Raw genomic sequence first — 55,866 nt, forward strand, 5'->3', positions numbered from 1 at the left:
TACGATCACCCAGCAGGTGGCGAAGAACCTGTTCCTCTCCAATGAGAAGACGTGGATGAGAAAGACGAAAGAAATGATGGCGGCTTCCTACCTGGAAAGGAATTACACGAAAGATGAGATATTGGAACTGTATTTGAACCGAATTTATTTCGGGGAAGGCGCTTATGGAATTGAGGCCGCTTCCCAGGATTACTTCCAGACATCCGTGGAAAATTTGACCGTGGCTCAAGGAGCCCTGCTCGCTGGACTTCCGAAAGCACCAAACACGTACTCTCCTTTTGATCATCCGGAAGAAGCGGAACAAAGAAGAAATGTTGTACTTTCCCGTATGTATGACGTGGGCGCCATTGACGCTGCCACGATGAAGCAGATGCAGGGATCGACACTTGCTGTTGAAAAAGACGACGAAGAGCCGGAAACGTGGTCGAACAGTTATGTGGATCTCGTCATCGATGAAGCAGCGGATCGGTACCATATTTCCCGTGATGAACTGAAAAGGGGAGGATACCGAATCATCGTAGAAATGGATCCGGAGATTCAAAAGATCGCAGCAGGGGAAATGAAGAATGGGGAATTCGTGCCCGGATCAGCGGGAGAAGTCGAAGGTGCTTTCACGTTGATGGATCATCGAACCGGTGCGTTGGTAGCCGTGGTCGGAGGACGCAATTTCCAGCATGGAGACTTCAACAGGGTACAGGCGAAGCGGCCCCCGGCCTCCACCATTAAACCGCTGGCGGTGTACGGGCCGGCTCTTATGACCGGCGACTATGACCCGTTCTCCCTTTTGTCCGATGAGTTTCAGGGGTTCGGAGATTTTGAACCGAAGAATCATGATGGTCAATATGACGGGGAAGTTTCCCTGTATCAGGCCTTGATGGAATCAAAGAACGTATCCGCCGTCTGGCTGCTCGATAAAATCGGAATATCCTATGCAAAAGGGTACTTGGATAAGCTTGGCCTTCCGACGAAAGATAAAGGTCTTGCTATCGCACTGGGAGGTTTGTCGACCGGCTACTCGCCTATACAAATGACAGAAGCTTACGGCGCCTTTCCGGAAGGAGGAGCGGTACGGGACAGCTACACGATTCGGAAGATCCTCGACCGGAATGATGAAGTCATCCATGAGCATAAGCCGTCTGTAACGAAAGTGTTTGATGCGCAGACGTCCTGGTATATGACGGAAATGCTGCAAGCGACAGTGGAAGAAGGTACAGCTGATGCTGGAAATTATCCGAAGGCGCTTGCGGGCAAGACGGGCACGAATGGTAAGAAGGATGTATGGTTCACAGGCTATACCCCGCAGTACGCAGGCGCTCTTTGGATGGGCTATGATGAGAGCGGAGGCAATCAGGTCCTGAATGGGAGCAGTGTATATCCGACACGGTTGATGAAAGAAATTCTTAGCCGGATCGATCAGCAGCAACCTCTGCAGGAAACGTTCGATAAACCGGACGGCGTGGAGAGCCTGCCTGATCCAATCGAACTGCCGGTCATTGATGATGCCCGTGCTGATGCCGGGTTTGGCGGTATTGCTTCGTTCCGGCACACGATCACCTGGTCTGTACCTGAGGATGACCGGATTATCTACCGTATTTTTAAAATGGAAAACGGAGAAGATGTTAAGGTTGGAGAAGTGACTGGTAAAGGAGAATACAAGATCAATGGATTCCGTCTGTTCCAGCAGGAATCGTACTATATCGTCCCTTATGACCCATTGACAGGGAAAGAAGGACGCCGGTCCAACGTCGTTACCTTCGGATGACTCGTGTTAAAAAGTACAAAATAGTGACAAATTATCCTTTTTTCTATACACATAAAAGATAAATCGTTATAGTTGAAAGCGGATAAATGATGAACGTGATAAAGGAGTCCTTAGGATGAATAAAATCGAAAACGATACGATATTGAGAGCATTTCGAGGGGAAGAGACGGATCATACTCCGGTCTGGTTTATGCGTCAGGCCGGACGTTCCCAACCGGAATATCGGAAATTGAAAGAGAAATATTCGCTGTTCGAAATTACTCATGAACCGGAGCTTTGTGCTTATGTAACAAGGCTTCCGGTTGAACAGTACGGGGTGGACGCAGCTATCCTTTATAAAGACATCATGTCTCCGCTCCCGGCGATCGGTGTCGATGTCGAGATCAAGAAAGGCATCGGGCCGGTGATTCATAACCCGATCAAAAGTAAAGCGGATATCGAGAAACTAGGGTCCATCGATCCGGAGTCGGATGTACCTTATGTCATGGATACGATCCGGCTGCTTACGAGAGAACAGCTGACCGTACCGTTGATCGGTTTCAGCGGGGCACCTTTCACTCTCGCAAGCTATATGATTGAAGGCGGACCGTCCAAAAACTATAATAAGACGAAAGCGTTGATGTACAGTGAGCCGATGACTTGGTTCAAGCTGATGGAGAAATTGGCGGACATGGTGATTACCTATGTGAAGGCGCAGGTCGCCGCTGGTGCGAAAGCGATCCAGATCTTCGATTCCTGGGTCGGTTCCCTTAATGTTGAAGACTACCGCACTTATATCAAGCCTGTCATGGAGCGGATCTTCTCGGAATTGAAAGAAGAAGGTGTCCCGTTGATCACGTTCGGTGTCGGTGCCCGTCATTTGATCAACGAATGGAATGACCTTCCTGTGGACGTCATCGGTCTCGACTGGAGAATGTCGATTACAGAAGCAAGAGAAGCCGGAATCACAAAACCGCTTCAGGGCAACTTGGATCCTTCCCTTTTGCTTTCGGACTGGGAAGTGATCGAGGAGCGTGCCAAACGTATCATTGATGAAGGCAGGAAGCATCCCGCCCATATCTTCAACCTTGGTCACGGTGTGACGCCGGACATCAAGCCTGAAACGCTGAAGCGATTGACGAATCTGATTCATGATTATTCGAAAAAGAGCGGAAGAGGTGTATAAGCATGGCAAAAAAACGCATGGGGCTGTTAGTGATGGCCTATGGAACGCCCTATAAAGAAGAGGACTTGGAAAGATACTACACTCATATACGCAGAGGACGTAAACCGTCTGAAGAACTGCTTCAGGATTTGCGCGAGCGGTATGACGCCATCGGCGGCATATCTCCTCTTGCTAAAATTACAGAAGACCAAGGAAAAGCTTTGGAAGATAAGTTGAATGGTATCCAGGATGAAGTGGAATTCAAGCTTTACCTTGGATTGAAACATATTGAACCGTTCGTGGAAGATGCGGTGGCGCAAATGGCGCAAGACGGGATTACGGAGGCTGTCTCCATCGTTCTCGCCCCACACTATTCCACGTACAGCGTCAAATCATATAACGGTCGCGCAAAAGAAGAAGCGGACAAACACGGCATTTCCATCCAATCTGTCGAGAGCTGGTACGATGCAGAAGGATTTATCAATTATTGGAGCGGCGTTATTGAAGCGGAGTATGCCAAGATGGATGAAAAAGAACGGGAGAAGGCGTGCTTGATCGTATCTGCTCACAGCCTGCCGATGAAAATTCTTGAAGGCGGCGATCCATACCCGGATCAGTTGAAGAAGACAGCAGAACTCATCTCTGAATCTACAGGAATTAAACAATATGAAATCGGTTGGCAGAGTGAAGGGAACACCCCGGATCCGTGGATCGGTCCGGACGTGCAGGACTTGACGAAAGAGCTGTATGAGAAGAACGGTTACACCAGCTTCGTCTATGCTCCCGTCGGTTTCGTATCGGATCATCTCGAAGTTCTGTACGACAACGACTATGAGTGTAAAGTCGTCTGTGACGAAATTGGAGCGAATTACTATCGTCCGGAAATGCCGAATACCAATCCTCAATTTATTCAGACCTTGGCCGAAGTCGTCTTGGCTGAAGTAGAGTAGGGATACGGATGGGACAGAAGAAGGATGTTGTTGTCATCGGTGGCGGTATCACCGGTTTAACGGCAGCTTATTATCTTCAGAAAGAGGCGAAGTCTTCCGGGAAGGACATGAATGTTCAGCTCATGGAAGCCGGTGATCGCCTCGGAGGTAAAATTCATACGTATCAGAAGGATGGTTTCACGATTGAGCGTGGCCCCGATTCTTTCCTTGAGAGAAAAGAAGCCGCAGGGCGCTTAGCAAGGGAGGTAGGCCTTGAAAGTGAGCTTGTTCCAAACGGGACCGGTCAGTCGTACATTCTTGTGAACGGCAGGCTTCATAAGATGCCGAGCGGTTCCTTTATGGGAATACCCACCAGGATTCGGCCGTTTCTTTTTTCCGGACTGTTTACTCCGGCAGGCAAAGTGCGGGCGGCGATGGACTTGATCAAATCGAAGAAAACCGTGGAAGGCGATCAGTCGCTCGGACTTTTCTTCCGCCGCCGTCTCGGCAATCAGGTTGTCGAGAACCTGGTAGAGCCGCTGTTATCGGGAATCTATGCCGGAGATATCGATCGATTGAGCATGCAGGCCACGTTCCCTGATTTCTACGATTTGGAGCAGGAATATGGCAGCTTAATCAAAGGACTTCGTGCCACGCGGAAGATCCCGAAGCCTGTCAAAGGACAGAAGAAGCCGAGTGCTTTCCGTACGCTGAAGCGCGGACTTGGTTCACTCGTTGATGCGGTTGAGGATCATTTAGAACCTGGCTCTGTTCATAAAGGGACAGGTGTCGATCATATTGAAAAGAAAGAGGAAGGGTATCACCTTCTCTTAAGTAACGGCACGGTCAAACAGGCAGATGCGATCGTTCTGGCGGTTCCGCATTTCGTTGTCCGCCGTTTGTTCTCGCAGTATGATTTCTTCGAGCCGTTTAAGGAGAAGAATGCAACGTCTGTCGCCAACATTGCGATGGCTTTTGACGCATCTGCTATTAAGAAGGATATTGATGGGACGGGCTTTGTCGTGTCGAGGAACAGTGATTTCCGAATCACTGCTTGTACGTGGACCCACAAGAAGTGGCCGCATTCCACCCCTGATGGGAAAGTCCTTCTGCGCTGCTATGTCGGGAAACCGGACGATCAGGAAGTGGTCGATCTGTCAGACGAGCAGATAGAAGCGTTAGTCCTTAAGGATTTGAACAAGACGATGAACATAACGGCAGCCCCTGAATTCTCCGTTGTCACCCGCTGGCATCACGGTATGCCGCAATACAAAGTCGGTCATAAGGATCGACTGAAGCACGTGACGGAAGAAATGGCCGAACACCTGCCGGGGGTGTATCTGGCTGGTGGTTCTTTTTACGGTATCGGTCTGCCGGACTGTATCGATCAAGGAGAAGCGGCTGTCCGGAAAGTCGTGGACTATTTGAATAACTAACTGGAGCTGTCGCACACGTGCGGCAGCTTTTTCTATGCCAACACCTTCATGATGTCGTCGAGGAAAAGCTCCTTATTGAAATCAAGGGCGATGGTGTGGACCGGTGATCCCGGTACCTTCTCCGGAGCGGCGCGGAAATCAGCATAGGTCAGCCCTTTAGATGGACCGGCAGTTACGACTTCGACCTGTTTATGGACGACCTGGTAGTACTCCGGATGCATTAAATAGGAGAAAACAATTAGATCGTGCAGAGGTGCACCGCCTGCATCAGGCAGAATTTTCTCGTACTGTTTGCTGTAGTAGCGGATCATCGGAATAAGGATGCTGCTATATGGACCGGACGCCTGCTTCGCAATGGATTCAATCATGTGATCCGGAATAATAGCCCGGTTGCTGACGTTTAACGGGAGGAGCGTCGTATTGCGGCTGTTGGATATGACCGTCGCGGCTGCGTGTGGGTCGCCGTATATATTTGCTTCTGCAAGCGGCGTTCGGTTTCCGGGAACGAGGAAAGCTCCGCCCATAAGAAGCGTCTGTTTCACTTTCGTTACATTGCTCTCCGCTTGTATGAACGCGAGGGCGAGGGAAGTCAGCCGTGCAAGGCTGATGATGGTCAATTCGGATCGATATTGATCGATGATTTGATAGATTTTCTGGAATGGGTGGATGCGCTGGATGCATTTGTCAGGGACGACAAACCCAAGGCCGTGTACTCCGTGGATGTCATAAAAATACTCGGGAGGATTTCCTGACAGCGGTCTTTTTGCTCCAACAATCACTGGAATTTGCTGCTGGTCGGTCAGGTCAAGCAGGAACGTGATGTTCTTTAAAGCATCTTCCTGGCTGACGTTCCCATAATCTGCAACGATACCTGTAACGGTGATGTCCGGATGGTTAAGTGCATAAAGCAGGGCGAATCCATCATCCACTCCGGGATCTGCGAAAATAAGGACCTTCTCCACGCTTACACTCCCTTTTTTTTCCTTTTAATAATCGTACGTTAAGCGCGCAGCACCTATGATCCATTACATAAAAAGGAAAAAATATTATGATTCGTATAGTGAAAGGGCTTGCAAGATGGCGGAAGGATTAGTATCATGATAATTGGAAACGTTTTCAAGATAACATCAAGGGGGAGTAGGAATGGCTACAATTGAAGATGTAGCAAAACTTGCGGGATTGTCCCGGACAACAGTATCCCGGGTTATCAATGATCAACCTTACGTTACGGAGGAGAAACGCCAGCGTATCCTTCAGGCGATGAAGGAACTGGGATATGTCCCGAACTCTTCTGCTCGAAGGCTCCGCAGTCAAAGGACGGAAACGATCGCTGTGCTCCTGCCTCGTCTCACGAATCCTTTCTTCGGAAACTTAATCGAGGCAATTGAGGAGAAAGCGTCGGAATGGGGTTATCAGGTCATTGTTTGCCAGACACACGATTCCAAGAAAAAAGAAATAGACTATCTGCAGTTGTTGAAAACCAAGCAGGTGGATGGGATGATTATGGCTTCTGTCGTTAATGATTGGAAGGAAGTGGAGCCGTATTTGGAATCCGGTCCGATTGTTTTTTGTAATGAATATATGGACGAGCCGCTTATTCCTATGGTGCATATGGATCATAGGCAGGCCGCCTACGAAGCCACCTCCCATCTCATTGAACAGGGCTGCCGCCATTTTGCTTATGTCAGTGGAGGTCCGGGGTCGCATCTTGTGAGGGAGCGACGGCATGGGTTCGATCAGGCATTGGAAGAAGCAGGAATGGACCTGACGGAAGTGGTTGCTGTTGATTGGGCGATGGATGTGGGGGACGGACAGAAGGTCTTCCATTTCATCAAGGAAGATCATCCATACATCGACGGGGTCTTCACAGGATCAGATGAAGTGGCCGCGGGGCTTATCTATGAATCGGCATCATCGGATTGGAGCATTCCACAAGACCTGGCAGTCATCGGCTTCGATAATCAAATGATTTCCCTTCTGATGGTACCTTCTGTCACGACGGTGGAACAACCTGTCACGGAGATGGCGGATAAAACGGTTGAAATACTGATTCAGCAGCTTCTCCATCCAGGAGCCGTCATGCCGAGAAGGTATGTTTACCCTCATCAATTACTTATCCGCAATTCCACGAAGCGAAAGAAACTCTCCATCCAGTAGAAACTCTGCCGGGTGGTTTTTTTTGTGCAAAAAAAAGAGCAGCCTCGGCTGCTTGAAATCTCCTGTTCTTTCTTATGATATTTGTGGAATAATAAGATTAGCGGGCCGGATGGTCACATTCGTCGCAGAGGTTTCCGTAGCAGTCTGCTTTTTCATCGATAACCTGCCCACAGGTAGAGCAGTGTTTTTTCGGTAGGTTGCGGAAGAATTCTAGAATACTCATCATTTGTAAACGCCTCCAATTACTTTTAATGTAAAATCATTGTATTATAACAATATTCAGAAATCAACCAACTGTTATAAAACAATTGATAAATAGGAAAAAAGATACAGGGAGTGAGTGAATTGAAATTGACAGTAATAGGCTATTGGGGTGCCTTTCCCGGTCCTGGAAGTGCGACGTCCGGCTATTTATTTGAGAAAGACGGCTTCTCCATGCTGGTGGATTGCGGAAGCGGTGTATTGTCCAGGCTCCAGCAGTTTCGGAAACTGGAAGACATAGATGCGGTTGTCCTTTCCCATTATCATCAGGATCATATGGCGGATGTAGGTCCGTTGCAGTATGCGTGGCTTGTTCACAATAACCTGAAACAGACGGAGGAGATCCTGCCGATTTATGGACATCTGGAAGACGAAGAGAAGTTTTCCGCCCTGACCCATCAATACACAGAAGGAATCGCCTATGAGCCGGAGCAGCCGCTGCATGTCGGTCCTTTCCGTATAGACTTTCACCCAACAGCACATCCCGTTCCGTGTTACGGCATGAGGATAACCGATGGAGAGCAGACGGTCGTCTATACAGCGGATACGAGTTATAAAGAAACCTGGGCACGATTTGCTAAGGATGCAGATCTGCTTATTACCGATACGAATTTCTACAAAGGAATGGACGGGAAAGGTCCAGGCCATATGACGAGTACGGAAGCAGCCACGATTGCAAGAGACGCCGGTGTCGATACACTCCTGCTCAGCCATCTCCCGCACTTCGGCTCCTGGACAAAACTGAAGCAGGAGGCGGAGGATGTTTTTTCGGGAACGATCCACCTAGCAGAGGAAGGATGGTCCTGGGATGGGTAAAATCATTGTCTAACTTTGTCGGAACGCTTACAATAAGAGAGGGAATAACGGACTGAAAGGATGAACGGTATGCTTTTTATCGATCATGAAGGAATTAACGATCCAAGAATCAACCTGGCTATTGAAGAGTACGCTTTGAAAAACCTGGATATTAACGAAACGTATCTGCTGTTCTATATCAACGAACCGTCGATTATCATCGGAAAGAACCAGAACACGGTGGAAGAGATCAACACCAATTACGTCGAGGAGAACGGCATCCATGTGGTACGCCGGCTTTCCGGCGGCGGTGCCGTTTATCATGACCTTGGAAACTTGAATTTCAGTTTCATTACGAAAGACGACGGAGACAGTTTCCATGATTTCGCGAAGTTTACAGAACCGGTAACGCAGGCGCTTAAGAAACTCGGTGTCAATGCTGAGTTGTCCGGGCGTAACGATATTGTCGCTGAGGACGGTCGCAAAATTTCAGGAAACGCTCAGTTTTCCACCAGGGGAAGAATGTTTAGTCACGGCACGCTGATGCTGGATTCAGAAATCGAGAATGTCGTCTCTGCCCTGAATGTCAAGACAGAGAAGATAAAATCGAAGGGTATTAAATCCATTCGCAGCCGCGTGGCCAACATCTCTGAATTCATGGACGAAAAGATCTCCATGCAGGAATTCAAAGAATTAATTCTCCGCTATATTTTTGATGTCGAAGACGCAGCCGATGTACCACAGTACAAGCTGACAGAAGACGACTGGGCGAATATCCACAAAATCGCGGAGGAGCGCTATAAGAACTGGGATTGGAATTACGGAAAATCACCGAAATTCAACATTCAGCACACGAAGCGTATCGAAGGTGCCGGCAGTTATGACATTCGTCTGGACGTGACGAAGGGATATATACAGAATGCGAAGATCTTTGGAGACTTCTTCGGCGTTGGTGACATCTCAGAAGTGGAAGATGCGCTGATTGGTACGAAATATGACCGTCAATCGCTTTCTGCGGCTTTAGATGACATGGATGTGTCGTACTACCTTGGGAAGATAACGAAAGAAGATTTTCTGGAAATGATTTATTAAGGAGGACGCCGGTGCGAATAGGACGCACCGGTGTTTTTCTATTATTTTGCAAAAGTTGCTAAATAATTGTCAGTATTTTATAATTATATAGAAAATTAATAAATTGAATGATTATTCATTCATTGAGGAGGAGCATGCATGAACTTAAGCGAACAGCTGTCGCTTACCGCCGGCAGACAGCCCGAGAGCGATGCTTACATATTTCAGGGCAAACGGGTCAGTTACCAGGAGTTTGATTCATCGGTTACGAAATTTGCTGGTGCGTTGTCGCAGCTTGGATATGGAAGCGGGGATCATATCGCGCTTGTGAGTGGGAATAGTCCTCTGTTTATGATCGGTCTTTACGGTTCCCTTCGTGCAGGAGCGACGGTCATCCCGATCAATCCGACTTATACCGTGGATGAAATGAGCTATATTTTAAAGAATGGCGATGTGAAGGCTGTCATTACGATGGACATCCTCCTTGAGCAGTTTGAGTATATGGATGAGTCCCTGGATATCCTTCATTACTTCGCTGCGGACACAGGGTCCGGGATCGATCATTCAGCTTCTTCGCTTTCGGGAAAAATGAAATCGTTTACAAGTGTAGTCGCAGGAGGAGACCCTTTGTTTGAAGGGCCGCCTTTAAACGAAGAGGATGTGGGCGTCATTCTTTACACATCCGGTACGACCGGAAAACCGAAGGGAGCGATGCTCACCCATCGGAACCTGTATTCCAACGCCACAGACGTGGCGGATTACTTAGCGATCAACGCGGAGGACCGTGTCATAGCGACACTTCCCATGTTCCACGTGTTCTGTTTGACGGTCAGCTTGAATGCCCCTTTGATGAATGGTGGAGCGGTGCTCGTCGTTCCTAAATTCTCTCCTCAGGAAGTTTTTGCCGTCGCAGAGGAGCATAAGGCTACCGTATTCGCCGGAGTTCCGACGATGTACAATTATCTGCTCCAAACCGGTGCAGGACAGGAGCCGACATTCCGCCATATGCGTTTGTGTATCTCCGGGGGGTCTTCTATGCCTGTTTCTCTGCTTCAATCTTTTGAAGAGCGGTTTGAAGTGCGTATTTCTGAGGGGTACGGGCTCTCCGAAGCGTCTCCTGTAACCGCATTCAATCCGCTGGACCGTCCAAGGAAGCCCGGTTCGATCGGTATGAATATAAAGAATGTTGTTAATAAAATCGTGGATGAGCTCGGGGAAGAGGTCGACACGGGAGAGGTTGGAGAACTCGTTGTCCAAGGTCCCAACGTCATGAAAGGGTATTATAAGCTTCCGGAAGAGACGGCTGTCACAATCCGCGATGGCTGGCTTTATACGGGAGACATGGCCCGGATGGACGAGGATGGTTATATTTATATCGTCGATCGGAAAAAGGATATGATCATTGTCGGCGGTTACAATGTGTACCCGAGGGAAGTGGAAGAAGTTCTTTACCACCATGAAGATATAACAGAAGCAGCTGTTGTCGGTGCACCCGATCCGGAGCAGGGAGAGACGGTGATCAGTTTTGTCGTTTCAAAGAACCCACTGCTTACGGAGGATCTGCTGAAAAACTACTGCAAGGAAAAACTGGCCAAGTACAAACGTCCTTCAAGAATCGAGTTCATGAAAGAGCTGCCGAAGAATACGACAGGTAAAATCCTTCGCAGGAATCTTCGCGAACAACTCACCAATTCCTGACCGGTGTGGACGGCTTTCATCTAAATACAGTTCTACCACTAAAAGGACGTTTTCTAAGAAAGCGTCTTTTTGGTTGGCTGTTTTTATGGAGAGGAGCAGCGGGATCCGGAAAAAGGACACTTTCCACGTGGGTGGCCGATGAGTCTCCATCGCGTCGCGCTTCCAGGGGCTCACCTGTTGCGCTGATCCTGCTGGAGTCTGCCCGCTTTCCCTCCACCTTCTGGAGGAATTGGCCTTCCGTGATTATTTTGTATGACATAAAATGGGAACCAAAAGCTATCATCCCTCGTAAAAGGTAGAAGAGATAAAAAAGGAAGGTGACTGGAATGGCAGAATTACATGATTTGCTGATGGATGCAAAGAAGAAGATGTACGAAAAAGATCAGCTGGAGCGTAAAAGGGAGAAACGAATCGCAGAAGCGGAGGCGCTTCGGCTTAAGGAGGAGGCACTCCGGCATAAGCTGCAAGAAGAGGAGGAAGACGTAGAGAAACTCGAGAAGATGAGTCTAATGAACCTCTTCGTTACCGTGAGTGGAAGAAAGCTGGAACGGATGGAGAAAGAAAAGCGTGAGGTTGTCGAAGCGCGTCTTAAGTGGAGGGAGGTAAAACAGGCGGTTAAAGAGATTCAGCGGGAGATTTCCGGGATGGAAGCCGCCATCTCTGCACTTGGAAATCCTGAGAGGGAGTACGATCGCTGTTACCAGGAGAAAAAAGCAGATTTGATTAAAAAAGGCAGTCAAAAAGGAAGAAAAATAATAGAGCTTGGAAACCAGCGTTCTTTCCTTCAAGCAGAACTTGTGGAAATAGAGGAAGCTGTAACGGCAGGAAAGCAGGCGGGTTCGGCGTTGGACGAAGCTGCAGCTTCTCTGTCATCAGCAGAGAACTGGGGCGTACTCGATATGGTTGGCGGCGGATTTTGGACAACCGCCGTCAAACATTCCGAACTGGATGATGCGGATCGCTACATCCGAACAGCGCAACAATATTTGCGGACATTCGCAAATGAGCTTGACGATCTTCACGACCATTATGAAGTGAAATTGGAAGTTTCCAGCGGATGGGCTGCAGCTGACTACTTCTTTGACAGTCTGGTCGTTGATTGGTTCGTCCAAAATAAAATTCAAGCATCCCAGAAAGAAGTAGAAGATTTACGAAGCAGGACATATGCAGCTGTTGCAGAACTAGAATCTCTCCATCAGCAATACGAACAGCAGGAAGCGGAATTGAAACGCGAACAGGACCAGGTCATCGGTGCCTGAGGGCGGATAGGTAAGTGGGTATTCGGTTGTAATTTATTTGAAAATTCGCAATGGATTTGCGGAATACCGCAACTTTTTTTCGGTGATATAGGAGAAAGAATATATTACAATAGAATCAGATAAGCGCTGATGCTTATTTATCTCAACTATTTATGATTGGTTGTCATAAATAGGTCAGTAACTTGCTTACTGATGAGTGCAGCGTTGAAAAAGTGCTTTCCTCTCAAAAGAACTTTTTCAAACAATTTATTCCCTCACTCAAAAGTTAACCAGTCGTCTCTTTTTGCCAATGCTCACGTGAGCATTGGTCTTTTTTTTATCCAGATCATTCATCCCCCCGGTTTTTGATAGGTGATCATATATTCCTCTTTTGTCAGATAGAAATCCCTTTCCGGACGATACGGTAACAGGCCGAGTCTCTCCAGCTTATAATAACTTATCCGTTTATATGGATCTCCATCGATGATGGGAAGCTCCTGTGTCTGCTTCATATAGAGATCCAGGGCATGCTGGACCATGTCAATGTCATGAGCCAGGTCCTTATCCTGCTCCTCGAACAGTTGATATGTTTCGCGTGACATGTAAAACGTGTCTTTAGGGACAGCGTGCAGGTAGGGGAAGAGCAGCTCATAATCCAGTGTTAAATCATCCTGGATGAGCACGCTGAGCGGCACTTCTTTCGGTTTCGCGTCGGCATAGGAATGGACGGCTTTCCTGATATCATGAATGGATAGGTCTTTTTGTTCCGGCTCTTTTCCGCCGGTCTGTTTCTTTTTGCGGTTCCACATAATAAATCCTCCTTGGATTTGGTTTTGGAGCGGATCGATTTGGAAAAGGCGGCGATGGATGGCGCAGTTAGCGAGATAGAGGGGATGATCATGTTGGAAAATGACAGACAGAAAGAAAAACAAAAGCTTCAGCCGGAGCTTGAATTCTTCACCTTACTTAACCCCGGCTTCGGTCAGGAGGCCCGTTCTTCAGAAGAAGAAGGAAAAGCAAATGGAAAGATCAATAATTGTAGTATAACAGAGTGAAAAAAAACATTTTTCGAGAAAGTTTAGACTTTTCGGACTATTTTTGGTAAATTGAAGAAGATAAGCGGTCAGTTCGACCTATGTGGATGGACGACCGCAACTTGAATGGAAAGGATTGAATTGGATGACGTATATTCGAATGGAAGATTATGAAATCAATTCCCACACGATGGCGCTGCTTGCAAAAGAAAACGAGGATGGACAAGTCTACACGGAAGTGCTCGAGCTTGGAGACAGGTTTGATATGACCAAGTGCCCGAGCGATATCGTTGATGATTCCTGTCGATATTTTGCAAGCAGTCTGGAAGGACGTCTTGCCGGGACAAAGCAGGTGACCAATTACACGCATAAACCCCCGATTGTGGTTTCCGAAGCCATGAGCATTTACTTCTTCCCTATTATTTCCCCAAAACGCAAGGATTGCACCTGGATTGCCCACAAATACGTTCTCACCTACGTTTCTGAACCCGACCATACGATTACGGTCCATTTTACAAATGGAGAATCCGTGAATCTGCCTGTATCTTATGGGATGTTTGCCAATCAGATTCAGCGCGCCGCCCATCTGCAGGTTATCCTGCAGGACCGGTTCCGCCAGGCTGACCGGATTGCTGAGACCTTCTCATAAGTTCAAATAGGATATTCTCGACCTTTTTCCTTATAGCCGGGTTGAAGTAGTTTCGTTTCTCTTCATACCCGTGGGCAAGGAACAGGAAGGAAGTGAAGGAATCATTACGTCCGGATTCCACGACCTGCAGATTCCGCTGGTCCATCTGCTTTCTCAATTCCTTCCGCTCTTTCCGTGCTTCCACCTCCATCTTTCCAAGCATCTCCATGTAAGGCTCTTTGATTTTGAATTTCCCCTGCTCCATATGTTTTCTGTCCTGCCGGATCACGGTGATCGCCATAGATAGAAATAAGTAGCGGGATGCGAGATCCAGTTCTTGTTGTTTCAAATACCTCATTCCATTCCCCTCCGAAAAGCGAACGTTTGTTCTTGTTTGTATTATACCACGCTGGACCTGTAATTATGCAAGCGGGTTTTTGGGGGAGGAATAAAATGGAATTAAAAATGGGATTACAGGGGCGGGGAATACGTTGAGTTCTGGCGGAGAGCGGTCTTTTTGGTTAAAATAGAAAATAAAGACTGCATCGAAGGCAGGTACATAAGGAGCTGCAACATGAATAGTGTGACGGGAAAGATCGATCAGTGGCGCAACCTTGCTGAGAACGATCAATTATTCGATTATATCATCAGGCAGCTGGAAGGGTTGGAGAAGTTCGGTCCGGTGCCGGGGATCTTATTTCCACTGCTGGAGGCATTTTTGCCTTTTCTTCCGCTGGTTGCATTTGTATTGGCTAATTCGGTGGTGTACGGGTTGTTCAAGGGATTCCTGTACTCTTGGCTTGGTGCTGTTCTTGGATCTATAGGGGTCTTCCTCATTTTCAGACGGCTAGGGGACAAGCGTGTTTTTCAAAAGATCACGAACCAGAAACAGGTCAGGAAGGTCGTTCGATGGGTAGAGGAGCACGGGTTCGGTCCGTTGTTTCTTCTCATGTGTTTCCCATTCTCACCATCCTCGATCATCAATATTGTGTCGGGACTGTCAAACGTCAGTAAGCAGCAATTCATACTCGCTGTTCTGCTGGGGAAATCCGTGATGATCTTTACCATATCCTATATTGGTGCAAGCATTGCCTCGTTTGCGCAGAATCCTATGAAATCGATTGTCGTAGGTGTATGTATCCTTCTCTTCTGGATCCTCGGGAAATACCTCGAGAAGAGAATCCAGAAGAAGATGGACGAAAAAACATACCGCTGAGGTTATTTTCATTCTCGTAAGGGTAGAATGTTTGTAGTATAACTACCTGGAGGATCAGAGGATGAGAAAATACCGCAGAGCTATCCGGATCGTACTTCTCGCACTGGTACTGGCCTTCGTCTTCCGAAACTATTTGTTCGCAAGCTACATCGTAGACGGGGAATCAATGGAACCGACGCTCTATGACGGCAATCTGTTGATGGTGAATAAAGTAGTCTACGACTGGAGTGATGTAGGCAGACAGCAGGTCATTGTATTTCACGCGAATGCCGAAGAAGATTATGTGAAGCGTGTGATTGGTGTTGCCGGAGATGAGGTTGCTGTCAGGGATGATCAACTGTACATTAACGGAAAGAGAATGGATGAAGGGTATCTCGATCCACTGCGTCCACATGACGGAATGCCGTTTACGGAGGACTTCACGCTTGAAGAAGTGACGGGGGAAAAGAAGGTGCCGGATGGTCACATATTTGTGATGGGAGACAATCGGCGCGACAGCTTGGACAGCCGTTACTTCGGTTTTGTTCCAGTAAGGCAGGTGGTCGGAAAGGTCGATGTCCGTTACTGGCCTTTCAATCAGCTGGGAGTGCAATTTTGACAGGTTTCAAGGGACTGCCTTTATCGGCGGTTCCTTTTTTTGTGTCGTGGATGAGCGCTCCAGGCCTCATACATGCCGGGGAAATGATAAAATGAGACATAACATATAAAAAAACAAAAAGGGGAGAAATCGGATGGGAATACGTTTTTTGCTCGGACGTTCAGGAGCAGGGAAGAGCAGCCGCTGTCTTGCGGAAATCGAAGAAAAATTAAAAAAAGACCCGACCGGACGGGCGATCGTGTACATCGTCCCGGAGCAGATGACGTTCCAGCAGGAATACGGCCTGTTAAAACGGGAGGGAGTGGAAGGATCGATACGTGCCCAAGTGTTCAGCTTCTCCCGTCTGGCTTGGCGCGTTCTTCAGGAAACAGGCGGCGGCACGAAGAAATTCATCACCTCGACCGGGGTCCAGATGATGCTCCGGAAAATCGTCGAAGAGCGGACATCGGATTGGCGGGTGTTTCAGAAAGCGGTGGAAAAACAGGGGTTCATTGAACAGCTGGAAACGATGATCACGGAATTCAAACGCTACCGGATCATGCCCGGGGACTTGCAGAATCAAATGGAAGCTCTGGATCAATTTGTCCATCGTACGAGCCAGGAGCAGGGGCTTCGCGACAAACTGGAGGACCTGACATATATTTATGATCGTCTTGTTGATGCACTCCGTGATACGTACATAGACAGTGAAGATCAGTTGGAGCTGCTTGCCTCCAAAGTTCCGGGCGCTTCGTTCTTGGATGAGGCGGATGTGTACATCGATGGGTTCCACAGCTTCACGCCTCAGGAGTACGGAGTAATTGCTGCTCTCTTAGATAAAGTGAAGACCGTCCACGTCACCCTCACGACAGAGCTTCCGGAGGACGAGCAGAATCCTGAGCTCGATCTTTTCCACGAAACGAAGCAGACGTATTTAGATTTGAAAGCTCTCGCAGAAGAAACGGGGGCAAAGGTGGAAGGTGTGGAAATCCTAGATCATAAAGTCGGAAGGATGAAGGAACAGCCGGCCTTTCTTCATTTAGAAGAGTTTTACGATAAGCGTCCGGCACACGCTTTCGAGGGAGAAGTGCCGATCAAGCTTGCAGAAGCGGTCCATCCCCGTGCGGAGGTGGAGGGTGTGGCCCAGGAGATCCTTCACCTCGTTCGCGACCAAGGCTACCGCTACAAAGATATCGCCATCCTCATGCGGGAGCCGGAGGTATATCACAGCGTTATTGAAACGCTGTTTGATGACTATGAAATCCCGGTCTTCATCGACGAGAAACGAACGATGCTCAATCACCCGATGATGGAATTCATTCGCTCGGGCCTCGATGTCGTAGAAGGGAATTTCCGCTATGATGCGGTCTTCCGGCTTCTTAAAACAGGTTTCATCCCGGCGACGGACCGGAAATATCCGCTTTCGGAAGATGCCATTGATGAGCTGGAGAACTATGTGCTGGAATACGGGATCCGTTCCAGGACGCAGTGGTTTTCCGATAACCCATGGGTGTACCAGCGGTTCCGTGGTTTTGAGCAAACGTCTCAGACGGATGAAGAAAAGGAGAAGCAGGCACGCATCAACGCCTACCGTGAACAAGTCCGTTCCGGTCTTCAGGAATTCGATGAGAGTCTGCGGGCAGCGGAGACAATCGAAGAGCGCGCCCGGGCGATTTATTTATGGCTGGAAAGGACCGGAGTGCCGGCACGTCTTGAGAAATGGCGCGATTTCTATGATGAATCCGGGGAGCTGGAGAGAGGCCGCGAGCAGGGGCAGGTGTGGGATGCTTTTTTGCAATTGCTCGATGAAATGGTGGAAATGGCAGGAGAGGAGAAAATGTCTCTTCAGGTCTTCCGCAGTACAATGGAAAGCGGACTGGAGTCGCTGAACTTCGCTCATGTCCCGCCGAGTATGGATCATGTCATCGTAGGTAGTGTGGACCGGTCAAGGATGACAGGTATCAAAGCCGCTTTCCTGCTTGGTGTGACCGATGGTATGTGGCCGATGAAGCCGCCGAGCGATGGAATGATATCTGAAGAGGAACGCTCCCTGCTGGCTGGATTCGGACTGAAGCTCGCAGACGGCAGCAATCGCCAGCTCCTTGATGATCGTTTTTATGTGTATTTGGCATTGACGATGGCACGAGACAAGCTGTGGATCAGCTATCCGTTAAGCAATGAAGAAGGGAAGTCGAAAGTTCCCGCCACGCTCATACAACGTATGGAAGAACTGTTTCCATCCTGCCGGGAGCATGTCCTTCTTCAGGACCCGGATGATTTGTATGATGCGACCCGCTTCATCACAAATCCGGCCAAGACCCGGTCTGCGCTCACCTCGCAGTTCTCCCGCTATTTAAAGGGATATGTCATGCAGCCTGTCTGGTGGGATGTGCTCCATTGGTATATGGAAAACGAACCGGCACATGGTCTGACAAACAGAGTGCTGCAGAGCTTGTTCTATAAAAATAAACCGGTCGATTTGGCCAAGGAGACGACGAAGCAGTTATTCGAGAAGACGGTGAAGACGAGCGTGTCCCGTCTGGAGACCTATCACCGTTGTTCCTACCAATACTTCGCCCAGCATAGTCTTCAGTTGGACGAACGGCGCACCTATAAACTGGATGCGCCGGATATCGGTCAATTGTTTCATGAGGCGCTGAAACAGATCACAGAGTGGGTGCAGTCGGAGGGGCGCGACTTTGCCCAATTGAACCGCATGGAAACAGACCAGTATGCTGCCCAGGCGACCCAACAGCTTGCTCCGATTCTGCAAAATCAGATTCTGCGCAGCTCGAACCGCTATCAGTATATTCAGAAGAAGCTGGAGCAGGTCATCGCCCGCGCGGCATTTGTGCTCAGCGAGCAGGCGAGAAAAAGCAACTTCTCTCCGGTCGGTTTAGAACTCGGGTTTGGTACCGGTGGAGATGCCAAGCTCCCGCCGCTTAACTTCCAGCTTCCGAACGGTTTCGACTTGATGCTGAGAGGACGGATCGACAGGGTCGATAAAGCCCTCTCGGAAGAAGACCTTTATTTACGCATTATCGACTATAAATCAAGCAGCAAAGGACTGAACCTCGTCGATGTTTTTTATGGGTTGTCTCTGCAGATGCTGGCTTATCTGGACGTTGTATTGACGAATGCGGAGAACTGGCTCGGCATGCAGGCGACGCCTGCCGGAGTGCTTTATTTCCACGTTCATAATCCGATGATCACAGGCAAACAGCTGCTGCAGGATGAGAAAATCGAAGAAGAGATTTTCAAAAAGTTTAAGATGCAGGGTCTTCTGCTTGAAAATGAACGGGTCGTCCAGATGATGGATACGGGACTTGAGAAAGGCTACAGCCAGATTGTACCTGCTGCGTTGAAGGCGAACGGCGGATTCTATAAGAGTTCGCAGACGGCGGGCGCCGAACGATTCGAGCAGTTGAAGAACTATATTCGGGAATTAATGGTGGAAGCAGGAACGAAGATTACCGACGGCAGAGTCGACCTTGATCCTTTCCAGAAAAATCAACAGGTCGCCTGTGAGTTCTGTTCCTACCGCTCCGTGTGTCAGTTCGATCCGTCGATGGAAGAACACCAGTACCGTAAACTTCAGGATATGAAGGATGATGATGTACTGGAGAGATTAAGGAAGAAAGGGGGGGATGAGTGATGGTCAGCTGGACGAAAGAACAGGAACGTGCCATCTACACACACGGTTCGGATATCCTCGTCTCTGCGGCTGCAGGTTCAGGAAAGACGGCGGTACTCGTTGAGAGGATTATCCAGAAGCTCCTGCATGCAGAGCGTCCTGTCGATATTGACTCGCTCTTAGTCGTTACATTCACGAATGCGGCAGCGCAGGAAATGCGTAACAGGGTCGGGCAGGCGCTTGCGAAGGCGTTGGAGGCGAACCCCGGGTCCAATCATTTGAAAAAGCAACTTGCGCTGTTACAGAATGCATCGATTTCGACGCTTCACTCCTTTTGTATGGACGTCGTCCGCCGCTATGCTTATATGCTGGATCTTGATCCCGGATTCCGAATTGCGGATACAGTAGAAGCGGATATGATTCAGCAGGAGGTGCTTGAGGAGCTGTTTGAAGAGTGGTATGGGAAAGAAGGAGAAGAACAGGACAAGTTCTTCGATATCGTCGAGCGTTTCTCCAGTGATCGAAGCGACTTGGACATGGAGACACTGATTCTGGATCTTTATACATTCGCGACCCAGAACCCCTGGCCGGAGGAATGGCTTGATGACATGGTCCGCATGTACGATGTAAAGAATGTAGAATCCGAAGCGGATCTGCCTTGGCTTGAACTGTTGAAACAGGAAGTCGTCAGTCAGCTGAAAGCGATGGAGGAAGAAGCCCTTCTTCTGGTGGAGTTGACGAGGGAGCCGGATGGGCCGTCCGCCTATGGAGAAACGGCAGATACAGATTTGGAGTTGATCCAGCACGCCAAAGGGGCGCTTGCCCATTCGTGGGAGGAGATGCAGCGCTTCATGAGCGACCAAAAGTTCGCGGCGCTCTCCCGTAAAAAAATGGACTGCGACCCTGCCAAGAAGGAAAAGGCGAAAAAGGTGCGGGACCGCTATAAGAAACGATGGAATGACCTGCGGGATGAGTGGTTTTCCCGGACGCTCGACAGCTATTTGAAAGATATGCAGGCTCTCTATCCTGTGATGGAACAGCTTGCTGTGATCGTAAAAGACTTTAAAGCAGGATACGAACAGAGGAAGAAGGAACAGGCGCTCGTGGACTTTTCGGATTTGGAGCATTACTGTCTCAACATTCTGCTTCATGAAGAGGCATCACCGGATCGTCTCGTCGCTTCCAGTGTAGCCGAAAGCTTCCAGCGCCAGTATACGGAAGTGTTGATTGATGAATATCAGGATACGAACCTCGTTCAGGAAACGCTGCTTCGCCTTCTTACGGAGGGGGACGAAGCGGGGCACTTGTTCATGGTCGGAGATGTCAAGCAGAGCATTTACCGATTCCGGCATGCCGAACCGGCCTTATTCCTCAACAAATACAAAAAGTATGGAACGGAAGAGTCGGAAGGAGAGCGAATTGATCTTGCACGTAACTTCCGAAGCAGGAAGCAGGTGCTGGATGCGACGAACTACATCTTCCGGCAGGTATTGGATGAGGAAGTCGGGGAAATGGAGTATGAGAAAGATGCCGAACTCATTTACAGTAACGCCATTTATGACGAACTGACAGCCGACGATGCCGATGCTGAGCTTTTCCTGATTGACCGCGAATCCCAGGAAGGAGATGGCGTGGAGGATGAGGGGTACAAAGATTTGGAGAAGGCTCAACTGGAAGCCCGTGCCTATGGAAAGATGATTCGGAAATGGCTCGGTTATGACGGAGATGAACCGCTTCAAGTCGTTGATAAGGAATCAGGAACGAAGCGGCCGATCCAATACAGGGATATTGTCATTCTAATGCGTTCGATGACGTGGGCACCGACCATTGTTGACGAGTTGAAGCAGCAGGGAATCCCGATTTATGCAGAATTATCAACAGGCTATTTTGAGGCCATTGAAATAAAAGTGATGCTCAGCCTTTTGAAAGTTATCGATAACCCGATGCAGGATATTCCGCTCGCCTCCGTCCTGAAGTCGCCGCTTGTCGGACTGAATGAAGACGACCTTGCCCGGATCAGGCTTGCGAAGAAGCGCAGTACGTACTATGAAGCTTTGAAAGCCTATGTGGAAAAAGATGAGCTCGGTCGGAAAATTGATGCGTTTATGACCCAGCTGAAGCGTTTCCGGGAACAAGCGCGTCAAGGAGCCTTGTCCGAATTAATTTGGGCAGTTTTCCGGGAAACCGGATACTATGATTTTGTCGGAGGAATCCCGGGAGGTCGTCAGCGTCAGGCGAACCTCCGTGCTCTTTATGACCGGGCAAGAAGTTATGAGACGACGTCCTTCCGTGGATTGTTCCGATTTCTGCGGTTTATTGAGCGGATGGAAGAGCGGGGCGACGATCTGGGTGCAGCCAAGGCACTCGGGGAGCAGGAGGATGTCGTCCGCATCATGACGATTCACAAAAGTAAAGGGCTGGAATTTCCTGTCGTCATTCTTGGAGCAATGGATAAGCAGTTCAACATGATGGACCTTAAGAACCGCTATCTGCTTCACAAGGATTACGGATTTGGATCCCGCTATATCGATCCGGCTAAGCGGATCATGTATCCGACGCTTGCTTATCATGCGTTGAAGGAGGCGAAGCGCAGGGAGCTCCTCGCAGAGGAGATGCGTGTCCTGTACGTTGCGCTGACAAGGGCAAAAGAGAAGCTTGTCATGGTCGGTAACGTCGCCTCTTTTGAGAAAAAACAGACGAAATGGCAGGAATTTACGGAGGTGAAAGGCTGGACGCTTCCTCCGCATGAACGTTTGGCTGCGAAATCCTATTTGGACTGGGTAGGGCCGGCCCTTATCCGGCACGATGCTGCAGATGAGCTGCGCGGGGAAGTCGGCGTATCGACAGCGGATGAGATCCGCTATGATAATTCCCAGTGGCGTGTACAAATTGCACACGGAAGTGAATTCTCCGAGCTTGATGAGGTGAAGGAGCAGAGGGATGAAGTACTCAAGAAAGCGGTGGAGGAGTGGCAGCCGGTTGCCATGGAAGAGAGTGGCGACAACCTTACTGAACGGCTGAATTTCGTCTATCCTCATGAAAAAGCCGCTTATACAAGGGCGAAGCAGACGGTAACGGAAATCAAACGGCAGCGGGAAACGTTGGACGAATATTCGAGCGACCAGCTGCTCGTCCCCTATCGTCCACCGATTGTAAAACGCCCGCGCTTCATGCAGGAAGAACAAACACTGACGGCTGCAGAACGCGGAACAGCGATGCACGCGGTGATGCAGCACCTCCCGCTGACAAAGGTATGGACACCGCTTCAGGTGGAGGAATATACAGAAAAATTGGTCGACAAAGAAATTCTTCGCAGGGAAGAGGCGGAAGCGGTCGACTTCGCCGCGATTGCTGATTTCTTTCAAACGGATGTCGGTGCGTTTCTTCTCCAGGCGGAAAGCGTAGAACGGGAGGTGCCGTTCAGTTTGACTTTACCTGCAGGAGAGGTTTACAAAGAATGGGACGCAGGTGCAGAGGAACAGGTATTTATCCAGGGGGTCATCGATGCGATTGTCCCTTACAAAGAAGGTTGGATGATCCTCGACTATAAATCAGACAAGCTACCGGACGATCCGCTCGCTGCCGAAAAACAGATGGCCGATCGTTACCGGACGCAGCTGGGATTATATCGTACCGCTTTGGAGAAAATATGGAAGCAGAAAGTACACAAAGCTTGTCTTTACTTCTTTGACAAATCGCTTGTCGTGGAGGTCGATGCTGATGGAGGAGACCTGTGATTTGTGCGGCCGCTCTCCGGTGAAGACAACGGAACACCATCTGGTCCCGAAACAATATGGAGGCACAGATGGTCCGACGGTCATGCTGTGCAGTGCCTGTCACCGTCAAATTCATGCCCATTTCACTAATGAGGAACTGGCAGGCTTCTATCATTCGTTGGAGAGGCTGAAGGATCATCCGGATATGCAGAAATATATCCGCTGGGTGCAGAAGCAGGATCCGGAGAAAAGAATCACCACAAGAAAATCCAACCGACGGAGGCGGAAGTAGACGACATTACCTCTATGCGGAAAAGGAAAAGCCAGGGCGTTTCGCCCTGGCTTTTCCTGGTAGAAGGGCGAGCGCTGTTCGCTCTCGTGTGGGTCGCTTCTACGCGTTGGCTGTAATATTCTGGTCGTTAACGTCCGGGTCAAATGGGTTCGTAGAGCTCAGACCGTTGTTCGTAATGATCCAGTTTCCGGTATTCAGTGCTCCGGAACCGGAATTCGTTTTGGAACTGCTTTTCGGAGACAGATAAAACGAATCTCCAAAGTTGACTACGCCTCCGCCGACGCTGTTGATGCTGATGGGACCGACGATAGCCGGCATCGCAATCGCCTCCTTCGTGGTGCGATTCCTGCGTTATATATCTACAATATGCAGGGTGGGCTGTTAACGTTCGTCTAACAGAATACGGAAGTGCTTAGTGTAGTTGACAGAGTCAATATGGTCAATCCCGCCGATTTGCAGTGCCGATGCGGTGGAAACCCCAATGATTCGTATACGATCGACGTGTATCGATCCGGTTGGGTAATGATACGTGTCGATGTCTACGGGAGGGAGAGGCGGGGAAGACTCTCTGGCAAAGATGGAGAAATCTTCATAGCGGAATGGATCCGATTGAAATACCGATCCCTCTTTTTGGACAGCCAGTACTTTGGAAAAGGGGGCAAATCGGTAGACGTCCCCAATTTCAAAAACAGAGGAGATCAACACGGAAAGCACCTCTACCTCATCCGTAAAGACCATTCTCTTAACCATTCGGTTCCATCTCTACGTTGGAGTCTTCCAGTACCTCTTCGAATGGACCGATAATCAGCGATTCTGGTGGTGTATCGAAGAAAGACTGGAGGCGGATCGTTTTGTTATCCCCGATCAGAAAGACGGAAGATGCCGAGACACCTGTCACATGGATGTTCCCGACATGCAGGCCGTAGTTGTGCACAACATGGTTCACGGTTTATCATCCCCTTCAAGTGTTTGGAAATATTGAGCCATAGACTCCTGAATTTCTGTTTTGATCTGGTGATAGATCGTCTCTGCAGGAAGCTGTGGATTGTGGCTGCGATAGCTTTCCAGCCGTCTAGGCAGCTGTTTCTTTATATCTGTGATCATTCGTTCCTTATGGTCTTCCCGGATAGGGACGTTGTGATCGCATATATATTGGTCCATCCATGGCGGAACATCGGAAGCCATATAATTCTGCAGGGCATGAAGTACTTGCTCATCCGATTGAAGCGCCTGGTGTTGTGGATTGCTGTAAAGGTCGCCGATATCAGAAAGGTCGGACCCGTTTGGCGTCAGGCCGATCTGGAGAGTGCCTTCCAACGTCTCGATTTTCAATTGGTCGAAGTGGTATTCGATTTTTTCAATGACGGTTTTCGGTGGGGGATCCGTGTCTTTCATTTGTTCCACCTGTTTCTGGAGTTGTTCGATCACCTTCTGCTGTTGTTCCATCTGCTGCATCATCTGCTGGACCCACGCCTGCCATGATTGATAAGGATTCATATGCGTTCACCCCCTGTCTCATATGTATGAGAAAAAGGGACGTACTATGTTATGGAAAATGGAACCAGCGACCCTGCTGCTGTTTCTGGAATGACGACTTCTCCTTCGACCGGCTGGGCTTCCTGAGCAGGAGAGGTAAACTTCCCGGAGTTATAAAGGTCGGCCTTCGCCTGAATAACGCCGGAGCTTCCTATCTGGACGACAGAGGAGTTCGAGACAGAGCCGATTCTTAATATATGGATATAGATCGATTGATGGACGGTAAGGTTCATGGAATCCCCCCTATGCGTTGTTAAAGATCGGCTGATCGATCACTTCCGAGTCGTTGATATACGTATTGGCGCTGTTCAAATCGATGCGGATCCCGTCACCGGTGTTGAACGAACCGCCGCCGGCAAATGTTTTAGCCATGGCTTGAGGAGCCATGTTGTACACATCGCCGATGTTGAAAATACTGGATGACGAAATGGATATGACTTTGACGGCACCTACTTTAGCTGGCATATGAAAAAACTCCTTTCCACATATTATGAAACGTCGTTGTCTAAATGACGTAATAAAAGTAAAATAATCTTCATAGGGGGAATACATATGAAAACGACCGCTTCACCTTTACATGACACCGAACGTCTGGATTGGGTCGATGCGGCCAGAGGTCTTGCCATTTTCGGTATCTTCATGGTCAATGTACCTGCTTTCAATGCTCCATACTTCCTGTATGGAGGCGAAGCAGTTTATTGGTCTTCGACGCTCAGCCATTCGGTACAGACGTTCATCGATATCTTCTTTCAAGCAAGCTTCTACACATTGTTTTCCTTTCTGTTCGGCTTTGGCATGCAGATGATGAAGGACCGATTGGAGTCGAGGGGGCTCACCTATCGTTCTGTCCTTTTCCGCCGTCTGGTCGTCTTGATCTGCTTTGGGATGATTCATGCCTTCCTCATTTGGCACGGAGATATCCTTCTTTCTTACGGGGTACTCGGCATGGTGCTTCTCTTCTTTTTCCGTGTGGAAGACCGGACGCTGCTCCACTGGGCATTTGGAATGCTGTCCTTCCTCGTTATTCCGCTCACATTCAGCCTCTACACCGTAAGGGATCAAATCCAGGGTATCGTTAATCAAGAAGCGATCGTGGAAGCAAAAATGAATTATGGGTCTGGTTCCTTTCCGGACATATGGCGGCAGAACTGGAGCGATTGGGCGTATGCTAATCAATGGGGAAATATTCCTTTTCTCGCTCTCAGTTTAATTCCGATGTTTCTCTTCGGCATGTATGTCTGCAGAAAGCGCTTCCTGCATGAGCCTCTGGACCACATGGCTTCCATCATTCGTTTATGGGCGGCGACGGGAGTGATCTTCTTTTTGTTCAAGGCGGTACCGCATTTCTTTGGTAACCCGGAATGGTTCCACCTTGCGCAGGACAGTATCGGCGGATCGGCATCTGCCATTTTTTATATTTTATCTATTACACTACTGTTCCGAACGGAGTTCGGTGCGAAAATAGCAAAGCCGCTGACTTGGGTGGGGAGGATGTCCCTGTCCAACTATATCCTCCAATCGCTCCTCAGTTTCGTGCTTTTTTATTCCGTAGGCTTCGGTCTGTACGGGACCGTTCCGCCGTTTGAGAGCGCGCTGATCGTCGCGGCGTTCTTCATCGTCCAAATCTTTCTCAGCAGGGCGTGGATGAAGAAATTTCGTTACGGACCTCTGGAGTGGGTATGGAGAACAGGGACGTACGGAAAGAAACAAACGTTGAAGCGGAAAGGTTCCGCAACTTCATAGGAGAAGGGGGCGTTAGGGATGAACCGGGAACAGCTTAATAAAGAAAGTAAGAAATGGGTGGAGCAGTCCATTATCACAGAAAGTCAACGGGAACAACTAATGGGGCTTTATCCGAAAAAGCAGAGTAAACCGATGCTTGTCCTTTTTGCAGCCATTTTCATCGGACTCGGCTTCTTGACATTCGTCGCCTCCAATTGGTCTTACTTGACGAATATCGGCAGGATGGCCATTTTAATCGTTTCGCTGCTCGGTTTTTATGTGGCGGGTGAGCAGGTTTATCATAAAAGATCGAAGCAGATCGGAACGTCATTGATCATTGTCGCTGTCATGATTTTCGGTGCCAGCTTGTTCTTAATCGGGCAAATGTATCATTACAGCTCCTATAGTGCTCTTCCGTTCTTTCTTTGGGGTCTCGCCGCCTTCAGTTTATATGTTTTATTCAAAGAGGTACCGTTTTACTATACGACGCTCGTCATCCTCTCTGTGGGGCAGTTATACAGCGGTCTCTTCCATCAGGACTATCATTTATGGATCGGGGTCCTCTTCCTTTTCGGCATAGGATGGGCTGTGTACCAGGAGCAGGGGGAGAGGAGTCAGGCAGCATTCGGTATCGGGTTTGTCATCCAGTCGATCGTCCTCGTATTCAGTGAAGGCATTCCATACTACTGGCTGCTTGCACTGTTCTTGTTCCTGTATGTAGCGGATGACTTTCTTATTCGTAAAGGAGCGAAGCATCTACTGAAGACCGTAAGTATTCTGGCTGTATTTATTATTCTTGTTTTTCAGGCTTTCTTCCTTGGAAACGTGTACGTTGGGGAACTAACGGAGTCTTCCCTTTATTTTTTCTTGGTATGGGCGGTGCTGTTCGTCTTTGCAGTGGTGCGATCGGCTGTCAGCTCCACTAACTATTACTGGATTGATTTGCTGCTTTTCGTTCCTGTCTTCCGCTTTATGTTTGGTGATTTCCTGTCTCTTGGACTGCTGTTCATCTATGCACTGCTCTGGCTCATCTCAGGCTACAGGCAGGAAGTGTCCAGATGGGTGAATAAAGGTACGGCCGCTTTCCTGATTGCGACACTTGTTGCTTATTTTCAACTGGCATGGAATTTTCTCGACCGCTCCTTGTTCTTCTTCCTGGGAGGATTACTCTTATTTGCTCTCAGCTTCTTCCTTGAGAAGAAGCGGCGGACGATTTATAGAGGAGGGGTAGAGCATGACTAAGCGGAAGTGGTATTACGCGTTGGTCCTTCTACAGGTGCTCTTCCTTGCAACGATGTCCGCTTCCTACTATGCGATGGACATATGGGGGAAAGAAATTACCTTGCGAACCGAGCCGATCGATCCCCGGGATCCTTTTTACGGTGATTACATACGACTCGAATACGAAGTAGAGACAATTCCTGAGGATCGTTGGAAAGTGGAAGAAGAGTTGAAGGAGGGAGAGCGGGTTTTCCTGATTTTACGAGATTCGGGAGAGGGTATTTATGAGCTGGATCGAGCGACTACGATGTGGCCTGAAACGGAAGAAGCAGTCGTACTTCAAGCGAAATACGAGAGGTATGACAGCGGTTCTTCGAACTATCATGTCGACATCGGGTTAAGCCGATATCATGTTCAAGAGAATACCGGTCTTTTATTGGAACGACGGGAAACGTTATTTGTCGACATCGTTCTAGCTCCCTGGAAGCAGAAGAAGATTTCTGAAGTGAAATAAAGTGGGAATTGTTCAAGGGAGAGAGAAGAGGGGTGCTTTGCAGGGGATGGACAGGAAGATTCCTGATCGCCGGGCTCTTCCTGGGTCTCACCTGTATTCGTTTCTTTAACTTATGGATGGTATTCCTTGCCTTAACGGTTCTTGACAATGAAAAGAGACAGCTCTGTATCAGAGCTGTCTCTTTTTTATCAGGATAAGACGGATTTGATCTGTTCAATCGCCCAGTCCAGATCTTTTTTGTCGATAATGAGCGGAGGGGCGAAGCGGATGACGTTCTCATGTGTTTCTTTGCACAGCAGCCCTTTTTCTTTCAACTGTTCACAATACTTTCGGGCCGGCTCAGTCAGTTCAACTCCGATGAATAACCCTTTTCCGCGAACTTCTTTGATCTTCGGATTAGCGATTGATTTCAATTCCTTCATCATATAGGTGCCGAGTTCCAGGGAACGATCTGCGAGTTTCTCTTCTTCCAATACTTCCAGAGAAGCGACAGACACCGCACAAGCGAGTGGGTTCCCTCCGAATGTCGAACCGTGCGAGCCTGGGTTGAATACACCGAGGACATCTTTGTCAGCGACAACGCAGGAAATCGGGAAGACTCCTCCACCAAGTGCTTTACCGAGAATCAGCATATCCGGTGTGACATCCTCCCAGTCGCAGGCGAACGTCTTGCCGCTCCGCCCAAGACCTGCCTGGATTTCATCGGCAATGTAAAGGACGTTCGCTTCCCGGCAGATGTCGTACGCTTCTTTTAGGAATCCTTCCGGAGGAATGACGATACCGGCTTCCCCTTGAATCGGTTCAAAGAGGAAGGCAGCGGTATTTTCGGTGATCGCTTCTTTTAAAGCTTCCGCATCTCCGTAAGGAATCAGTTTGATTCCAGGAAGCATCGGACCGAAACCACGCTTGTATTCTTCTTCAGATGAGAGAGAAACGGCGCTCATCGTCCGGCCGTGGAAGTTGCCGGTACAAGCGATAATCTCCGCCTTGTTATCGGGTACGTTCTTCACTTCGTAAGCCCATCGGCGTGCCGCTTTAATCGCTGTTTCCACCGCTTCTGCACCTGTGTTCATCGGCAGGGCCATCTCTTTGTTCGTCAATTTGCAGATCTTCTCGTACCACGGCCCGAGCTGATCATTATGAAAAGCACGTGAAGTGAGCGTCACACGTCCGGCCTGGTCATTCAAGGCCTGGATGATTTTCGGGTGACGGTGTCCCTGGTTCACGGCTGAGTAAGCGCTTAACATATCCATGTAACGATTTCCTTCAGGATCTTCCACCCATACGCCTTCGGCTCTTGCGATGACAATCGGAAGCGGGTGATAATTCTTCGCTCCGTATTCCTGGGTTTGATCAATAATGTGACGACTACTGATTACAGACATGCTATCCCTCCAAATTCATTTGAATCTTCCATCATTATAACAGGTTTTCTTTCTGTTTTCTTACTATTGGAAAGGTTTCGTCAAATAGTCCTGTGAAAGGGTGCGGGATGCACGAAATGGAGGGGAGTGTAATTGGGAAAGGAACACTTTTTGATAGGATATATCGAAACAATCGTGGTATCATAGCAATAGATACTTATGCAAAGGAGGAGAAGAACATGGCTCACTTACATATCACTTCATGGGTACTCGCACTCGTGCTGATCATCCTTGTTGTTTCATTCACGAAGAGCGGAAAAGCGAAAGCGGCGAAGATCTCCCATATGATCCTTCGGTTGGATTACCTGCTCATTCTATATTCCGGTGGATCGCTGTTCGCCAGCTACTCCGTTTACGGGGCGCTCGTTATCATTAAAGTACTTGCAGGTTTATGGGCAATTACGGCGATGGAAATGGCGTGTGTGAAGACGACGAAGGGCAAACCTGCCGGCATCTGGTGGGGACAGCTTGTCCTTGCGGTCATTCTGGCAATCATTCTCGGATTCGGCTATTTGCCGATGGGAATTCTGCCGGCATAAAAAAATAACGCTGCCTGCTTATTTGCAGGCAGCGTTTTATTTTTTATAAAAAGGGGGCAAAAACTATTTGTCTGATGTTCTCCGTTACTTGGGGGATAACGGGATCACTTGATACTTATAATGATAATCATTCTCAATTGTATTGTCAATAGTTTTATGACGTTTATTTCTGCCGGCAGAGCAGGCTGCCTTCCTTCCGCATAACACGTAAGACGTGTTCATAGAATGAGTTGTGATGCTTTTTTATATGGAACGCATGTTATGAAAAGGATGGTGGATCAGATGTGCGGCATTGTCGGATGGGTGGATCTAGCACATAAAACCGATGGTAAAACAGCGATATTGGAAGATATGGCGAAAACACTGGAGCACCGTGGACCGGATGATTATCAGAAATGGATAGAGGGTCCGGCTGCCTTCGGACACCAGCGTTTGATCGTCGTCGATCCTCAAGGTGGAAAACAGCCGATGATCCGGAAGGCAAGGGACGAAGAGTTCGTTCTCTGCTATAATGGAGAGCTTTATAATACGGAGGACGTCCGGGGGGAACTGAAAGCGTGCGGGTGGAGTTTTTCATCCCATTCGGATACGGAGGTCGTTCTCGTCAGTTACATGGAGTGGGGACCTGATTGTGTCGATCGTTTGAACGGCATTTTTGCTTTCAGTGTGTGGGAGCGGCAAAGACAGCGGCTTTTTCTCGCGCGCGACCGTCTCGGTGTTAAACCGTTGTTCTATAGTGACAGAGGTAACGGCGTTTTGTTCGCTTCGGAAATGAAGGCCATTCTTGCGCATCCCGACGTCCGCCCGACGGTCGATCGAAACGGCCTACATGAAATTCTATCCCTTGGACCGTCCCGTACACCTGGGGAAGGGATATTTACAGAGATTCAGGAAATCCGCCCCGGTCATAGTGCCGTATGGGAAAAAGGCAGATTCACGACCAGTCGGTATTGGAACGTGAAAAGCGAACCGCATGAAGACACGTTCGAACAGACGGTAGAGCGGGTGCGGGAATTATTCATGGATGCGTCCAAACGTCAGCTCATCTCAGACGTGAAGCTTGGAACCTTCCTGTCCGGCGGGGTTGACTCCAGCGCCATTACAGCGGTGGCAGCAGAACAATACAAGCAGGAACGGCGCGGGGCTTTGCAGACATTCTCGATTGATTATAAAGACCAGGATAAATTCTTCAAGAAGAACGCTTTTCAGCCGGACCGGGATGAAGCCTTCATCAATATGGTCCGTGACAGGCACGGCACCGATCACCTTGTAATGGAAGCGAAAACAGAGGATTTGGTGGGGCGCTTGAAACGGGCCGTTGAGTTGAGAGATTTACCTGGGATGGCCGATGTGGATTCTTCTCTCCTTTGGTTTTGTGAGGAAATTAAGAACCATGTGACGGTGGCGCTGTCTGGGGAATGTGCGGATGAAATCTTTGGCGGTTATCCTTGGTTCTATCGGAAAGAAGATAAAGAGCGGAACGGTTTTCCGTGGATCCGGTCACTGGATGAACGCGTCTCTCTCGTTCGCAGCGATCTTAAAGGTGATATTGATATTGAATGGTATATGCTCAAACGATATAAGGAAACCATTGCGGAAACGCCGGTTCTTGCAGGCGAATCGGAAGGTGCCCGCAAACATAGAGAGATGTCCTATTTAAATATGAATTGGTTCATGCAGACGCTGCTTGAACGGAAAGACCGGATGAGTATGGGGGCGAGTCTTGAAGTACGGGTTCCGTTCAGCGATCACCGCCTGGTGGAATACGTTTGGAATGTACCATGGAGCATGAAGTTTTATAAGAATCAGGAGAAAGGATTGCTGCGTGAAGCGCTGAGAGGTATTCTCCCGGATGAGGTTTTGTTCCGGAAGAAGAATCCGTATCCGAAGACCTTCCACCCGGATTACACGAAAGCAGTATGCCGATGGATGGACGATGTCCTGAGTGACCAGGGTGCTCCTCTCTTCAACATATTCGACAGGGAAGAAGTACGTAAATTGAAGGAGTCGGAAGGGAAATCCATTGATACACCGTGGTTCGGGCAATTGATGACAGGCCCTCAGCTGATCGCGCACTTATGTCAAATCGATCATTGGCTCCGGACCTACAAGGTTCAACTGTAAGCCGCTGTCTCAAGCGGCTTTTTTGTTTTTTGAAAAGATTGTCAGAATAAATTGACCTTTACGACTGCGACCGCTAACCTAAAAAGAGGAAGGAGGCGTCCGGATGAAAAGGATGATCATCGCTTTTCTACTGATCCCGCTGTTTTTTGGCAGCGCTTTAACAGTACAGGCAGAAGAGAAGTGGCAGCAGGAAAGTATCTATTATATCGTGGTGGACCGTTTCATGAACGGATCGACAGCGAATGACGGGGAGTTGGACCTGGAGGACCCTTCCGCCTATCACGGGGGAGACTTGTCCGGGGTAAGAGACCAGTTGGACTACATAAAAGAACTAGGCTTTACGACTATTCAGCTATCTCCGATCATGTCTAGCGAATCGGACGGGTTTCATGGCTTCGGAGTAACGGACTATGAGACGGTGGAAGAGCACTTCGGTACGATGGAAGATGCGCGAAAGCTGGTTGCGGAAGCCCATGAAAAAGGAATGAAGGTCATCTTTGACATGCCGTACGGCTTTGTAGGTAACGCTCACCCGTGGCTCGAAGACCAACGTAAATCCAGCTGGTTTCTAGAGGAAACGCTGGAAGACGACTCCTGGTTCGACGGACTCCCGAAGCTTGATACTTCCAATCCGGAGGTAGCAGATTATTATAGCAAGGTATGGAAGAAATGGGAAGAAGAAACCGATGTCGACGGTTTTCGCTTGATTACTTCCGGGGGAGCTGCTCCTCAAAATGACCTCCTGGTATTCTCAGAAAATTACGATGAAGAGAAGGAAGAACAGCAAACGCTCCGGGATGTTTTCCAAGCGGCGGGAGCGTCGCTTGAGCCGCTGGCGCTTGGAGAGGGAGAACAGATTTGGGAACTGGATGACTTCCTCGGGTCACGTTTTACGCATGAAGCGGTGGAAGGGGGACAGAATCCGGTTACCCGGCTCCAGCTTGCCTGGACGTACCTCTATACGATTCCTGGCACGCCGCGCTTTTATTACGGTTCCGAGATCCCTTTGGATGATGGTGGGGATCCGTCTGAAATTCCCATGATGAATTTTAAAGCAGGAGAAGAAGCCCTCAGTCAGCGGATTGAAAAACTCCATTCCATGAGGGAGGAATTCCCTGCACTGACGAAGGGGAGCGTTCATGAGCTGTATAACGAAGATGGGCTGCTTGTTTACGAAAGGTCCTATGAAGGAGAGCGGCTGATCATAGCCATCAATAATGCAGAAGCTACGAAGACGATGGAGCTGGATCACTTGGAAGGCGGTCTGCAGCTGAGCGGTCTGCTGGAGGACGGCATTATCCGGGAACAGCGGGACGGCGTCTACCGAATCGGCATGGAGAGGGAGACGGCGGACGTATTTGTGGTGGAAGCAGATAAAGGCTACAATTGGCTTTTCATCGGATTCGTCGGAGGAGTACTGCTTATCTTCGTATTCAGTGTCACGATGATAAGTATTAAAAATAGGAAGGATCAAACCGTGGAGTGAGTACTCCACGGTTTTTCATTTAGGAAGTCACTTCCGTCATTCCGTCTTCTTTTACACGAATAGCCCAAAGCTGCATATAGTGATAGTAACGGAGGGAACAGGAGGAGATAGCGATGCCGTCATTCATTAACATTTTCAACATTAAGATCAACAGTATAGCCAGTAACGGTTCCTTTAACATTGGTGATGCCTTTCATAATTCTCCAACGGCCAATACTAAATCCCAAGGACAGAACTCTTCATATGGGGATGTCTCCCCGACTTCATCCGGAATGGAGAACGTCTTTATAGACCCGGATATGAACGATATGGGGGAAGTTGCAAACCCGACCAATACCAATTCAGCTCAAGGATAACGAGGAAAGGATGCGAGGAAATGCCCTTTTTAATCAGTGTGTTTAATATAAAGACAAATGGTGTGACACAGAACGGTAATATCGATATCGGAGCGGTCGTCCATAACAGCCACACGGCGAATACGAAGCTGTATGGTGCAAACTTCTCCCTTGGAGATTGTTCGGTAACGAGTTCCTGCAACGCGAACGCTATCATAGACCCGGATGTAAGTGACCAAGATCAGAATGCCAACCCGTCTCTGCCTTTGACCAATCAACTGTAGAGATGAGAAAGGGGGAGGGCGCAAGTGGAAATGGATCGTTTAAAGGAATGGCTGGATGTCGCACAGCAATACCAGACCAGCACATTCTGGGGACACATATTCGAGAAGGCCAACTTGGATCAGGCAGAAGATCTTGTAAATATACAGAATAGAGGGGGCTCCTCCCCGTCTTCTTATCCGGCAGCGGATGTTTTTATGACAGACACTCATGTCATAATCTTTGTAGAAATGCCGGGGGTTAGGAAAGAAGATATCCAGTTATCCGGGAGCGGATCGAATTTGAGCATTAAAGGGCAGGTGAACCTGCCGATTGAAGGGGCCGTACCGGTGCAGCAGGAACGCACCTTAGGGCCTTTTAAGAAAACGATCCCACTACCGGATACCATCGACAATAAACAGGTCAAGGCCACTTTCATAAACGGGCTTATGATGTTGAATTATCCAAGAAGTCCCGACACCCATAGAAATATCACCATCGAATGATCGCTTAGAAAGGATAGTTGGAGAGGAGGTGTATCCCTTTTTATGAATAATGGGAGTCTGTCATTAGAAGCTTTGAACAAAAGGATCTCCAAACTGGAAGCAGCCCAATCTAAACAAACTATACATACTCCAAAAACAGGAATGGGAAGCAGCAGGGGTATCAATCATAACGGCGTGCAGACGGAACATATTCTGAATGCATTAGATGAATACTTGACGAAGATCCTTTCCACTTATGAGCAGGAAATCGATCGATTGATGAAGCGTGTGGAGGATATGGAAAAGGAAATGGCTGCTTTGAATTCCGGGGGACGCGCCAATCCATCCTCTGTCTTTTTCATAGATCAATTGACATGTGAGAAGTTGGAAACGAACAATCATATCGCCCAATTGGGTATCAATCAGCTCAAAGGTCGATTGGATATCGGGAGTACAAGAGAACAGCCGGAAACCAAGTGATATTACTTGATTTCCGGCTGTTGTTTTCCTGCAGGGGCCGGTTACATGGACTAAAGGCTCCGCTTATAGGGAATGTTTATTGATAACGATCATTCAGGAAAAATAACGCGATGGTTCCAGGTCCGGCATGAGCACCGATCGTGGCTCCGACATAGCCGATATGGATGGTTTCGGCACCGAACTGTTCCTTGATCATAGCAGCAAGCTGTTCTGCGCGCTCCACGTCGTCCCCGTGGCTGATGGCGATCCGCTGGCCGCTCAAATCCACGCCGCGTTCATCCATAACTTCCAGCATTCGTTTCAGAACTTTCTTCGAGCCGCGGATTTTCTCAAGCGGAATCAGCTTCCCATCCTCCATGTGGAGGAGCGGCTTGATTTTTAAAAGACCGCCGACAAAGGCCGCAGTCCGGCTTACCCGGCCCCCTCGCTGGAGGTATTCCAGATCATCAACCGTGAAGATGTGTTCCATATGCTCGGCGTGATATGTCCCTGTCTTAAGGATTTCTTCATAAGAAGCCCCGTCGCTTGCCAGTTCGGCCACTCTCATTATGACAAGACCGTAGCCGAGTGAGGCTGCTTTCGTGTCTACGACATCAAAGACAGCTTCCGGGTACTCTTCTTTTACTTCCTGTTCGACCATTTTGGCAGTCTGATAGGTACCGGACAGTTCCGATGAGAAAGCGAAATAAATGAATGGTTGTCCTTCTGCCGCATAGCTGGTGAAAGCATCACGGAAAGCCTGCGGGGATACCTGCGCTGTCTTCAATGATTCCCCCGCGCGCATCCGGTCATAAACTTCTTTTGGTTCGATCGACGTTCTGTCCTCATATTCCTCGCCGTTCATAATAACCTTCAGAGGCAGGGAGTGGATCGATAAACGGTCTGTCGTTTCCAAGTCCAGATCGGCAGCCGAATCACATACTATTTGTACAGTCATAAACGTCACCTTCTATATTATTATAGTACTATCAGTTTAGGCATAGTCGCGCTTTATAGTCAAAACAAATTCCTCCAAAAACCATGTTTGCGAAAACTTTGCAAAGTTCTCCAAAGTTTGACTTGATTTTACGAATTGTCGGTGATAAAAATGAATAGATGAATTCAGGAAGGCAAGGAGGTTTACGATTGTTTGTTGTAGAAATTAGAAGAATATTAATTGTTTTACTGGGATCGTTATTAAATGCGTTGTCCCTTAACTTATTCTTAATAGAGGCAAATGTTTATGCAAGCGGATTTACGGGGGTTTCCCAGCTCTTGACGAGTATTTCCAGTGATTTTCTGGGCATTCCTGGTGTGAGTACGGGACTTGTTCTGTTAGTGCTCAACATCCCTGTCGCCATATTGGGTTGGTATAAGGTAGGGAAAGGGTTCACCGTCTACAGCGCCATTTCTGTTGCGTTCACGACGTTGTTCCTCGAAGTCATCCCCGTGCAGCAGCTTTCCGGAGATATTATACTGAACGCCGTGTTCGGCGGTGTTATCGGTGGAGCCGGTGTCGGGATCACGTTGAAATGGGGTGCTTCCACCGGAGGCCTGGACATCATCGCCATGGTGCTGTCCCGTATGAAGGACCGCCCGATCGGTATTTATTTTCTTATCATTAACAGTGTAATTATTGCGGTAGCCGGTATTTTATATGAACCGGAAAACGCGCTTTATACATTATTAACTCTTTACGTAACGACAAGGGTCATTGATGCGATCCATACGCGTCACGAGAAGTTGACGGCCATGATCATCACGACAAAGGCTGCCGCCCTGGAGAAGGAAATCCATAAAAGCATGGTTCGTGGAATTACCACGCTGCCTGCCAAAGGAGCCTTCACCCAACAGGATAAGAATATGCTTGTCATGGTTATTACGAGATACGAGTTGTATGATTTGCAGCATATTATCCAGGAAGTGGACCCGCAGGCGTTTACCAACATCGTTCAAACGACAGGTATCTTCGGTTTCTTCCGAAAAGATGATAAATGATGTAACGTTTTCCATCCGGAGGACGTCTTATTCATTGAATAGAATAGATAGGGAGTGGCGAAATGAAAAAATTTCTTGCCATTTTGTTAGGGGCCCTCTTGTTGTTGTTGGTGGCTGCCTGTACAAATGATTCAGGCCAGGAAGAAGCAGACGGAGAAGAAAAAGAAGAGACGGAAGCATCAGCTTCACCGGATATGGAGGCGGAGATTGATATGGAGACATTGCTCGATCAGATTGAAATGGATGCGGCAGTAAATGCATCCGGCGACGCAGCAACCTTCGAATTCTCGCTTAAAAATACAGGAGAAGATCCAGTGATTTTGGGCTTTACTTCCGGTCAGAAATACGAAGTGGAAGTGAAGAATGTATCAGGAGAAACGGTGTACAAGTATTCCGATGGTCAAATGTTCACACAGGCGCTGACGACGGAAGAACTTGCCGGCGGAGGCACGTATCAGGCTGAGGATACATGGAAAGGGATCGAACAGCCCGGGAAGTATGAGGTTACGATGACAATCCTTGTACATACCATCAATGACCAATCCCTCGAGGCGAATCCGTTCCAAGTGACGCAGGAATTCACGGTGCAGCCGGATAAGAAAGAATCTAATCAGGATCAGGCGTCGACAGAGGAAGAGACGCCTTCGGAAGAGACAGAGGAAGCAGCTCCGCCCGTCGAGGACAGTTACAGCGGAGATGGGGAAACGTTCCGGTCTCTTACCGTGTCAGGAGACAATGGATCCTATGTGGTTAAAGGGGAAGCCAATGTTTCCAACGGTACCTTCATTTATACCGTGGAAGATGGACATAATGTGCAGGTGGAGCCTTCTGAAAAACAGGTAGGAGCGTCGTCTTCCTGGACACCTTTTGAAATAAGTGTCACCATTCCAGAGGACAAACTTCCGGACTTCGGCACGATCACCCTCACTATGTTTACGGAAAATGGGGACGGTCTGCCTGAGAACTTGAACTACATTCCACTGGATCGATTCTAATAGAAAAAAAACCACCATACGAGGGTATGGTGGTTTTTTTGAAATCAATATCCGTGTTCTTCGAGCGTACTTTTCACTTTTGGATTCAACTCGTCCCAGTCGGCTTGGGGAAGTTTGTTGACCGTGATGAAATTTTGGAAACCAAAGACGTTGTCGACGCCGTCGAGCTCCATCAAATCGTTCATGATTGTATGTTCACTCGTTTGTCCCGGCATAACGGAAACGCTGCCGTCTCCTTGGAAAATAAGCTTTTCCACCGTGAATTTACGAGCATTTGGATTAGGTGTTTCTTGTACTTGTATAGCCATCATCGTATCCTCCTTCTTCACTCTGCTCTTATCTTACCAAAAAATCGCGCCCACCTAAATAGTAAAACACTTCAATTCAGAACCGGCCGCATCTGTGATACAATGATATCACTTTTCAGGAGGTGTGTTATGGAAACGAGATTAATCGATGTCTTGCAGCCGATCAAAGACAATGATTATACATTGCAGGACGGCCAGAATTTACAAGAGCTCACGACTATGATGCTACAAAAAATCGGATCTGTCCATCCTGTTCTCAGGGAGGATCTTATTCGTCCGGTTTTTACATCCTTTATTGCCAGAAACCATTACACCAACGAACAATTAAAGAATATTCTCCAATCGATTTTAAATAAAAATTATTTGTTTTACCGGATAGCGATGTCCAAAAATGAAGAAGACGCCGTGTTCAAGCGCAGCTATTCCGTGCTTCTGATTCCACCGATCATGGACAAGCACCGGGAAGATCCGTTCCTGAAAGAAGAAGATATCCGGCGGGTTTGGGACAGCCTGAAGAAATATGTTCCCCAGGAGAAAGATACCCGTGCCTGCGTCAAAGACAAAGGTTGGGCTCATGCGATGGCTCATGCAGCAGATGCGGTATACAGTACGGCAGCGTGTGAAGAAATTACAAGGGAAGACATTCTCGATATGCTTCCGATCATCCGCGATAAATTCATGATCGACAAACCGTATCTGTTTGATGAGGAAGAACGGATGGTGACGGCGGTATTGATGATGTTCCGGAAAATCAGTCATGCGGAAAGAGTGGAATGGCTGGAATCACTACTTTATGAGCGGGAAAGCTGGAAAGATCCCGATGAGGATATCATCATCAATAACAGCAAACACTTCTTAAGAGCGCTGTACTTCCGAATGCTCGACGGCGATTACCGGGAACTTAAACAGGTTTTAGAAAATCTGCTGCGGGAATTGAGGAAACAGGAAGCCTATTAAGATGTGGGGGAAGCGTATGATTCGTTGGGGTCTCTTTATCGGAACGACATCAGGAATTGTGCTGGGTCTGTACCTGTGGTTTGTAGAGCAGGTGACAGGAATGAGAGTGTACACGCTGCTTATGAATGTAGACTTCATCCCTGTCCTAGGTGATATCGATTGGCCTGTCTTTATGGAATGGTTTTTCCATATCCTCATATCGTGGGCAATCGGAATCATCTATGCGTACTTATTGATGTATCGCCTGCGTAAAACCAATCGGAATCGATGGCTGCTTGCCGTCGGACTGACACTGTTTGCTGCATTTACTTATGTTCCACTCACGATCCTTGCTGTGAAAGAGACGCCGGGTCTGACTGATGGGGCGGCCATTACACAGTGGCTTATCGGTCATGCTTTGTATGCCATCACGTTGAAGATGTCCTTCAGCCGCTTCCGCACTTGAATAAAACAAAGCAGCGCCTGATATGTATAAGTATCAGGCGCTGCTTTGTTTTAGAAAATCATTAGGGGGTAATGTACTGTACCCGCTTACATGAAAAATAAACGTACCCGCAATAAAAAAAGGCCGGAAATAGTCCGGCCTTTCCTTGTTATCGCAAGCTGTTGTTATGCGCTTCGATTTGCTGCTCCAATTGCTGTAGCTGTTGTTTCTCTTCTTGAGAACATTGGCTATATGCAGACTGGATAGCATCTTTAGCGGCTTTCATATCCTCTTGGCTGGCGCCGTTCGTATCACGACGCTGAGTGAAACGGTTGACCGCTTCGCGCGCATTTTCAAAAAGGTTTCTTTCCATCGTTAAAACCCTCCTACGGTGTGCTGATCGGCTTCCATCTGTTTTCGATCCGCATCTGTCAGCTTTTCCGCTTCCAATTTACGTTCATCGAAGGATGGCACTTCCGACCCGCGTTTCTCGTTGCGATTGTCATTCTTTTGCTGCTCCATGACAAGACCCTCCTGTCATAAAAAAGCCTGAACGCTTTCACGTTCAAGCTTAGTATGGCGGCAGGGCGGTTTTTTACACGAGGAAAAATGTACCTAGATCGCCCGTTTGTTTATTTGAAGATAGTCATTAAGAAACGTTCCGATGCCGTCTTGTTCATTCGTAGCGGTGACGTGATCAGCCATGCTTTTCAGCTCATCGATGGCGTTCCCCATGGCGACGCCTATCCCCGCATAATCGATCATTTCAAAATCGTTGTCCTCATCACCGAAAGCGATCACCCGTTCTTTCGGGATATGGAAGTAGCGCGCAATTTTATCAAGACCGACCGCTTTGTTCATACCGGCCCGGACGATTTCGATAACGTGCCACGGCGCGCCCCATTTCCGGTGATCGATCAATTCTGCATGCTGATCCAGTTCCTGTCTCAGGCGTTTGATTTTCTCTTCTTCCGGGTGGATAAGAATGGAAGTAGGGTCATCTTTCAAGTGATGCTGCAGCCTTCCAACGGTCGGCTTAATATCTGTTTGAAAAATCCGCAGAATTTCTTCGTCGTGCCTGTCGAGGTAAACGTCATCTTTCACTTCCGCAAGAATATTCTTTACACCGAGTTCCTGACAGGTATGAATGATCTTATGCGCCGTTCTTATGCCGAGCGGAGAATGCAGCGCATCCCATTTATGGTCCTTAGGGTGGTGGATGAACGCACCATTGAAGTTCACCATTGGAGTATCCAGACCAAGTTCGTGATAGAAATCGATACTTGCCCGGTGCGGCCTTCCTGTCGCAATTACGACGATATGGCCTTGGTCCATGGCCTGAAGCACGGTTTCTTTTGTTTTGCCACTGATGACTTTATCATCGGTCAATAATGTTCCGTCTAGATCCAACGCAATCAAATGCTGTTTCATTAGCTTCACCTCATTTGTATGTATAGTGTAGCGGGTTCTCAGGCAGGTTGTAAAGAATTTCTGTGAACGCTGCCTATGACTTCCAAATTGATGACAGCAGTGTTACGATGTGTATTATATAGGAAATTTATTAATCGCGCCTAAAGCACAGGTAAAGATTTTCAGAAAGGAACCATGGCAATGATCGGAGTTTATCGGAACACATTGAAAGATATACCAGTACTGACAGTCGTCGACTCTTCCAAAGAGAACGAGGCGCTCCCGGTATTCATTTATTTCCACGGCTTCACATCAGCGAAAGAACATAACCTCCCGCAAGCCTATCTGCTTGCGCAGAAGGGGTACCGCGTCATCCTCCCGGACAGCGCGTATCATGGCGAACGCGAGGAGGATTTGTCCAAAGAAGAGCTCAGCCTCAAATTTTGGGAGATCGTGTATCAAAACTTGAAAGAGCTTCAGGATATGAAAGATGAACTCGATCGCATGGAACTGCTCGAAAACCGCAGAATTGGTATCGGCGGAACATCGATGGGGGGAATCACTACGAGCGCTGCTTTGACGATGTACCCCTGGATTCAGGCGGCTGCGGTCATGATGGGTTCACCCAAACCGGTCGAATTCGCTCAGAAGCTTATTGAAGATGTAAAAAACAACGGATACGAGCTGCCTCTGACACAAGAGGAGTTAGATGAGCTCTATCATTCGCTTGCAGGCATCGATTTATCCCTGCAGAAGGATAAGCTTTACAGCCGGCCGCTCTTTTTCTGGCACGGAGATGCCGATCCTGTTGTTCCATTTGAGCACTCCTATGATTTCTATAATGATGCGATCAGCCAATATAAGAATCCGGAGAATATCCGTTTCTTGAGAGAGGTCGGGCGTGATCATAAAGTCAGCCGTTTCGCCATTCTTGAGTTGGTCAACTGGCTGGAACTCGTCCTTTGATGGTAGGGAATATTTTGTCCCGGCAGGATTTTTGTTTATAATAAGGTTTGAACAATTGTGAAGGGGGAACAAAAGTGGATAGAACTGCATTAGAAGAAAACGCAATGGGTGCCCTTGAGAATGTCATTGACCCGGAACTCGGCATTGATATCGTGAACTTAGGCTTAGTCTATGGCGTCGATATAGATGAGGATGGCAATACAAAGGTAACGATGACCTTGACTGCGATGGGCTGCCCGCTGGCCGGTCACATTGAACAGGATGTAAAGCGCTGCCTTGCAGACCTTCCTGAACTGAATGAGATATCGGTGAATATTGTCTGGAATCCGCCTTGGACGAAGGATCGTATGAGTCGCTACGCGAAAATCGCTCTTGGTATTCCGGATTGATCGAAGGATGGTCCGCCCCTGCCGTAGGTAACACGGCAGGGGTTTTTACATATTACGCTTATGAAGGAGGGGAGAGATATGGAACGTGCACCAGTGTTTCAAATCGTCGGATATAAAAACAGTGGAAAAACCACCTTATTGTCGGATTTGATCGCCTATGGTACGGATCGTGGCGAGAAAATCGCGGCAATCAAGCACCATACTCATGAAGAGCCGTTAAAAGTGATGCACCATGAAACGGACAGCTACCGGCTTCATGAATGCGGCTCATTCTTAACAGGGGTAGACAGCCCGCGCCGGTTCCAGATGGAATTGTCCCATGATGATGATTTCGCTCTGGACCATCTAGTGGATATTTACCGCCATTTTTCGCCTGATTTGATTACGGTGGAAGGATATAAGGAAGAGCACTACCCGAAGGCGGTCATCATCAAAAGGGTGGAAGACTTGAAACTGTTGGATAACTTGACAAACATCAAGCTCGTCATCACGTGGGATGAAACGTTGACGGCTCATGTCTCTCATTCCGTTATCGCTCTGAAAGATTGGAGAAAACGCTTACCGGAAGTGCTGGAACTTGCTAAGGGGGAATCTTGATGGGGGAGAAGAGGTGCTGGATCACAGAAGGACCGATTGATGTCGGTTCTCTTGTCCATACAGTTACAAGGCCGGAAGCAGGAGCCATCAATACGTTCATCGGAACGGTCAGGGAGTTTACTAAAGGAAAGCAGACGCTCTACTTGGAGTATGAAGCTTATACCGCTATGGCGGAGAAGAAGCTCGAGCAGATTGCCCGGGAAATGGAAGAACGATGGCCGGACATTCAAACGGCGATCGTCCACCGGACCGGCCGTCTTGAAATATCCGATATCGCGGTCGTCATTGCTGTTTCGACCCCGCATCGGGCTGATTCCTATGAGGCGAGCAGATACGCAATTGAACGGATAAAAGAGATTGTCCCAATATGGAAGAAAGAACATTGGGAAGATGGCGACAGCTGGATCGGGGATCAAAAAGAAATCGTCCCCGGTGTACCAGGGAAGGGGGATGGAATGTGAATCGTATTCTTTTTTTTGCTGGCTTAAAGGAACAAATCGGTGAAGGAGAATGGTCCTTTGATGCGGCGGGTTTAACAGTAGAGGACTTGAAGGAAACGGTGCGGCAGGAGTTTGGTGTGGAACAGGTTATGACAAGTATGACAGCGGTCAATGAAGAATTCGCTCAAAAAGAAACGATCGTAAAAGAAGGAGATACGGTAGCTTTTATCCCTCCTGTAAGCGGTGGATAAAGCGGTACATCCCCTATATGAGAAAAGGCTCCGCGTTATGGAAACGCGGAGCCTTTTTTCTTTCTGAATACTTTTTACAGGAATAGAACGACCAGTCCACCGACGATGAAACAGTAAAAGGCGAAATACTTCAAGTTTCCCTTGGCCATGATATTCATGAACCAACGGAGAGAGAAGTAGGAGGCAACGATGGATGCAAGAAAAGCAAGCCCATACGCAAGCCACACGCTTCCTGAATCCGCACTGGCGAATACATCTTCAATGGAGAGGAGCATCGTTCCAAGGCTCACCGGAATGTATAAAAGGAAAGAGAAGCGAAGTGCGGTTTCCTGTTTCATTCCTAAGAACATGGCGGCGACGATTGTAGCACCGGATCGGCTGATTCCCGGTATAAGAGCGACTGCCTGTCCTAAACCGACAATGACAGCATCCTTCCAAGTCATTTGGGCATCTCCCTTGCGACCGCGCATGTTGCGGATCAGCCATAAGGCAATACCGGTAATGATCAAGGTGATCCCCACTGTTTTAACGGTGGATAAGCCTTCGATAGCATCGCCGAGCAGAATACCCAACACACCTGCCGGGATCGTACCGATGATCAAATAAATGATGAAGTCGAAGTCATCCTTCTGTCTTTCATCACGACTGATGATGTACCCGATCCCATTCCGGATCAGCCGGAGCAGATCCTCGCGGTAAATGATCAAAACGGCGATCAAGGATCCGAAGTTGACGAGTACTTCAAAGCTCAGTCCTTCTAGTTTAATTCCAAGAAGGTCTTGTGCGATGACCAGGTGCCCGCTTGAGGAAATCGGTATTGGTTCTGTGAAACCCTGGAATATTCCTAAAAACAAATATTTAATCAAAAGCCAAATTTCTTCCATCATTAAATCCTCCTGAAAGTAAAAACTCACCCGTTCACTATAACGCTGTCGAGTTGCTATGTAATGAGTAATGCCGACCATTTTTGTACAGGGAAAATGGTATCCGGTATGAAAAAAACGCTGCCATCGATTGATAGCAACGTTTACTACTTACGCTTCGTCTTTGATGAGACCTTCTCCCAATACCACAGCAGCAAGGGTGAAAAGGATGGTCATCGTAATTACCTGCGAGAAAGCAAAGTCGCTTCCTGACATGTTACTGACTACATAAGCAGACATGAAGCTTAAAAGAAAGGCCCAAACAATCGTCCAAATCATCCGCATCAATGTTCACCTCATTTATCCATTCTAACGTCTATCTTAGCAGAACGAGGAAGAAAAAGAAATATGAAATCGCTTCATGATTCAAGGGAAGTGTGAATAAAATGGTAACAGTAAGAGGAAGGGGGCGGAGCTGTGGTAGTCGTTGTCCATCCCAGTTTTCATTGGATAGGGTATCACGTGTGTAAAGAGCTTCTTCAGGAAGGGCATGTAGTTATAGGGATCGATCCGATCAAAGACAAGCGGAGTGATCTTTTATATATGTACGTCGGCAGAAACAGTAACTTTCAACACTTTTTTCAGAAATCGGACAAAGAGAACCATATGCATAATAGTGGATCAGAAGTCGAGGTGGATATCAAGAAAGGGAAGGTGAGGATTGTGACATCCGAAGGAGAGGAGAGAGTGGAAATCCCGGCTCTTTATGGAGAGTGGATGCCGATGGCGGACCATTCATTCCAGGAGAAAGGAGATTTAAGAAAATGGATAGAGGAGACGGAAGCAGTGTACGTCGGAGACTTCGTCAAGACGCTGCTTCCGTCCTACCTCACCCGGAATATGGAAGAGGAGTCTTTGGAGGAGAGAGTGGAAGCAACCTGGCGCTGTCGGAAGCTCCTGGAACGTGTCTGACCCTGTTTTTTACTAATCGCTGTTTTACTTTCTTCTATCGAAACATGTAGAATAATGATAAAAGAAGGAACCAGCGGGTTTGTACAGGGGTGCTGACAATGAAAAGAAGATACGGCCTATTTCTATGCGTCCTCGTTCTTCTGGCAGGGTGCGGATCATTCCCGGGCTACGGCGAACATTCAGACGTCGGCATGCTGATCGAAACGACGGCGGATGATCAAGGCTTCGGGGAGCGTGGATATGAGGGGCTTCAGATGATTGAGCAAGAGTTTGATGCGGACGTCTACTATAAGGAGAATATAAAAACGTATGATCAGACGGCAGCGGCCGTCGAGGATCTTGTCCATAAGGGCGTAGATATCATCTTCGGGCACGGAAATATTTATGAGAGTCACTTTAAAGAGCTCCATGCTTCTTTTCCTGATGTGGAATTTGTTTATTTTAATGGTGAATTCTCAGCGGATAATGTCACCAGCCTTAATTTCAGTTCGCGGGCGATGGGCTTCTTCGCAGGGATGGTTGCTGGAGAGATGACAAAATCCGATAAAATCGGTTTGATCGGCGCATTCGAATGGCAGCCGGAATTAGAGGGGTTCTATGAGGGGGTACTCTATCAGAATCCGGAAGCAGATGTTTCTGTGTCTCTCACCAACAGTTGGAGTGACACACAGACGGCTCTTGGAATTTACAGCACGATGCAGAGAAATGGCGCGGATGTCTTTTACCCTGCGGGTGATTTATTCGATATCTCCATCATCAAGCAGGCAGAGCAGGACGGGAAGTATGCCATCGGTTATGTGAAAGACCGGTCTTCCGTTGCAGAGAACGCCGTATTAACAAGTACCATCCAGCGGATTGATGAAGTGTATGAACTGGTGATGGAGCGATATGTCGACGGAAACCTGACAGGAGGGTCGCTGACCTTTGATTTTCAAGAAGGAGCGATCGAAATGGGCACCTACAGCTCTGATGTTCCTGTCGGTTTTCAGAAAGAGATGGATGAAGCAGTCGCTTATTATGAAGAGACAGGAGAATTGCCAAACCGGTAAAAACTCGGGAGTTGTTTACTCGCCAGTTTTTCAGCATGATGAAGAAGTGGTTGGGGGATGTGAGGGGCGGGATTGCCCTTGTATTTTTCAAAGCCAAAGCCACGTTTTCTTTCAACCATTGCTGCCTATGTATTAATCTTTTCTTATCCGTTAAGTTTCTCAGCAATCTGAAAAGACTCGGGAGTTTTGCTCCCGAGTTTTTTTGTTATTTCTTAAAACGGTCGAACATCGGCTTGATCATCGGTGACACGGATTTCCAAGTTTTTGATGCTTCTTCAAACAAATCGGGCCAGTTTGGTTTGGATTGACCTTCTGTTTCTGTCGTTTTCTCTTTGCGCTCTTCTGACGGATTAAACCCCCAGAAATTATCGAAAGGAGACTTTCTGTTATTCTCCATCCACTGCACCTCCCTCTACATGCAGTTTATGACAGGAACCCTTATATTTTGTGGGCTGCACACTGCTTCGCTCCTTTTGCGACTTGCAGAATAAATGGAGATGAATTAAAATTAGTACCAAGTCATAAGAATTGATAATAGATATTCAGATATTACCTTAAGGGGATGAACATATGAGAGCAGGATTCTTAGGTGTCGGGCACTACGCACCGGAAAAAGTTCTTACAAATAAAGATTTAGAGAAAATAGTCGATACAAGTGACGAATGGATCCGGACACGTACCGGGATCGAAGAGCGCAGGATCGCTTCCGACGATATGGATACGTCCGACTTGGCACTTCGTGCAGCTGAAGCTGCGCTGGAAGATGCGGATATGAAAGCGGAAGAACTCGATATGATCCTCGTTGCCACCGTTACTCCGGACACACCATTTCCATCTGTAGCGACAAAGCTTCAGAAAAGCCTCGGCGCACCTAAAGTAGCAGCGATGGATCTTAGTGCTGCGTGTGCAGGATTCATGTACGGTGTTATCACGGCCAAACAGTATATTGAGACAAATGCCTATAAGAATGTGCTGGTGGTAGGTGTAGAGAAACTTTCCAAGATTACGGATTGGACCGATCGAAATACGTGCGTCCTTTTCGGAGATGGAGCGGGAGCTGCTGTCATCGGCCCGGTAAGTGAAGATAAGGGGATCCTTTCCTTCGAACTTGGATCCGACGGTAACGGAGGACCGAACCTCTATCAGACGCCGGAAGATGTCATCTACATGAATGGACGGGAAGTATTCAAATTTGCTGTCCGCCAGATGCCGGAATCCTCTGTCAATGTCGTGAAAAAAATCGGCCTTAGTGAGCAGGATGTCGATTACTTAGTCCCACACCAGGCAAACATAAGAATAATGGAAGCAGCAAGGCAGCGCCTGGGCATTCCGGAAGAGAAAATGTCCACAGCTGTGAAGCGTTACGGCAACACATCTTCTGCATCGATTCCAATCGCTTTGTCAGAAGACGTGAAGGCAGGTAAAATAAAAGAAAACGATTTAGTCGTTCTTGTCGGATTCGGCGGCGGTCTCACATGGGGAGCCGTTGCCCTTCGATGGGGCAAGTAACCAAGGAGGAATAGAATAGTCATGGATAAAAGACGAGTAGTCATTACCGGAATGGGGGCGGTGACCCCCGTCGGTAACTCAGTAGACGAATTGTGGGAGAGTATTAAGAACGGTGTTTCTGGAATCGGAGAAATTACGAAAGTAAACAAAGAGGACTACCCGGTACACGTCGCGGCAGAGCTCAAAAATTTTGACCCTTCCAAGTACATCGAACGTAAAGAAGTCCGGAAGATGGACCCATTTGTTCAATATGCAATGGTCGCTTCCCACATGGCGGTGGAAGATGCCGGCCTTGAAATTACGGATGAGATTGCACCTCGTACGGGAGTCTGGATCGGTTCCGGTATTGGAGGAATGGGAACATATGAATCCCAGTTCGAGACGTTCCAGAAGAAAGGATACCGTCGTGTCAGCCCGTTCTTCATCCCGATGATGATTCCTGATATGGCCGCTGGACAAGTATCTATCTCTCTAGGTGCGAAAGGCATTAACTCTTGTACCGTTACGGCATGTGCATCCGGCGCCAACTCGATCGGTGATGCGTTCAAGGTACTTCAGCGTGGAGACGCTGACATCATGATTGCCGGCGGGACGGAAGCACCAATGAACAAGATGTCCTTCGCAGGCTTTGCCGCTGCGCGTGCGCTTTCCTTGAATGAGGATCCGAAAACAGCGAGCCGGCCTTTTGATAAGAACCGTGACGGATTCGTCATGGGAGAAGGCGCAGGAATTCTTATTATGGAAACGTTGGAGTCAGCGAAGAAGCGTGGTGCGAAAATTTATGGTGAAATTACAGGGTACGGCTCTACCGGAGATGCTTACCACATCACATCACCGGCACCGGAAGGCGATGGAGCGGCCCGTGCCATGAAACAGGCGTTGGGAGATGCCGGTCTTGAACCGACAGCTGTCGATTACGTAAACGCCCATGGTACGTCCACGGAGCTTAATGATAAGTTTGAGACGTTTGCAACGAAAACCGTCTTTCAAGAGCACGCGAAGAAGCTTGCTATTTCTTCGACGAAGTCAATGACGGGTCACCTGCTTGGAGCGGCAGGAGCAGTGGAAGCGGTCATCTCACTGAAAGCCATCAATGACGGCATACTGCCACCGACGATCAATTATGAAACACCTGATCCGGAGTGTGATCTTGATATCGTACCGAACGAAGCAAGAAAACAGGAAGTAAATACGGTTATGAGTAACTCGCTTGGGTTTGGTGGTCACAACGCGACCCTGATTTTCCAGAAATACCAAGACTGATTAAAACCCGGCAGCCACGAGGCTGTCGGGTTTTTTGTCTTATTACCCTTTATTAGAAGGAAGAATCACATGGTTTTAGATGTTCCATCACACCTTTGTCAGCAAATAAAGAAACCCGAAAGCCTCAAGGGCTCTCGGGTTCTTCCGTATCTCCGTCCAGAAAGGCGCGGAGCGTCTTCTGTGTTTTATCTTCGTCATGATTGAGTACTAATCCGATTGGATATTCTTTTCGTTCGTTCCAAACGTTGTCCGTTGTCGGAATGCTGAGTGTCTCGATATCTTCGGGAGGGTGAAGCAGGATATCCTTCCCTATATCCACCACTTTGGTCCCTTCGATATTTGTATCAATATAAGGCTGGACCGTACCGATTAAGCGTGGTGCTTTCAGGACACCGCTGAAGGATACCAGCTGATCTTTCAACAATCCGATTGCTTCCTGCTGCCTTTCCACACGACCGAAATCCGATCGGATATCACTGCGGAATCTTACGTAGCCAAGCAATTCTTCCCCGTCAAGCTGCTGTTTTCCGGCTTTCAAATCGATTTTTGTGCCGTCACCGCCGGCTTCGTAGTACATATCCTTATCGATATCCACTTCAATACCGTCCGGAGCGAGCGTGTCCACAATATGGGTGAATCCTTTGAAATCAACGATCGCATAGTACTCCGGTTCAACTGCGAAATTATCTACAATCGTTTCCCGGAGAAGCTCAGGACCACCGATGGCAAAGGCTGCGTTGAGCTTGTTGTATCCGTGCCCTGGAATATCCACGTACGTATCTCTCATTAAGGATACCATCTTTACATCTTGATTCTCTTTATTATATTCAGCCAGCATAATCGTATCTGTCCGAGCCGTTTCCGTTCCTCGCTGGTCTGTTCCTAACAGCAGAATCGTCATCTTTTCGTCTCCGTTATCGACGCCCCGGAAAGAATCCTTGTAGGGGCTTTCCTCGAAATCGATTCCTTCTCCATCTTCCGCTGAAGCCTGATTTTCCATCGCTTCATGCTTCCCGGATAAATATTCATAGGCAGAATAACTAATAAACAATAAGAACGTTAAAGACAGGATTGCAAGTATGGCCTTGCGTTTACGGCGCTTTCTCCGCCTTTTTCGCAAGGTGCGTTTCTGTGACAACGATCATCATCCTTTCGTCCATGATACCTGTTCCATATAAATGTACCTTTAAATGGAAAGGAAGTAAAGACCAGGTTTTAAGAGCAAATACCCGCATGTCCCATGACTAACGTTCATAAGATATCCATAGGAGGACAAGGAGAAGGGGATGAGGCGGATGTGGTATTGGCTGCTGCTTTTAACTGGATTCGGATTTGCCGTCGCCGGTGGAACGGTGACGATTACGTATTTGAACCTCGTCCCGGCCGGTATGAGTTGGATAGAGTTCTTTATTCTGATTCGGACCCGGGTGGAATGTTATTTATTCCCTGTCGGCATCCTGCTCATTACGACAGCTTTGCTTCTCATGAAAGATTAATTTTCTAAAATATGGTTGTAAAGAATAAAAAAGCCACCAATGGTCATAATGTAACCAAAAGAGATCACTGAAGTGAAAGTGAGGGTCCGAAATGTTATACATGCATGATCTGTGGGTGAACTGGTTCGAAGGTGAAGAGAATGGGTATAACGTGTGCCGGTTCCATGAATGGCGCAAAGAAGATGGGATCGAGTTGATCGATCAGATACCCTTAGTTCTGGTGAATGATGAACTTTTCCATTTTATTGAGAACGATCTACAAGACCTGCCGGCATCCTTTCTGCAAGCGATCCACCGAAAGACGTACATGAAGAAAAATCAGGAGCGGCACACGGTCGAATACGCAGCTGTCGTCACGAATGGAAAGGACATCATTGTCTTTGACACGATTGGTTATACTCTTCCCGTGAAGAAGAGCCGTCTCATACCTAGACAGGAGCGTTTAGTATTCGAAATGGTTCAGGGAAAAGAACCGGAAACCTATTCAATAGAAGGAAGTGCGTGGAAGGAGCATCATATTCTTTCACTTCCACCAGGAAAAATGTCCGGTTTGACGCGTAGAGAACGGCAGTTGAAGCAGTTGTTGATGATGGCGCTCGATCAGTTGAAACACTCGGATCATCCAGAGGAAATCAGATATTGGCTGACTGAATGGGATCCGTCCCAATATCCAATTATCAAAGAATTTTCTACAGAAGAAGCGTGGGACCGTTTATATGAAGGTACGTGCAGAGGCTGGTCGATGATCCATGAGGAGCTGTGCCGGAAGATGGTAAAAGGGCAGCCTTTCTTTGAAACGATTTGGCAGGGTGAACAGGAACGCGTTTCACAGCATATGAAAAGCCAGAATTGAGTAACACCACTCAATTCTGGCTTTTTCTCTTTACTTCTTCTTCACGCGACCGAGGCCCATTGCTTTTTTCGCTTTACGAAGCATTTTCTGTGCTTCATACGATGCTTTATCTGCTCCCTGATCAAGTATATCGTCTAATTCATCGGAATCGATCAGTGCTTCATAACGTTCCTGAATCGGTTTCAGTACAGCGATGACAGCATCAGCCACCCCTTGTTTGAAGTCTCCGTAGCCTTTCCCTTCGTACTTCTGTTCCAAATCAGCGATCGGTGTACCACTGCAGACGGATTCAATGGTCAACAGATTGGAGACGCCCGGCTTATTCTCTTTATCGTAACGGACAACTCCATCGGAATCCGTCACGGCACTCTTGATTTTTTTAAGAATCTTCTTCTCATCGTCCAGCATGGAAATGAATGCCTTCTGATTGGAGTCCGATTTACTCATTTTCTTCGTCGGATCCTGAAGCGACATGATGCGTGCGCCTTCTTTTGGAATCCGTACTTCCGGCACTGTAAAAATGTCATTGTACTTATTGTTGAAGCGCTGCGCCAGGTTACGTGTGAGCTCCAAATGCTGTTTTTGATCTTCCCCGACTGGGACGATATCTGTGTTGTACAGAAGAATATCGGATGCCATCAGCGGTGGGTAAGTCAACAGGCCGGCAGAAACTCCTTCTTTACTTCCCGTGGCCGACTTATCTTTAAACTGCGTCATCCGCTCCAATTCCCCAATGTAGCTGACACACTGGAGCATCCACCCAAGCTGCGTATGTGCGGCCACTTCGGATTGGATAAACAGCGTTGATTTATCCGGGTCAATACCGGAAGCCAGGTATAACGCCGCAAGAGAGCGGATGTTCCGGCGGAGTTCCAGCCGGTCCTGTGGAACGGTTATAGCATGTTCATCCACAATACAGAAGTAACAGTTGTGGTCATCCTGCAATTCTGTGAAATGCTTCATTGCTCCGATATAGTTCCCTAGTGTCAACGTTCCGCTTGGTTGAATCCCTGAAAAGATTGTCTTCATTTGTCATCACCTCTATGAATTATTCGTTTCTGCATACAAAAACGCCCCTTCCAATAACATGGAAGGGACGAATATACCGCGGTGCCACCCTAATTACCTGTATGCGATACAGGTCAGCTTCAATCGTTAACGCCGATTTACGTCAAAAGATGCTCCGAAGGCCCAATTCCAACCCGTTCCCATGATTGCTTCCACCAGCCGCAACCTCTCTGTATGAATGGGGAGACAGATGTACTTATCCTTCATCCAAGCATTTCAGTCCTATTTAAGTAGTTTCTAATTATATCGCAGAAATCGCATTCCATCAACTCTTCATCCCTGATAATAAAAAACGAGTAAAGCAAGAAGTCCTACGGTCAATACACTTCCCTGAAAGAGGAAGAAGCGCAGCCAGGACCGCCCGATCGTTTGGGAGGGAAGCGGCTTCTCTTTCCAATCGTCCAGATAATCCTTCTGCTTGGACATCGTACTGTAAAACCGGCGAAAGCCGTATGCGATTCCGTCAAAGAACCCGCCTCGGATCACCCACATAAGAATACCGATGAACAAGTAGAAATAAGCAAGATAGAACAATTGATTTATATAATGGAATAAATCATGCTCTGGAGACAACAGGAAGAAGAGTCCTGTGACCAGGGCGAAGTTAAAAAGAATCATCAGCCACTTATTTCTTATGATACTCAACAAAGGTCACACCTTTCATACAAATTCGTACCAATTATAGCATGTACCCTTACCTTATGGAATTGTAAAGCGGATTCAATAGACTGAAAATTCTATTTTGAATGGGGTATGCATTTCCTTTCATGAGGAACTGGGATAAATAATAACCTTTCCCGATACCTAATCATTTTTTATACATTAGTCCTTATAATTAGTTATTTTCAGTCTTTAACATTGTAAAATAAACTAGGTAAAAAGACTCATTTAGTGTCATTGAAACGTAATAATGATGGGAATTCTGTGTCTTTTCGAAAAATTAGGTAATGCAAAATAGTTAGAAAACTTGTATAATTCGATATGTGGACAACGAGCCACGGCAAATTTTTAGAAAATTTTTAGGGGAGGTCATTTTCTACATGAAAAAGACAAATTGGTTACTGCTAGTACTGGCACTGGTACTAAGCATGTTCCTCGCGGCATGTTCCGGCGGGGACGATACGTCTGGTTCTTCAGACGATTCATCCGACAGCTCGTCTGATGGGGAAGCATCACCAGACAGCGAGCAAGTACTTAACCTTTATGACACAGCAGAGATTCCTACAATGGATTCCTCTCTTGCTACGGACGCAGTAGCGTTCCAATTCCTTGGATCTACAATGGACGGGCTTTATCGTCTTGGTGAAGGTGCAGAAGCGGAACCTGGTATCGCTACAGAACATGAAGTAAGTGAAGACGGTCTTACTTGGACATTCACTCTTCGTGAGGACGCTGTCTGGTCAAACGGCGATCCTGTAACAGCGAACGATTTCGTATATGCATGGCAGCGTGCGGTTAACCCGGATACTGCTTCCGAGTATGGTCCATATATGATGAGTGGCGTAATCAAAAATGCAGAAGCAATTGCTGCCGGCGATACTCCAGTTGAAGATCTTGGAGTAAAAGCAGACGGTGATTATACATTGACAGTTGAGTTGGAAAAACCGATTCCTTATTTCGAGTCTTTGACTACGTTCGGTACGTTCCTTCCATTGAACCAGAAATTCGTTGAAGAACAGGGCGATCAATATGCGCTTGAAGCGGACACGCTTGTCTATAACGGACCATTCGTTATGACAGAGTGGAACCACGGCGAAGGCTGGACGCTTGAGAAGAACGAAGATTACTGGGATGCAGAAAACGTGAAGCTTGATACAATCAACGTCAAAGTTGTTAAAGATACAGCAACGGCTGTAAACCTTTATGAAACTGGGGAAGTCGATCGTGTGAACCTTTCTTCCGAGTTCGTCGATCAGTACCAGACTTCTGAAGAGTTCGGCGTCAAAGAAGAGCCGACATTGTTCTACTTGAAGATGAACCAGGAAAACGAAATTCTTGGTAACGTAAATGCACGTAAAGCGATTCAAATGGCGATCGACCGTCAAAGCATGGTTGACGTTATTCTGAACAACGGTTCCATCCCTGCAGTTGGTGACATTCCTGCCAAGTTCGCGAACCATCCGGAATCCGGAGAAGACTTCCGCGATATTAACGGTGACCTGATCGAGTACAACCTTGATGAAGCGCAGAAGCTTTGGTCTACGGCTAAAGAAGAGCTTGGTCAAGATACACTTGAATTGGAATACCTTGGCGGCGATACAGAAGTTGCCAAGCAGATGGATGCTTACATCAAAGACCAGCTTGAGAAATTGGAAGGCTTGACTGTTAACGTCACTTCCGTACCTTTCAAAGAGCGTCTTGAGC

64 protein-coding genes and 1 other annotated feature (2 of these 65 running past the window's edge) are annotated in these 55,866 nt (G+C 47.9%); of the genes, 42 read left to right on the forward strand and 22 right to left on the reverse strand.

Annotated elements, in window-relative coordinates; all coding sequences use genetic code 11:
* The 4 genes from AXG56_RS01110 to hemY form a co-directional block, all read left to right on the forward strand.
* Positions 1-1,762 carry the 3' portion of a transglycosylase domain-containing protein gene (locus AXG56_RS01110; protein ID WP_235601454.1) on the forward strand. Its footprint begins 383 nt before the window's first position, so only the last 1,762 of its 2,145 coding nucleotides appear in the window; the start codon falls outside the window, past its left edge; the stop codon is at positions 1,760-1,762.
* A 115-nt stretch (positions 1,763-1,877) separates the two neighbouring features.
* Complete coding sequence (gene hemE, locus AXG56_RS01115; RefSeq protein WP_008638874.1) at positions 1,878-2,927, forward strand: uroporphyrinogen decarboxylase; 1,050 nt, start codon at positions 1,878-1,880, stop codon at positions 2,925-2,927.
* Positions 2,928-2,929: 2 nt separating this feature from the next.
* Positions 2,930-3,856, forward strand: coding sequence for a ferrochelatase (hemH, locus tag AXG56_RS01120; protein WP_062512856.1), 927 nt, complete (start codon positions 2,930-2,932; stop codon positions 3,854-3,856).
* A gap of 8 nt (positions 3,857-3,864) precedes the next feature.
* A complete protein-coding gene (hemY, locus tag AXG56_RS01125; protein ID WP_062512858.1) occupies positions 3,865-5,271 on the forward strand; it encodes a protoporphyrinogen oxidase in 1,407 nt (468 codons plus the stop codon).
* A gap of 32 nt (positions 5,272-5,303) precedes the next feature.
* On the opposite strand, the gene AXG56_RS01130 is transcribed toward hemY, so the two are convergent.
* Positions 5,304-6,233 (reverse strand): nucleoside hydrolase, encoded by a 930-nt coding sequence (locus AXG56_RS01130; RefSeq protein ID WP_062512861.1) that lies wholly within the window; start codon positions 6,231-6,233, stop codon positions 5,304-5,306.
* A 181-nt stretch (positions 6,234-6,414) separates the two neighbouring features.
* Here AXG56_RS01130 and AXG56_RS01135 point away from each other — a divergent pair, with 181 nt between their 5' ends.
* On the forward strand, positions 6,415-7,428 hold the full coding sequence (locus tag AXG56_RS01135) for a LacI family DNA-binding transcriptional regulator (protein ID WP_008638866.1): 1,014 nt from the start codon (positions 6,415-6,417) through the stop codon (positions 7,426-7,428).
* Between the two features lie 97 nt (positions 7,429-7,525).
* On the opposite strand, the gene yhfH is transcribed toward AXG56_RS01135, so the two are convergent.
* Positions 7,526-7,654, reverse strand: coding sequence for a protein YhfH (gene yhfH / locus AXG56_RS19050; RefSeq protein WP_081694921.1), 129 nt, complete (start codon positions 7,652-7,654; stop codon positions 7,526-7,528).
* 119 nt (positions 7,655-7,773) lie between these two features.
* Here yhfH and AXG56_RS01140 point away from each other — a divergent pair, with 119 nt between their 5' ends.
* The 4 genes from AXG56_RS01140 (at position 7,774) to AXG56_RS01155 (ending at position 12,512) form a co-directional block, all read left to right on the forward strand.
* On the forward strand, positions 7,774-8,505 hold the full coding sequence (locus AXG56_RS01140) for an MBL fold metallo-hydrolase (RefSeq protein WP_062512862.1): 732 nt from the start codon (positions 7,774-7,776) through the stop codon (positions 8,503-8,505).
* A 69-nt stretch (positions 8,506-8,574) separates the two neighbouring features.
* The gene (locus AXG56_RS01145; RefSeq protein WP_008638860.1) at positions 8,575-9,576 is read left to right on the forward strand and encodes a lipoate--protein ligase; all 1,002 of its coding nucleotides are present in this window, start codon (positions 8,575-8,577) and stop codon (positions 9,574-9,576) included.
* A gap of 138 nt (positions 9,577-9,714) precedes the next feature.
* Complete coding sequence (locus AXG56_RS01150) at positions 9,715-11,253, forward strand: fatty acid--CoA ligase family protein (RefSeq protein ID WP_062512864.1); 1,539 nt, start codon at positions 9,715-9,717, stop codon at positions 11,251-11,253.
* A 326-nt stretch (positions 11,254-11,579) separates the two neighbouring features.
* Positions 11,580-12,512, forward strand: coding sequence for a hypothetical protein (locus AXG56_RS01155; RefSeq protein WP_062512866.1), 933 nt, complete (start codon positions 11,580-11,582; stop codon positions 12,510-12,512).
* Between the two features lie 329 nt (positions 12,513-12,841).
* Here AXG56_RS01155 and AXG56_RS01160 read toward each other — a convergent pair whose 3' ends face one another.
* Entirely contained in the window at positions 12,842-13,300 is a 459-nt protein-coding gene (locus tag AXG56_RS01160) for a DUF3939 domain-containing protein (protein WP_026578345.1), read from the reverse strand.
* Positions 13,301-13,324: 24 nt separating this feature from the next.
* Between AXG56_RS01160 and AXG56_RS01165 the strand changes: the two genes are divergently transcribed.
* Positions 13,325-13,546: a hypothetical protein gene (locus AXG56_RS01165; RefSeq protein ID WP_152413410.1), complete on the forward strand. Its 222-nt coding sequence runs from the start codon at positions 13,325-13,327 to the stop codon at positions 13,544-13,546.
* A gap of 124 nt (positions 13,547-13,670) precedes the next feature.
* Positions 13,671-14,174, forward strand: a complete 504-nt coding sequence (locus AXG56_RS01170) for a competence protein ComK (RefSeq protein WP_152413409.1) — start codon at positions 13,671-13,673, stop codon at positions 14,172-14,174.
* Here the strand turns inward: AXG56_RS01170 and AXG56_RS01175 are convergent.
* A complete protein-coding gene (locus AXG56_RS01175; protein WP_062512868.1) occupies positions 14,119-14,511 on the reverse strand; it encodes a hypothetical protein in 393 nt (130 codons plus the stop codon). The two genes, AXG56_RS01170 and AXG56_RS01175, sit on opposite strands and share 56 nt — an antisense overlap.
* A 216-nt stretch (positions 14,512-14,727) precedes the next feature.
* On the opposite strand from AXG56_RS01175, the gene AXG56_RS01180 reads away from it, so the two are divergent.
* From AXG56_RS01180 to AXG56_RS01200, 5 genes are all read left to right on the forward strand, one after another.
* The gene (locus AXG56_RS01180) at positions 14,728-15,369 is read left to right on the forward strand and encodes a TVP38/TMEM64 family protein (protein ID WP_008638837.1); all 642 of its coding nucleotides are present in this window, start codon (positions 14,728-14,730) and stop codon (positions 15,367-15,369) included.
* Between the two features lie 61 nt (positions 15,370-15,430).
* Positions 15,431-15,967 (forward strand): signal peptidase I, encoded by a 537-nt coding sequence (gene lepB / locus AXG56_RS01185; RefSeq protein WP_008638835.1) that lies wholly within the window; start codon positions 15,431-15,433, stop codon positions 15,965-15,967.
* A 133-nt stretch (positions 15,968-16,100) separates the two neighbouring features.
* Positions 16,101-19,601 (forward strand): helicase-exonuclease AddAB subunit AddB, encoded by a 3,501-nt coding sequence (gene addB / locus AXG56_RS01190; RefSeq protein ID WP_062512870.1) that lies wholly within the window; start codon positions 16,101-16,103, stop codon positions 19,599-19,601.
* Positions 19,601-23,317 (forward strand): helicase-exonuclease AddAB subunit AddA, encoded by a 3,717-nt coding sequence (gene addA, locus AXG56_RS01195; RefSeq protein WP_062512873.1) that lies wholly within the window; start codon positions 19,601-19,603, stop codon positions 23,315-23,317. The genes addB and addA overlap by 1 nt, the downstream gene beginning before the upstream one ends.
* The gene (locus tag AXG56_RS01200; protein WP_008638821.1) at positions 23,301-23,588 is read left to right on the forward strand and encodes an HNH endonuclease; all 288 of its coding nucleotides are present in this window, start codon (positions 23,301-23,303) and stop codon (positions 23,586-23,588) included. The genes addA and AXG56_RS01200 overlap by 17 nt, the downstream gene beginning before the upstream one ends.
* 99 nt (positions 23,589-23,687) lie before the next feature.
* Here AXG56_RS01200 and AXG56_RS01205 read toward each other — a convergent pair whose 3' ends face one another.
* The 6 genes from AXG56_RS01205 to AXG56_RS01230 form a co-directional block, all read right to left on the reverse strand.
* Positions 23,688-23,906, reverse strand: a complete 219-nt coding sequence (locus tag AXG56_RS01205; RefSeq protein WP_008638817.1) for a spore germination protein — start codon at positions 23,904-23,906, stop codon at positions 23,688-23,690.
* A gap of 63 nt (positions 23,907-23,969) precedes the next feature.
* On the reverse strand, positions 23,970-24,338 hold the full coding sequence (locus AXG56_RS01210; RefSeq protein ID WP_062512875.1) for a spore germination protein GerPE: 369 nt from the start codon (positions 24,336-24,338) through the stop codon (positions 23,970-23,972).
* The gene (locus tag AXG56_RS01215; RefSeq protein WP_008638815.1) at positions 24,331-24,534 is read right to left on the reverse strand and encodes a hypothetical protein; all 204 of its coding nucleotides are present in this window, start codon (positions 24,532-24,534) and stop codon (positions 24,331-24,333) included. The genes AXG56_RS01210 and AXG56_RS01215 overlap by 8 nt, the downstream gene beginning before the upstream one ends.
* The gene (gerPC, locus tag AXG56_RS01220) at positions 24,531-25,085 is read right to left on the reverse strand and encodes a spore germination protein GerPC (protein ID WP_008638814.1); all 555 of its coding nucleotides are present in this window, start codon (positions 25,083-25,085) and stop codon (positions 24,531-24,533) included. Before gerPC ends, AXG56_RS01215 begins: the two co-directional genes overlap by 4 nt.
* Before the next feature lie 44 nt (positions 25,086-25,129).
* Entirely contained in the window at positions 25,130-25,357 is a 228-nt protein-coding gene (locus AXG56_RS01225; protein WP_062512877.1) for a spore germination protein GerPB, read from the reverse strand.
* A 10-nt stretch (positions 25,358-25,367) separates the two neighbouring features.
* The gene (locus AXG56_RS01230) at positions 25,368-25,589 is read right to left on the reverse strand and encodes a spore germination protein (protein WP_008638811.1); all 222 of its coding nucleotides are present in this window, start codon (positions 25,587-25,589) and stop codon (positions 25,368-25,370) included.
* Positions 25,590-25,676: 87 nt separating this feature from the next.
* Here AXG56_RS01230 and AXG56_RS01235 point away from each other — a divergent pair, with 87 nt between their 5' ends.
* Genes AXG56_RS01235 through AXG56_RS01245 form a run of 3 tightly spaced genes read left to right on the forward strand, consistent with a single transcriptional unit; the run spans position 25,677 to position 28,581 of the window.
* Entirely contained in the window at positions 25,677-26,867 is a 1,191-nt protein-coding gene (locus AXG56_RS01235) for a DUF418 domain-containing protein (RefSeq protein WP_062512879.1), read from the forward strand.
* An 18-nt stretch (positions 26,868-26,885) separates the two neighbouring features.
* A complete protein-coding gene (locus AXG56_RS01240; RefSeq protein WP_062512881.1) occupies positions 26,886-28,088 on the forward strand; it encodes a DUF2157 domain-containing protein in 1,203 nt (400 codons plus the stop codon).
* Positions 28,081-28,581, forward strand: a complete 501-nt coding sequence (locus AXG56_RS01245) for a GDYXXLXY domain-containing protein (RefSeq protein ID WP_062512883.1) — start codon at positions 28,081-28,083, stop codon at positions 28,579-28,581. The genes AXG56_RS01240 and AXG56_RS01245 overlap by 8 nt, the downstream gene beginning before the upstream one ends.
* Before the next feature lie 188 nt (positions 28,582-28,769).
* Here AXG56_RS01245 and AXG56_RS01250 read toward each other — a convergent pair whose 3' ends face one another.
* Entirely contained in the window at positions 28,770-29,966 is a 1,197-nt protein-coding gene (locus AXG56_RS01250; RefSeq protein WP_062512885.1) for an ornithine--oxo-acid transaminase, read from the reverse strand.
* Between the two features lie 218 nt (positions 29,967-30,184).
* Here AXG56_RS01250 and AXG56_RS01255 point away from each other — a divergent pair, with 218 nt between their 5' ends.
* The 7 genes from AXG56_RS01255 (at position 30,185) to AXG56_RS01285 (ending at position 35,715) form a co-directional block, all read left to right on the forward strand.
* Complete coding sequence (locus AXG56_RS01255; protein ID WP_008638804.1) at positions 30,185-30,544, forward strand: YisL family protein; 360 nt, start codon at positions 30,185-30,187, stop codon at positions 30,542-30,544.
* A gap of 282 nt (positions 30,545-30,826) precedes the next feature.
* Positions 30,827-32,668 carry an asparagine synthase (glutamine-hydrolyzing) gene (gene asnB / locus AXG56_RS01260; protein WP_062512887.1) on the forward strand — a complete coding sequence of 614 codons (1,842 nt, stop codon included), beginning with the start codon at positions 30,827-30,829 and terminating at the stop codon, positions 32,666-32,668.
* 103 nt (positions 32,669-32,771) lie between these two features.
* Positions 32,772-34,154: an alpha-amylase family glycosyl hydrolase gene (locus AXG56_RS01265; RefSeq protein WP_062512889.1), complete on the forward strand. Its 1,383-nt coding sequence runs from the start codon at positions 32,772-32,774 to the stop codon at positions 34,152-34,154.
* A 113-nt stretch (positions 34,155-34,267) separates the two neighbouring features.
* Positions 34,268-34,510, forward strand: a complete 243-nt coding sequence (locus AXG56_RS01270; RefSeq protein ID WP_026578353.1) for a spore germination protein — start codon at positions 34,268-34,270, stop codon at positions 34,508-34,510.
* Positions 34,511-34,530: 20 nt separating this feature from the next.
* Positions 34,531-34,773, forward strand: coding sequence for a spore germination protein (locus AXG56_RS01275; protein WP_026578354.1), 243 nt, complete (start codon positions 34,531-34,533; stop codon positions 34,771-34,773).
* A 30-nt stretch (positions 34,774-34,803) separates the two neighbouring features.
* Positions 34,804-35,256, forward strand: coding sequence for an Hsp20/alpha crystallin family protein (locus tag AXG56_RS01280; protein WP_235601477.1), 453 nt, complete (start codon positions 34,804-34,806; stop codon positions 35,254-35,256).
* Positions 35,257-35,298: 42 nt separating this feature from the next.
* Positions 35,299-35,715, forward strand: coding sequence for a hypothetical protein (locus AXG56_RS01285; RefSeq protein WP_026578356.1), 417 nt, complete (start codon positions 35,299-35,301; stop codon positions 35,713-35,715).
* A gap of 76 nt (positions 35,716-35,791) precedes the next feature.
* On the opposite strand, the gene AXG56_RS01290 is transcribed toward AXG56_RS01285, so the two are convergent.
* Complete coding sequence (locus tag AXG56_RS01290) at positions 35,792-36,652, reverse strand: DegV family protein (protein WP_062512892.1); 861 nt, start codon at positions 36,650-36,652, stop codon at positions 35,792-35,794.
* A gap of 188 nt (positions 36,653-36,840) precedes the next feature.
* Between AXG56_RS01290 and AXG56_RS01295 the strand changes: the two genes are divergently transcribed.
* Both AXG56_RS01295 and AXG56_RS01300 read left to right on the forward strand, forming a co-directional pair.
* A complete protein-coding gene (locus AXG56_RS01295) occupies positions 36,841-37,692 on the forward strand; it encodes a YitT family protein (RefSeq protein WP_008638797.1) in 852 nt (283 codons plus the stop codon).
* A 62-nt stretch (positions 37,693-37,754) separates the two neighbouring features.
* Positions 37,755-38,687, forward strand: coding sequence for a BsuPI-related putative proteinase inhibitor (locus AXG56_RS01300; protein ID WP_008638795.1), 933 nt, complete (start codon positions 37,755-37,757; stop codon positions 38,685-38,687).
* 44 nt (positions 38,688-38,731) lie between these two features.
* Here the strand turns inward: AXG56_RS01300 and AXG56_RS01305 are convergent, their stop codons facing one another.
* Positions 38,732-38,995 carry a NifU N-terminal domain-containing protein gene (locus AXG56_RS01305; RefSeq protein WP_008638793.1) on the reverse strand — a complete coding sequence of 88 codons (264 nt, stop codon included), beginning with the start codon at positions 38,993-38,995 and terminating at the stop codon, positions 38,732-38,734.
* A 129-nt stretch (positions 38,996-39,124) separates the two neighbouring features.
* Between AXG56_RS01305 and AXG56_RS01310 the strand changes: the two genes are divergently transcribed.
* On the forward strand, positions 39,125-39,952 hold the full coding sequence (locus tag AXG56_RS01310; protein ID WP_008638791.1) for a DUF2785 domain-containing protein: 828 nt from the start codon (positions 39,125-39,127) through the stop codon (positions 39,950-39,952).
* Positions 39,953-39,968: 16 nt separating this feature from the next.
* Positions 39,969-40,397: a hypothetical protein gene (locus AXG56_RS01315; protein WP_035388518.1), complete on the forward strand. Its 429-nt coding sequence runs from the start codon at positions 39,969-39,971 to the stop codon at positions 40,395-40,397.
* 148 nt (positions 40,398-40,545) lie between these two features.
* Here AXG56_RS01315 and AXG56_RS01320 read toward each other — a convergent pair whose 3' ends face one another.
* The 3 genes from AXG56_RS01320 to AXG56_RS01325 all read right to left on the reverse strand — a co-directional run bounded on the left by AXG56_RS01320 (position 40,546) and on the right by AXG56_RS01325 (position 41,807).
* Complete coding sequence (locus AXG56_RS01320; protein ID WP_026578358.1) at positions 40,546-40,749, reverse strand: DUF3813 domain-containing protein; 204 nt, start codon at positions 40,747-40,749, stop codon at positions 40,546-40,548.
* A gap of 2 nt (positions 40,750-40,751) precedes the next feature.
* A complete protein-coding gene (locus AXG56_RS19620; RefSeq protein WP_008638785.1) occupies positions 40,752-40,898 on the reverse strand; it encodes a hypothetical protein in 147 nt (48 codons plus the stop codon).
* Between the two features lie 93 nt (positions 40,899-40,991).
* Positions 40,992-41,807, reverse strand: a complete 816-nt coding sequence (locus tag AXG56_RS01325) for a Cof-type HAD-IIB family hydrolase (RefSeq protein WP_008638784.1) — start codon at positions 41,805-41,807, stop codon at positions 40,992-40,994.
* 180 nt (positions 41,808-41,987) lie between these two features.
* Here AXG56_RS01325 and AXG56_RS01330 point away from each other — a divergent pair, with 180 nt between their 5' ends.
* The 5 genes from AXG56_RS01330 (at position 41,988) to moaD (ending at position 44,429) form a co-directional block, all read left to right on the forward strand.
* Positions 41,988-42,752 (forward strand): alpha/beta fold hydrolase, encoded by a 765-nt coding sequence (locus AXG56_RS01330; RefSeq protein WP_062512894.1) that lies wholly within the window; start codon positions 41,988-41,990, stop codon positions 42,750-42,752.
* A gap of 104 nt (positions 42,753-42,856) precedes the next feature.
* Entirely contained in the window at positions 42,857-43,141 is a 285-nt protein-coding gene (locus AXG56_RS01335) for a metal-sulfur cluster assembly factor (RefSeq protein ID WP_369815262.1), read from the forward strand.
* A gap of 78 nt (positions 43,142-43,219) precedes the next feature.
* Complete coding sequence (gene mobB, locus AXG56_RS01340) at positions 43,220-43,738, forward strand: molybdopterin-guanine dinucleotide biosynthesis protein B (RefSeq protein ID WP_008638778.1); 519 nt, start codon at positions 43,220-43,222, stop codon at positions 43,736-43,738.
* Positions 43,738-44,199: a molybdenum cofactor biosynthesis protein MoaE gene (locus AXG56_RS01345; RefSeq protein ID WP_062512895.1), complete on the forward strand. Its 462-nt coding sequence runs from the start codon at positions 43,738-43,740 to the stop codon at positions 44,197-44,199. Before mobB ends, AXG56_RS01345 begins: the two co-directional genes overlap by 1 nt.
* Entirely contained in the window at positions 44,196-44,429 is a 234-nt protein-coding gene (gene moaD / locus AXG56_RS01350; RefSeq protein WP_008638774.1) for a molybdopterin converting factor subunit 1, read from the forward strand. Before AXG56_RS01345 ends, moaD begins: the two co-directional genes overlap by 4 nt.
* 74 nt (positions 44,430-44,503) lie before the next feature.
* On the opposite strand, the gene AXG56_RS01355 is transcribed toward moaD, so the two are convergent.
* Together AXG56_RS01355 and AXG56_RS18985 are read right to left on the reverse strand one after the other, a co-directional pair.
* Complete coding sequence (locus AXG56_RS01355; RefSeq protein WP_008638772.1) at positions 44,504-45,313, reverse strand: undecaprenyl-diphosphate phosphatase; 810 nt, start codon at positions 45,311-45,313, stop codon at positions 44,504-44,506.
* A 150-nt stretch (positions 45,314-45,463) separates the two neighbouring features.
* Positions 45,464-45,637 carry a YjzD family protein gene (locus AXG56_RS18985; protein WP_008638770.1) on the reverse strand — a complete coding sequence of 58 codons (174 nt, stop codon included), beginning with the start codon at positions 45,635-45,637 and terminating at the stop codon, positions 45,464-45,466.
* A 132-nt stretch (positions 45,638-45,769) separates the two neighbouring features.
* Between AXG56_RS18985 and AXG56_RS01360 the strand changes: the two genes are divergently transcribed.
* Together AXG56_RS01360 and AXG56_RS01365 are read left to right on the forward strand one after the other, a co-directional pair.
* Entirely contained in the window at positions 45,770-46,264 is a 495-nt protein-coding gene (locus tag AXG56_RS01360; RefSeq protein ID WP_008638768.1) for a hypothetical protein, read from the forward strand.
* A 98-nt stretch (positions 46,265-46,362) separates the two neighbouring features.
* Complete coding sequence (locus tag AXG56_RS01365) at positions 46,363-47,313, forward strand: BMP family ABC transporter substrate-binding protein (protein ID WP_062512897.1); 951 nt, start codon at positions 46,363-46,365, stop codon at positions 47,311-47,313.
* A gap of 205 nt (positions 47,314-47,518) precedes the next feature.
* On the opposite strand, the gene AXG56_RS01370 is transcribed toward AXG56_RS01365, so the two are convergent.
* The gene (locus AXG56_RS01370) at positions 47,519-47,710 is read right to left on the reverse strand and encodes a hypothetical protein (protein WP_008638765.1); all 192 of its coding nucleotides are present in this window, start codon (positions 47,708-47,710) and stop codon (positions 47,519-47,521) included.
* Between the two features lie 173 nt (positions 47,711-47,883).
* Between AXG56_RS01370 and AXG56_RS01375 the strand changes: the two genes are divergently transcribed.
* The gene (locus AXG56_RS01375) at positions 47,884-48,822 is read left to right on the forward strand and encodes a beta-ketoacyl-ACP synthase III (protein WP_062512899.1); all 939 of its coding nucleotides are present in this window, start codon (positions 47,884-47,886) and stop codon (positions 48,820-48,822) included.
* Positions 48,823-48,843: 21 nt separating this feature from the next.
* Entirely contained in the window at positions 48,844-50,085 is a 1,242-nt protein-coding gene (fabF, locus tag AXG56_RS01380; RefSeq protein WP_062512901.1) for a beta-ketoacyl-ACP synthase II, read from the forward strand.
* 124 nt (positions 50,086-50,209) lie between these two features.
* On the opposite strand, the gene AXG56_RS01385 is transcribed toward fabF, so the two are convergent.
* Complete coding sequence (locus AXG56_RS01385; RefSeq protein ID WP_064503465.1) at positions 50,210-51,223, reverse strand: LCP family protein; 1,014 nt, start codon at positions 51,221-51,223, stop codon at positions 50,210-50,212.
* A gap of 148 nt (positions 51,224-51,371) precedes the next feature.
* On the opposite strand from AXG56_RS01385, the gene AXG56_RS01390 reads away from it, so the two are divergent.
* Positions 51,372-51,581, forward strand: a complete 210-nt coding sequence (locus AXG56_RS01390; protein WP_369815258.1) for a hypothetical protein — start codon at positions 51,372-51,374, stop codon at positions 51,579-51,581.
* A gap of 91 nt (positions 51,582-51,672) precedes the next feature.
* On the forward strand, positions 51,673-52,434 hold the full coding sequence (locus AXG56_RS01395; protein ID WP_062512905.1) for a YjbA family protein: 762 nt from the start codon (positions 51,673-51,675) through the stop codon (positions 52,432-52,434).
* A 30-nt stretch (positions 52,435-52,464) separates the two neighbouring features.
* On the opposite strand, the gene trpS is transcribed toward AXG56_RS01395, so the two are convergent.
* Both trpS and AXG56_RS01405 read right to left on the reverse strand, forming a co-directional pair.
* Complete coding sequence (trpS, locus tag AXG56_RS01400; protein WP_062512907.1) at positions 52,465-53,463, reverse strand: tryptophan--tRNA ligase; 999 nt, start codon at positions 53,461-53,463, stop codon at positions 52,465-52,467.
* 60 nt (positions 53,464-53,523) lie between these two features.
* Positions 53,524-53,721 (reverse strand) — a binding site (T-box leader).
* A gap of 54 nt (positions 53,722-53,775) precedes the next feature.
* On the reverse strand, positions 53,776-54,147 hold the full coding sequence (locus AXG56_RS01405) for a DUF3899 domain-containing protein (protein WP_008638755.1): 372 nt from the start codon (positions 54,145-54,147) through the stop codon (positions 53,776-53,778).
* 395 nt (positions 54,148-54,542) lie between these two features.
* On the opposite strand from AXG56_RS01405, the gene AXG56_RS01410 reads away from it, so the two are divergent.
* Positions 54,543-55,866: the 5' portion of a peptide ABC transporter substrate-binding protein gene (locus tag AXG56_RS01410; protein ID WP_062512909.1), read on the forward strand. Its footprint extends 356 nt past the window's final position; only the first 1,324 of its 1,680 coding nucleotides appear in the window; its start codon is at positions 54,543-54,545; the stop codon falls past the right edge of the window.

The organism is Halobacillus sp. KGW1, from assembly GCF_001592845.1.
In the GTDB taxonomy this organism is placed as follows: domain Bacteria; phylum Bacillota; class Bacilli; order Bacillales; family Halobacillaceae; genus Halobacillus.

Coding starts and splice junctions, on each gene's coding strand:
- hemE (WP_008638874.1), top strand. CDS start 1,878: ATGAATAAAATCGAAAACGATACGATATTGAGAGCATTTCGAGGGGAA.
- hemH (WP_062512856.1), top strand. CDS start 2,930: ATGGCAAAAAAACGCATGGGGCTGTTAGTGATGGCCTATGGAACGCCC.
- hemY (WP_062512858.1), top strand. CDS start 3,865: ATGGGACAGAAGAAGGATGTTGTTGTCATCGGTGGCGGTATCACCGGT.
- AXG56_RS01135 (WP_008638866.1), top strand. CDS start 6,415: ATGGCTACAATTGAAGATGTAGCAAAACTTGCGGGATTGTCCCGGACA.
- yhfH (WP_081694921.1), bottom strand. CDS start 7,654: ATGATGAGTATTCTAGAATTCTTCCGCAACCTACCGAAAAAACACTGC.
- AXG56_RS01145 (WP_008638860.1), top strand. CDS start 8,575: ATGCTTTTTATCGATCATGAAGGAATTAACGATCCAAGAATCAACCTG.
- AXG56_RS01150 (WP_062512864.1), top strand. CDS start 9,715: ATGAACTTAAGCGAACAGCTGTCGCTTACCGCCGGCAGACAGCCCGAG.
- AXG56_RS01155 (WP_062512866.1), top strand. CDS start 11,580: ATGGCAGAATTACATGATTTGCTGATGGATGCAAAGAAGAAGATGTAC.
- AXG56_RS01160 (WP_026578345.1), bottom strand. CDS start 13,300: ATGTGGAACCGCAAAAAGAAACAGACCGGCGGAAAAGAGCCGGAACAA.
- AXG56_RS01170 (WP_152413409.1), top strand. CDS start 13,671: ATGACGTATATTCGAATGGAAGATTATGAAATCAATTCCCACACGATG.
- AXG56_RS01175 (WP_062512868.1), bottom strand. CDS start 14,511: ATGAGGTATTTGAAACAACAAGAACTGGATCTCGCATCCCGCTACTTA.
- AXG56_RS01180 (WP_008638837.1), top strand. CDS start 14,728: ATGAATAGTGTGACGGGAAAGATCGATCAGTGGCGCAACCTTGCTGAG.
- lepB (WP_008638835.1), top strand. CDS start 15,431: ATGAGAAAATACCGCAGAGCTATCCGGATCGTACTTCTCGCACTGGTA.
- addB (WP_062512870.1), top strand. CDS start 16,101: ATGGGAATACGTTTTTTGCTCGGACGTTCAGGAGCAGGGAAGAGCAGC.
- addA (WP_062512873.1), top strand. CDS start 19,601: ATGGTCAGCTGGACGAAAGAACAGGAACGTGCCATCTACACACACGGT.
- AXG56_RS01200 (WP_008638821.1), top strand. CDS start 23,301: ATGGAGGAGACCTGTGATTTGTGCGGCCGCTCTCCGGTGAAGACAACG.
- AXG56_RS01205 (WP_008638817.1), bottom strand. CDS start 23,906: ATGCCGGCTATCGTCGGTCCCATCAGCATCAACAGCGTCGGCGGAGGC.
- AXG56_RS01210 (WP_062512875.1), bottom strand. CDS start 24,338: ATGGTTAAGAGAATGGTCTTTACGGATGAGGTAGAGGTGCTTTCCGTG.
- gerPC (WP_008638814.1), bottom strand. CDS start 25,085: ATGAATCCTTATCAATCATGGCAGGCGTGGGTCCAGCAGATGATGCAG.
- AXG56_RS01225 (WP_062512877.1), bottom strand. CDS start 25,357: ATGAACCTTACCGTCCATCAATCGATCTATATCCATATATTAAGAATC.
- AXG56_RS01230 (WP_008638811.1), bottom strand. CDS start 25,589: ATGCCAGCTAAAGTAGGTGCCGTCAAAGTCATATCCATTTCGTCATCC.
- AXG56_RS01235 (WP_062512879.1), top strand. CDS start 25,677: ATGAAAACGACCGCTTCACCTTTACATGACACCGAACGTCTGGATTGG.
- AXG56_RS01240 (WP_062512881.1), top strand. CDS start 26,886: ATGAACCGGGAACAGCTTAATAAAGAAAGTAAGAAATGGGTGGAGCAG.
- AXG56_RS01245 (WP_062512883.1), top strand. CDS start 28,081: ATGACTAAGCGGAAGTGGTATTACGCGTTGGTCCTTCTACAGGTGCTC.
- AXG56_RS01250 (WP_062512885.1), bottom strand. CDS start 29,966: ATGTCTGTAATCAGTAGTCGTCACATTATTGATCAAACCCAGGAATAC.
- AXG56_RS01255 (WP_008638804.1), top strand. CDS start 30,185: ATGGCTCACTTACATATCACTTCATGGGTACTCGCACTCGTGCTGATC.
- asnB (WP_062512887.1), top strand. CDS start 30,827: ATGTGCGGCATTGTCGGATGGGTGGATCTAGCACATAAAACCGATGGT.
- AXG56_RS01265 (WP_062512889.1), top strand. CDS start 32,772: ATGAAAAGGATGATCATCGCTTTTCTACTGATCCCGCTGTTTTTTGGC.
- AXG56_RS01270 (WP_026578353.1), top strand. CDS start 34,268: ATGCCGTCATTCATTAACATTTTCAACATTAAGATCAACAGTATAGCC.
- AXG56_RS01275 (WP_026578354.1), top strand. CDS start 34,531: ATGCCCTTTTTAATCAGTGTGTTTAATATAAAGACAAATGGTGTGACA.
- AXG56_RS01280 (WP_235601477.1), top strand. CDS start 34,804: ATGGATCGTTTAAAGGAATGGCTGGATGTCGCACAGCAATACCAGACC.
- AXG56_RS01285 (WP_026578356.1), top strand. CDS start 35,299: ATGAATAATGGGAGTCTGTCATTAGAAGCTTTGAACAAAAGGATCTCC.
- AXG56_RS01290 (WP_062512892.1), bottom strand. CDS start 36,652: ATGACTGTACAAATAGTATGTGATTCGGCTGCCGATCTGGACTTGGAA.
- AXG56_RS01300 (WP_008638795.1), top strand. CDS start 37,755: ATGAAAAAATTTCTTGCCATTTTGTTAGGGGCCCTCTTGTTGTTGTTG.
- AXG56_RS01305 (WP_008638793.1), bottom strand. CDS start 38,995: ATGGCTATACAAGTACAAGAAACACCTAATCCAAATGCTCGTAAATTC.
- AXG56_RS01310 (WP_008638791.1), top strand. CDS start 39,125: ATGGAAACGAGATTAATCGATGTCTTGCAGCCGATCAAAGACAATGAT.
- AXG56_RS01315 (WP_035388518.1), top strand. CDS start 39,969: ATGATTCGTTGGGGTCTCTTTATCGGAACGACATCAGGAATTGTGCTG.
- AXG56_RS01320 (WP_026578358.1), bottom strand. CDS start 40,749: ATGGAAAGAAACCTTTTTGAAAATGCGCGCGAAGCGGTCAACCGTTTC.
- AXG56_RS19620 (WP_008638785.1), bottom strand. CDS start 40,898: ATGGAGCAGCAAAAGAATGACAATCGCAACGAGAAACGCGGGTCGGAA.
- AXG56_RS01325 (WP_008638784.1), bottom strand. CDS start 41,807: ATGAAACAGCATTTGATTGCGTTGGATCTAGACGGAACATTATTGACC.
- AXG56_RS01330 (WP_062512894.1), top strand. CDS start 41,988: ATGATCGGAGTTTATCGGAACACATTGAAAGATATACCAGTACTGACA.
- AXG56_RS01335 (WP_369815262.1), top strand. CDS start 42,857: ATGGGTGCCCTTGAGAATGTCATTGACCCGGAACTCGGCATTGATATC.
- mobB (WP_008638778.1), top strand. CDS start 43,220: ATGGAACGTGCACCAGTGTTTCAAATCGTCGGATATAAAAACAGTGGA.
- AXG56_RS01345 (WP_062512895.1), top strand. CDS start 43,738: ATGGGGGAGAAGAGGTGCTGGATCACAGAAGGACCGATTGATGTCGGT.
- AXG56_RS01355 (WP_008638772.1), bottom strand. CDS start 45,313: ATGGAAGAAATTTGGCTTTTGATTAAATATTTGTTTTTAGGAATATTC.
- AXG56_RS18985 (WP_008638770.1), bottom strand. CDS start 45,637: ATGCGGATGATTTGGACGATTGTTTGGGCCTTTCTTTTAAGCTTCATG.
- AXG56_RS01365 (WP_062512897.1), top strand. CDS start 46,363: ATGAAAAGAAGATACGGCCTATTTCTATGCGTCCTCGTTCTTCTGGCA.
- AXG56_RS01370 (WP_008638765.1), bottom strand. CDS start 47,710: ATGGAGAATAACAGAAAGTCTCCTTTCGATAATTTCTGGGGGTTTAAT.
- AXG56_RS01375 (WP_062512899.1), top strand. CDS start 47,884: ATGAGAGCAGGATTCTTAGGTGTCGGGCACTACGCACCGGAAAAAGTT.
- fabF (WP_062512901.1), top strand. CDS start 48,844: ATGGATAAAAGACGAGTAGTCATTACCGGAATGGGGGCGGTGACCCCC.
- AXG56_RS01390 (WP_369815258.1), top strand. CDS start 51,372: ATGAGGCGGATGTGGTATTGGCTGCTGCTTTTAACTGGATTCGGATTT.
- AXG56_RS01395 (WP_062512905.1), top strand. CDS start 51,673: ATGTTATACATGCATGATCTGTGGGTGAACTGGTTCGAAGGTGAAGAG.
- trpS (WP_062512907.1), bottom strand. CDS start 53,463: ATGAAGACAATCTTTTCAGGGATTCAACCAAGCGGAACGTTGACACTA.